Annotated in this window: 37 protein-coding genes and 1 pseudogene; 21 read left to right on the forward strand and 17 right to left on the reverse strand. The window is 70.0% G+C overall.

Going from position 1 to position 43,823, the window contains the following annotated elements:
* On the forward strand, window positions 1-1,353 hold a 1,353-nt coding region (locus AD72_RS19650), incomplete at its 5' end, for a thiamine pyrophosphate-dependent enzyme (RefSeq protein WP_031467991.1).
* 9 nt (window positions 1,354-1,362) lie between these two features.
* Here AD72_RS19650 and AD72_RS19655 read toward each other — a convergent pair.
* Window positions 1,363-2,211 (reverse strand): LLM class flavin-dependent oxidoreductase, encoded by an 849-nt coding sequence (locus AD72_RS19655; RefSeq protein WP_031467992.1) that lies wholly within the window; start codon window positions 2,209-2,211, stop codon window positions 1,363-1,365.
* 138 nt (window positions 2,212-2,349) lie between these two features.
* Window positions 2,350-2,910, reverse strand: coding sequence for a DUF6611 family protein (locus tag AD72_RS19660; RefSeq protein WP_156365275.1), 561 nt, complete (start codon window positions 2,908-2,910; stop codon window positions 2,350-2,352).
* Window positions 2,911-3,116: 206 nt separating this feature from the next.
* Here AD72_RS19660 and AD72_RS19665 point away from each other — a divergent pair, with 206 nt between their 5' ends.
* On the forward strand, window positions 3,117-4,136 hold the full coding sequence (locus AD72_RS19665) for a DUF4073 domain-containing protein (protein ID WP_231644899.1): 1,020 nt from the start codon (window positions 3,117-3,119) through the stop codon (window positions 4,134-4,136).
* A gap of 4 nt (window positions 4,137-4,140) precedes the next feature.
* On the opposite strand, the gene AD72_RS19670 is transcribed toward AD72_RS19665, so the two are convergent.
* Window positions 4,141-4,659, reverse strand: coding sequence for a TetR/AcrR family transcriptional regulator (locus AD72_RS19670; protein WP_031467995.1), 519 nt, complete (start codon window positions 4,657-4,659; stop codon window positions 4,141-4,143).
* A gap of 54 nt (window positions 4,660-4,713) precedes the next feature.
* Here AD72_RS19670 and AD72_RS19675 point away from each other — a divergent pair, with 54 nt between their 5' ends.
* From AD72_RS19675 to AD72_RS19685, 3 genes are all read left to right on the forward strand, one after another.
* Window positions 4,714-5,382: an alpha/beta fold hydrolase gene (locus AD72_RS19675; protein ID WP_197285020.1), complete on the forward strand. Its 669-nt coding sequence runs from the start codon at window positions 4,714-4,716 to the stop codon at window positions 5,380-5,382.
* A gap of 79 nt (window positions 5,383-5,461) precedes the next feature.
* Window positions 5,462-6,388, forward strand: coding sequence for an ABC transporter substrate-binding protein (locus AD72_RS19680; RefSeq protein WP_031467997.1), 927 nt, complete (start codon window positions 5,462-5,464; stop codon window positions 6,386-6,388).
* A 130-nt stretch (window positions 6,389-6,518) separates the two neighbouring features.
* Complete coding sequence (locus tag AD72_RS19685; RefSeq protein WP_031467998.1) at window positions 6,519-6,872, forward strand: DoxX family protein; 354 nt, start codon at window positions 6,519-6,521, stop codon at window positions 6,870-6,872.
* Here the strand turns inward: AD72_RS19685 and AD72_RS19690 are convergent, their stop codons facing one another.
* Together AD72_RS19690 and AD72_RS19695 are read right to left on the reverse strand one after the other, a co-directional pair.
* A complete protein-coding gene (locus tag AD72_RS19690) occupies window positions 6,873-8,162 on the reverse strand; it encodes an N-acetylmuramoyl-L-alanine amidase (protein ID WP_031467999.1) in 1,290 nt (429 codons plus the stop codon).
* Window positions 8,163-8,244: 82 nt separating this feature from the next.
* Window positions 8,245-9,111 carry an MBL fold metallo-hydrolase gene (locus AD72_RS19695; protein ID WP_031468000.1) on the reverse strand — a complete coding sequence of 289 codons (867 nt, stop codon included), beginning with the start codon at window positions 9,109-9,111 and terminating at the stop codon, window positions 8,245-8,247.
* A gap of 89 nt (window positions 9,112-9,200) precedes the next feature.
* Here AD72_RS19695 and AD72_RS37965 point away from each other — a divergent pair, with 89 nt between their 5' ends.
* From AD72_RS37965 to AD72_RS19705, 3 genes are read left to right on the forward strand one after another with little or no spacing between them, the layout of a single operon-like run.
* Entirely contained in the window at window positions 9,201-9,329 is a 129-nt protein-coding gene (locus tag AD72_RS37965; RefSeq protein WP_255357169.1) for a hypothetical protein, read from the forward strand.
* Complete coding sequence (locus AD72_RS19700; RefSeq protein WP_031468001.1) at window positions 9,316-10,650, forward strand: amidase; 1,335 nt, start codon at window positions 9,316-9,318, stop codon at window positions 10,648-10,650. Before AD72_RS37965 ends, AD72_RS19700 begins: the two co-directional genes overlap by 14 nt.
* 10 nt (window positions 10,651-10,660) lie before the next feature.
* A complete protein-coding gene (locus tag AD72_RS19705) occupies window positions 10,661-11,233 on the forward strand; it encodes a TetR/AcrR family transcriptional regulator (protein ID WP_031468002.1) in 573 nt (190 codons plus the stop codon).
* Between the two features lie 409 nt (window positions 11,234-11,642).
* Here the strand turns inward: AD72_RS19705 and AD72_RS19710 are convergent, their stop codons facing one another.
* Genes AD72_RS19710 through AD72_RS19735 form a run of 6 tightly spaced genes read right to left on the reverse strand, consistent with a single transcriptional unit; the run spans window position 11,643 to window position 18,726 of the window.
* Complete coding sequence (locus AD72_RS19710) at window positions 11,643-12,449, reverse strand: enoyl-CoA hydratase/isomerase family protein (protein ID WP_051898795.1); 807 nt, start codon at window positions 12,447-12,449, stop codon at window positions 11,643-11,645.
* The gene (locus AD72_RS19715; RefSeq protein WP_031468004.1) at window positions 12,446-13,621 is read right to left on the reverse strand and encodes a CaiB/BaiF CoA transferase family protein; all 1,176 of its coding nucleotides are present in this window, start codon (window positions 13,619-13,621) and stop codon (window positions 12,446-12,448) included. The genes AD72_RS19710 and AD72_RS19715 overlap by 4 nt, the downstream gene beginning before the upstream one ends.
* A 26-nt stretch (window positions 13,622-13,647) precedes the next feature.
* Window positions 13,648-14,961, reverse strand: a complete 1,314-nt coding sequence (locus AD72_RS19720; protein WP_231644900.1) for an MFS transporter — start codon at window positions 14,959-14,961, stop codon at window positions 13,648-13,650.
* A complete protein-coding gene (locus tag AD72_RS19725; protein WP_051898796.1) occupies window positions 14,958-16,493 on the reverse strand; it encodes a class I adenylate-forming enzyme family protein in 1,536 nt (511 codons plus the stop codon). The genes AD72_RS19720 and AD72_RS19725 overlap by 4 nt, the downstream gene beginning before the upstream one ends.
* Entirely contained in the window at window positions 16,490-17,650 is a 1,161-nt protein-coding gene (locus AD72_RS19730) for an extracellular solute-binding protein (protein WP_031468007.1), read from the reverse strand. Before AD72_RS19730 ends, AD72_RS19725 begins: the two co-directional genes overlap by 4 nt.
* A gap of 32 nt (window positions 17,651-17,682) precedes the next feature.
* The gene (locus tag AD72_RS19735) at window positions 17,683-18,726 is read right to left on the reverse strand and encodes a LacI family DNA-binding transcriptional regulator (protein ID WP_051898797.1); all 1,044 of its coding nucleotides are present in this window, start codon (window positions 18,724-18,726) and stop codon (window positions 17,683-17,685) included.
* A gap of 212 nt (window positions 18,727-18,938) precedes the next feature.
* Here AD72_RS19735 and AD72_RS19740 point away from each other — a divergent pair, with 212 nt between their 5' ends.
* Window positions 18,939-20,456, forward strand: coding sequence for a choice-of-anchor A family protein (locus AD72_RS19740; RefSeq protein WP_343123741.1), 1,518 nt, complete (start codon window positions 18,939-18,941; stop codon window positions 20,454-20,456).
* Window positions 20,457-20,467: 11 nt separating this feature from the next.
* Here AD72_RS19740 and AD72_RS19745 read toward each other — a convergent pair whose 3' ends face one another.
* A complete protein-coding gene (locus tag AD72_RS19745; RefSeq protein WP_031468010.1) occupies window positions 20,468-21,460 on the reverse strand; it encodes a phosphotransacetylase in 993 nt (330 codons plus the stop codon).
* Between the two features lie 150 nt (window positions 21,461-21,610).
* Between AD72_RS19745 and pdxR the strand changes: the two genes are divergently transcribed.
* The 4 genes from pdxR to AD72_RS19765 all read left to right on the forward strand — a co-directional run bounded on the left by pdxR (window position 21,611) and on the right by AD72_RS19765 (window position 26,479).
* Complete coding sequence (gene pdxR / locus AD72_RS19750) at window positions 21,611-23,095, forward strand: MocR-like pyridoxine biosynthesis transcription factor PdxR (protein ID WP_197285021.1); 1,485 nt, start codon at window positions 21,611-21,613, stop codon at window positions 23,093-23,095.
* A 98-nt stretch (window positions 23,096-23,193) separates the two neighbouring features.
* Window positions 23,194-24,825, forward strand: coding sequence for an amidohydrolase (locus tag AD72_RS19755; RefSeq protein ID WP_031468012.1), 1,632 nt, complete (start codon window positions 23,194-23,196; stop codon window positions 24,823-24,825).
* Window positions 24,804-25,046, forward strand: coding sequence for a DUF3311 domain-containing protein (locus AD72_RS19760; protein WP_231644901.1), 243 nt, complete (start codon window positions 24,804-24,806; stop codon window positions 25,044-25,046). The genes AD72_RS19755 and AD72_RS19760 overlap by 22 nt, the downstream gene beginning before the upstream one ends.
* The gene (locus tag AD72_RS19765) at window positions 25,043-26,479 is read left to right on the forward strand and encodes a sodium:solute symporter family protein (RefSeq protein WP_031468014.1); all 1,437 of its coding nucleotides are present in this window, start codon (window positions 25,043-25,045) and stop codon (window positions 26,477-26,479) included. The genes AD72_RS19760 and AD72_RS19765 overlap by 4 nt, the downstream gene beginning before the upstream one ends.
* Here AD72_RS19765 and AD72_RS19770 read toward each other — a convergent pair.
* The gene (locus AD72_RS19770) at window positions 26,437-28,065 is read right to left on the reverse strand and encodes a cobaltochelatase CobT-related protein (protein ID WP_031468015.1); all 1,629 of its coding nucleotides are present in this window, start codon (window positions 28,063-28,065) and stop codon (window positions 26,437-26,439) included. The two genes, AD72_RS19765 and AD72_RS19770, sit on opposite strands and share 43 nt — an antisense overlap.
* A gap of 82 nt (window positions 28,066-28,147) precedes the next feature.
* Window positions 28,148-29,095, reverse strand: a complete 948-nt coding sequence (locus AD72_RS19775; RefSeq protein ID WP_031468016.1) for an AAA family ATPase — start codon at window positions 29,093-29,095, stop codon at window positions 28,148-28,150.
* A gap of 115 nt (window positions 29,096-29,210) precedes the next feature.
* Here AD72_RS19775 and xsc point away from each other — a divergent pair, with 115 nt between their 5' ends.
* The 5 genes and pseudogenes from xsc to AD72_RS19800 all read left to right on the forward strand — a co-directional run bounded on the left by xsc (window position 29,211) and on the right by AD72_RS19800 (window position 35,797).
* Window positions 29,211-30,983, forward strand: a complete 1,773-nt coding sequence (gene xsc, locus AD72_RS19780) for a sulfoacetaldehyde acetyltransferase (protein WP_197285022.1) — start codon at window positions 29,211-29,213, stop codon at window positions 30,981-30,983.
* 180 nt (window positions 30,984-31,163) lie between these two features.
* Window positions 31,164-32,528: an aspartate aminotransferase family protein gene (locus AD72_RS19785; RefSeq protein ID WP_031468018.1), complete on the forward strand. Its 1,365-nt coding sequence runs from the start codon at window positions 31,164-31,166 to the stop codon at window positions 32,526-32,528.
* Between the two features lie 102 nt (window positions 32,529-32,630).
* On the forward strand, window positions 32,631-33,992 hold the full coding sequence (locus AD72_RS19790) for an amino acid permease (protein ID WP_156365277.1): 1,362 nt from the start codon (window positions 32,631-32,633) through the stop codon (window positions 33,990-33,992).
* Window positions 33,993-34,022: 30 nt separating this feature from the next.
* Window positions 34,023-34,960 (forward strand): annotated as a pseudogene (locus tag AD72_RS19795) (ABC transporter permease).
* A gap of 33 nt (window positions 34,961-34,993) precedes the next feature.
* Window positions 34,994-35,797 (forward strand): IclR family transcriptional regulator, encoded by an 804-nt coding sequence (locus AD72_RS19800; RefSeq protein ID WP_031468020.1) that lies wholly within the window; start codon window positions 34,994-34,996, stop codon window positions 35,795-35,797.
* Here the strand turns inward: AD72_RS19800 and AD72_RS19805 are convergent.
* Window positions 35,784-38,657 carry an FAD-binding and (Fe-S)-binding domain-containing protein gene (locus tag AD72_RS19805; RefSeq protein ID WP_031468021.1) on the reverse strand — a complete coding sequence of 958 codons (2,874 nt, stop codon included), beginning with the start codon at window positions 38,655-38,657 and terminating at the stop codon, window positions 35,784-35,786. The two genes, AD72_RS19800 and AD72_RS19805, sit on opposite strands and share 14 nt — an antisense overlap.
* Window positions 38,658-38,772: 115 nt before the next feature.
* Here AD72_RS19805 and AD72_RS19810 point away from each other — a divergent pair, with 115 nt between their 5' ends.
* The 3 genes from AD72_RS19810 to AD72_RS19820 all read left to right on the forward strand — a co-directional run bounded on the left by AD72_RS19810 (window position 38,773) and on the right by AD72_RS19820 (window position 42,277).
* Window positions 38,773-40,044, forward strand: a complete 1,272-nt coding sequence (locus AD72_RS19810) for a hydroxyacid-oxoacid transhydrogenase (protein WP_031468022.1) — start codon at window positions 38,773-38,775, stop codon at window positions 40,042-40,044.
* Between the two features lie 15 nt (window positions 40,045-40,059).
* Window positions 40,060-41,421 carry an MFS transporter gene (locus tag AD72_RS19815; protein WP_037346524.1) on the forward strand — a complete coding sequence of 454 codons (1,362 nt, stop codon included), beginning with the start codon at window positions 40,060-40,062 and terminating at the stop codon, window positions 41,419-41,421.
* A 64-nt stretch (window positions 41,422-41,485) separates the two neighbouring features.
* Window positions 41,486-42,277 (forward strand): IclR family transcriptional regulator, encoded by a 792-nt coding sequence (locus tag AD72_RS19820; RefSeq protein WP_031468024.1) that lies wholly within the window; start codon window positions 41,486-41,488, stop codon window positions 42,275-42,277.
* Between the two features lie 3 nt (window positions 42,278-42,280).
* On the opposite strand, the gene AD72_RS19825 is transcribed toward AD72_RS19820, so the two are convergent.
* Both AD72_RS19825 and AD72_RS19830 read right to left on the reverse strand, forming a co-directional pair.
* A complete protein-coding gene (locus AD72_RS19825; RefSeq protein ID WP_051898799.1) occupies window positions 42,281-43,201 on the reverse strand; it encodes a hypothetical protein in 921 nt (306 codons plus the stop codon).
* 73 nt (window positions 43,202-43,274) lie between these two features.
* A partial coding sequence (locus tag AD72_RS19830; protein WP_484592865.1) for a mannosyltransferase YkcB-related protein occupies window positions 43,275-43,823 on the reverse strand: 549 nt, incomplete at its 5' end.

Below are 43,823 nucleotides of genomic sequence, written 5' to 3' on the forward strand. Positions count from 1 at the left end.
GACCAGGCCTGGGCCGCGGCAGCCGCGGCCCAGGCCTGGTCGGACTCGGTCCCGGTGCTGTTCCTCTCCCCCGGCATGCCGCTGGCGCATCCCTGGCTCGGTAACGGGGAGCTGCACGAGGTCAAGGAACAGCGGGCGGCACTGGACGCGATCGTGGCGTACAGCCACCGGGTCGGTTCGGTCGCCGAGATCGGTACCGCGGTGGCCGCCGCCTTCGCCAGGATGACCGCTGGCCGATCGCGACCGGTGCACCTGGAGATCCCGCTCGATCTGCTGGAGGCCACCGCCCCCTGCACGGTGCCCGCCCCGCTCCCCGTTTCCGCACCGCGCGCGGACGAGTCCACTGTGGACGCTGCGGCCCGAGCCCTGGGCGCTGCGCGACGACCGGTACTGATCGCGGGCGGCGGGGCCCGCGCCGCGTCCGGACAGCTACGCGAGCTCGCCGAACGGCTCACCGCCCCGGTACTGAGCACGGCGAACGGCAAGGGGGTGCTCGATGAGCGGCACCCGCTCGCGGTGGGTGCCGGCCTGCATCAGCCGAGCGCGCGCACCCTGGCCGAATCGAGTGACGTGGTGCTCGCGGTCGGCACCGAGCTCGCGCCGACGGATCTCTGGAACGGTCCCTTCGAACACACCGGAACTCTGATCCGGGTGGACATCGACGCCGCGGCGATCCTCGCCAATGCCGATCCGGACATCCGGCTGGTCGGCGAGGCGGCTCCGACGCTGAGCGCGATCCGCGCGGCACTTCCCGAGCCCGCCGCCGATCGGAGCGGGCGCGCCGCCGAAGCCCGCAGCGCCTTCCGCGCCGATGCCGCGCGAGAGGGCGAGCCGTGGGCCGGGCTCACCGCGGCGCTGCGCGAGGTCGTGGACCAGGACACCATCCTTGCCGGGGACAGCACCCGGGCCTGCTACTACGGGATCCTGTCCGGTGTTCCGGCGCGCCGCCCTGCCGGTTTCCTCTACCCCGCCGGGATGGGCACCCTCGGCTACGGGCTGCCCGCGGCGATCGGTGCCAAACTCGCCGAACCGGACGCCAAGGTGCTCGCGGTGCTCGGCGATGGCGGCATCATGTTCACCATCGCCGAGCTCGCCACGGCCGCCCAGCTGCGGCTCGGGATTCCGGTGCTCGTCGTGGACGACAACGGGTACGGCGAGATCCGCGCCGAAATGCTCGACCGCGGCGAGCCGCCCACCGCCGTGACCTTCGGCGGCACCGATTTCCTCGCCGTGGCAAGGGGTTTCGGCTGTCACGCCGAACCCGTCACCGAGCCGGCACGGCTTCCCGGGGCGATCACCAAGGCATTCGGCAGGCAGGCCCCCACGGTGCTGCACCTGCGCCTCGGTGACTGAACGCGCGGCTCAGCCGAGGATATCGGCGAGCCGGTCGACCTGCTCGGGATCCCTGCCATGGCAGTAGAACACCAGCTCGTCGGCGCCGAGATCGGCGAACGCCTTGACCGCCTCGCGAACCTGGACCGGGCCGGTGAGCATGCCGTCCACCATGTACTCCGGGTTGCCTGTGAAGGCGTAGTAGGAACCGATCGCGGCCCGCGCTTCCGCGAGCACCGATTCCGGGCCGAGCGCCAGATTGACCTGGGCGACGATGCGCGGGGATCCGCTGCGCCCATGGGCTTCCCATGCCGAGCGGACGGTGTCGATGATCCCGCCCGCCCAGGACGGGGCCGCCGCGATCAGGGCACCGTCGCCCCAGCGGCCGACACGTTCGAGTGCTGCCGGTCTGAAGGCGCCGAACAGCATCCGTGGCCCTTCCGGCCGGGTCGGGGCCGGACCGATGGGCCCCGCCTCCTCGCCGTAGGGCAGCCCGGACCACAGGCGGCGCAACACATCCAGCTGCTGGTCGAGCCGACGGCCACGGGTGCGCAGTTCGGTGCCGGAAGCGAAGTGATCATCGGCGCGACCGCCGACACCCAGACCGAGCACGAATCGCCCGCCGGAGAGCCGATCGAGCGTCGCGGCCTGTTTGGCCAGCAGGGCGGTGTCACGCAATGGGGCGAGCAACACCTCGGTCTGCAGCCGGATCCGCTGGGTGGTTCCGGCCAGCATCGCGAGCGTGACCAGTGGTTCCGGGTTCTCGTAGACGAGCCGGTCCAGCAGACCGAGCACCTCGAACGGTCCCGCCTCGGCACGGCGGGCCCAGCCGGGCAGTGCCTCCGGGTCGGTGATGGGAAGACCGATACCGAATTCCACGGATTCCTCCTGAAAAAGGGACGACAACGGTAACGCCGCCCCTTCGGCACCTCGGCGATCGCGAGGCGGGTCTCCCACACTGCGGCTGTCATTCCGGGGAGCACCGGATCGAAGTGGTTCCACCCTAGAACACGCGCGCTAGCGAATTTCCACCGCCTCGGACCGGAGCAGTTCGCCGAGCTCCGCATAGGCGGTGTGCCACCGCAGTTGGTACTCGATCTCGTCGATATCGCCCGCCGCGAGCAATTCGTCCGCCTCGGTCATCAGTTCCGCGAGCCGCCGTGCCCCGGTGTACCGGGTGTGCGAGGCGAGATCGTGCTGCCGCGCGGTGCGAATCGCGAGCAGACTGCGCACCTGCCCGCGAGTGCCGCGCACCCGATAGCCGAGCAGGGCCAGCGCGCTGCCCACGATGACGGCGCTGAACGACAGCGAGGCGGCGATCGGCAGCGCATCCCCGAACCCCAGCATCACCAGTGCGGCGGCGAGGATGCCGATCGGCGCACCACCGCGCCAGAGCCGCAGCCAGCGGCGCTCGGCCCTACCGGTCCCCGGCGGATAGATCACCAGATTTCGTTGCACCATACCGAAACGCCCACCGGTGACCAGATAACTTCCCCAGCGGTGGCCGCCGTCGAGCGGATAGCAGAGCACACGGGTGGCGGGATGTTGCCGCGGTTCCGGCCGTACTGTCGATGTCACCCCGCCAATCTCGCGCCTGACGGATCCGCCGCGTGCCGCGCACACGCGCTCTTGACGGGGTGAACAAAAACTTTTACGCGTTCCCAACACGTGCACCGCCGGGAAAGTTCAGGCCGAGTACACGGCGGGGAAAGCGCGCGTCCACCGGTCCGAGGAACTCGCCGCCTAGGTTCACCACTCGATCCGGACGAGAGCGAGGAACAACCGTGGTGGACCGCAGATCCTTCCTGATGACCGGCGGCGGCGCGGTGGCCGCGACCGCACTGACCGGCGCCCCGGCCGCGCAGGCGAGCCCCGGGCACCGGCCGTGGGAGCCCGTCGTACGGTTCACGATTCTCAGCGACATCCAGGGCGACCTCGGGGATTTCGGCACGGCGCTGGACGACATCGCGCACACCACTCCGGACAGTGCCGGGCTCGGTATCGCCGGTGACATCACGCCGCGCGGCTACGATTTCGAGTACGCACAGGTGCGGGCGGTCCTGGACCGGCATCCGCATCCGCGCAGGCTCGCCCTGGCCATCGGCAACCACGAGTTCTATGTGCCGAAGTGGCGTGATCCGGACACGCTGTCCCAGCCGACCTGGCCCAACGGGGTCACCGAGGATTCCCTGTTCCGCAGCTTCTTCCGGTTCGCCGGGCGCAATTCCGTCTACGCCGAGACCTCGTTCGGCGGCATTCCCGTGCTGTGCCTGGGAACCGAGCGATATGCCAAGTATCACGACCCCAAGCTCTGGGACGAGGTCTGGCTCAGCGATACGCAGTTCACCTGGCTGGAGCGACGGCTGGCTCACTGGGCACGATGGCGCAAGCCCGTCATGGTGCTCACCCATCATCCGCTGCCCGACACCGTCTCCGGCACCCGCAACAAGCTCTACCTCGGCGACTACCTGCAGGCCGGGCGGCTGCTCTCGGTGCTCGGCCGGTACCCGGACGTCTTCCTGTTCTCCGGGCACACGCACTGGGACCTCACCCTCGCAGACTGGTCGGTGCGCCGGGTGGTCCCCGGAACCGGCAATCCGGAGGGGTTCCCCGTGATCAACACGGCGGCGGTGCAGACCGGCTGGAAGGACGACGGCAAGGGCGGCGAGGTCTCCCTCGGCGGCACCTTCAACCAGGGGCTCCAGGTCGAGGTGGGTCCCCGCACCGTGGTGGTCAAGGCACGGGATTTCGCCGCGGGCCGCTGGCTGAAGCAGATCACCATCCCGCTGCACAACACCTGGTGACCGGTCAGCTCGCGAGCACCTGGGCAAGCAGTTCCCCGGTGTCCAGGCCGAGCACCTCGTGCGTCCGGTGCGCCACCAGCGTGGCGATCCCGTGCACACCGGTGAGCCGGGCAAGGGCCTCGGTTTCGGTGGCCGCCGGGTTCCCGGCGCGCCACGCGCCGCGCCAGCGCTCGAGCAGCGGCAGTGTGGCCGAGCGCAGCCCGGCACCCGAATCCTCGAGCAGATCGTGGCGCAGCAACAGATCGAAGGCGTGCGGGCGGTCCGCGGCGAAGGCGATGTAGGCGCGCGCGAGCGGCAGCGGCGCGTTCTCCGTGGCGTCCAGTTCGGCGGTCAGGTCCCCGGCGATGCGTTTGGCGAGATGCCCGAGCAGTGCGGTCCGGGACGGGAAATACCGGCGCGGCGCACCGTGCGAGACCCCGCACCGCCGCGCCGTCTCCCGGATCGTCACCGCCTCGATACCGCTGTCCTCCAGGATCCGCGCCGCCGCCACGAGCAGCTGCCGCGGCAGCTCGTCCTCTGCCATTCCTCGACCTCCATCCGAGTAGACAGTGTCTACGATCTGGTGGACACTGTCTACGTGAACGATCTCGTATGCCTGCACGCGGCAGCAAGCAGCCCCGCCACCTGGGACCGCATCAGACCTGGACTGCACGCGCTCGGCTACCGCGTGCACTGCCCGGTACTGCCCGGTCACCGCGGGGCACAACGACTGGATTCGTATCCGCCGCACGCCTTTCGCGATGCCGTGCTCGAAGACCTGGACCGGCGCGGAGTCGAACGGTTCGCCCTCATCGGCCACTCCCTCGGCGCCTTCGCGGCCACCCTGCTCGCGGCGAAGCAGCCCGAGCGCGTGACACACCTGATCCTCGAGGAGATGCCGGTGCCCCCGCGCGATCACGGGGACCGGCCGCCGAGCCGCAAACCGGCCGCGGGCACGCTGTTGCGCACGCTCGCCCGGCTGCGTCGCGACCGCTTCGACCCGGCGATGCTGGACGAGGTGCTCACCGGGCTACGCGAACCACAGCCCCAATGGTGGACGGAACTCGCCTTGCTCTCCGCCCCGGCCCTGATCCTCGCGGGCGGGGACACCAGCCACCTGGATCAGAACCGGCACCGGCTCATCGCCGAGACGGTCCCGGATGCCACCCTGCGCACCGTCGAGGCGGGGCACCGGATTCACTCCCGCGCGCCGAAAACATGGCTTTTCGTGGTCACCGAATTCCTCTCGGGTGACCGGACCCTGTGACGCCGGTTATGCGCCATTGAACTCCGATGTCCGATTAGTTAGGTTTGCCAAACCTCAGCCACGGACATCAGGGAGTGCCATGCCTCGCCTCCATCGCCTGCTCACCGGGGCTTGCGCGGCAGTCATCCTGGCCGCGCTCGCCGGGTGCGGTACGCAGGAGCCCGAATCGCCTTCGGGCGGTGACCGCATCGTCAAGCACGCCAAGGGACAGACGACGATCTCCGGCACTCCCCAGCGGGTGGTCGTGCTGGACACCGGCGAACTCGACGCTGCCCTCGCGCTCGGGGTACGGCCGGTCGGCACCACGATGCCCGATGCGAGCAATACGCTCCAGCCGTATCTGGCGCAGAAGGCGGGCAAGATCGAGGTCGTCGGCACCATCGGGGAACCGAACCTGGAGAAGATCGCGGCACTCAAGCCGGATCTGATCCTGTCCAGCAAGGTCCGCGACGACGCGCATTACGGTGCGCTGAGCGCGATCGCGCCGACCGTGTTCGCCGAATCCGTTGGCAAGACGTGGAAACAGAACTTCCTGCTGGACGCCGAGGCACTGGGTAAGAAGGCCGAGGCGCAGCGGATCCTCGGCGAGTACCGGAATCGGGCGAGCGAGACCGGCAAGCGGCTCGGCGATCCCGGCACGGTCCGGGTGAGCATGGTCCGGTTCACCCCGGCCGATATCCGGCTCTACGGCACGGGATCGTTCATCGGCACCATTCTGGCCGATGTCGGACTGAACCGGCCGCCGAACCAGCAGACCGGCAAGACCTTCACCCGGCTCAGCAGGGAACTGATCGCCCAGTCGGACAGCGACCGGGTGTTCTATTCCGCCTACGGCAACGGCGGAAAACAGCAGCAGGCCGAGGTCGTCGGCTCCGCGCAGTGGAGGAATCTGAGCGCGGTCCGCGCGGGCAAGGCCGCCGAGGTCGCCGACGACACCTGGCTGCTCGGCCTCGGCCCGCTGGCGGCGAACCTGGTGCTGGAGGATCTGCGCAAGGCGTTCGGCTGAGCGGTCTCGGGCAGGTTGCCAGCCCGAACAGATCAGGGCGACTACTCGGCCAGACAAGCTACGGGATGTCACCTTTCGCCCCGGCGAGCGGTCTATCCCCTAGCAGTACCGGCAAACCGAGGAGATCCCCGTGTTCACCGCCTACCTCACGGTCACCCTGGTCGCCGCGCTCGCGAACGGGAGCGCCGCCCTCGCCGACTTCGTCGGCCACGACTACCCCGCCGAGCAGGCCGACCGGCTTGGCGTGCCGCGGTCCTGGATGATCCCGCTGGGCACCCTGCTCGCGGCGGGTGCGCTCGGTCTGCTCGCCGGGTTCGCCGTCCCGGTGCTCGGCACGCTCGCCGCGGCGGGGCTCGTGCTGTACTTCCTCGGGGCCCTGGTCGCGCACCTGCGGGTGCGCGACCGGGACCTCGCGGGCTGGGCGGTGTTCTTCTGCCTCGCCCTCGCGGCGCTCATCCTGCGCCTGCGGCTCGGCTGGGCGTGACTACCGCAGGTCCGATTCCTTGACCCACGCGTAGCGGTGGTTGAAGTCCACCAGGCGGTAGACCGTGGAACCGCGCACCAGGGTGTGGTTGGCGGGCACGTTCGCCTTGTCGTAGCGCGCGTAGTAGTTGGCCGCCTGCATCGGCTCGACCTCGGTGTAGGACTGCCCCTTCGGGATGGTCCAGGACAGCGGCTTCGGCGTCCAGCTCTGCTCGAACGGGATCTCGGCCGGGTACTCGGACTTCTCCGGGAAGGCGAGCCCGTACACCGGGATGTCCTTGTGCGCGGTGAGCGTGCTGGCCCGCACGGAGACGGTGTTGCGTCCCTCCGGGTTCTCGAACCACGCTTTCTTTCCGCCGAACCAGATCGCGGTCCAGTCCCCGCTGGTCCCGGCGACCACGTAGCGGTGCCCGGTCACGGCCTTGTCCGAACCGTCGTCGATCTTGGTGGTACCCGGTTTACCGTCCGGGTGCAGCAGCGGGTCGCCGAGCAGCGGGGCCTTGGCGTCCGGGGCAGTGCGCAGGTAGACGAAGTTCGCGCCCTGCTTGGGCAACGGTTTCCCGTCGGAGTCGGTGATCTCCGGAGTGTTCGTGGCGAAGTCCGGATTGATCGCCACCACATCACCTGTCTTCGGCGCACCACTCGGTTTGCGCTGCGGGACGCCGAGCAGCGACATGTAGTGCTGCCAGTTCCAGTAGGGACCCGGGTCCCAGTGCTGGCCCGGCTGCGAGGCGTCGTTCTGCCCCGGGACGTCCTCGTGCGAGATGATGTGCTGGCGGTCCAGCGGGATGTCGTACTTCGCGGCGAGGTAGCGCACCAGTTTCGCCGAGGACTCGTACAACGCGTCCGGGTACTTCCCGTTCTTGGCGAAGCCCTCGTGCTCGATGTTGATGGCGTGCTGGTTCATCGACCAGTTGCCCACGCCCCAGCTGACGTCCTTGTTCGGCACCATCTGAGTGATCCGGCCGTCCGAGGCGCGCACGACGTAGTTCGCGCTCGCTCCGTGTGCCGGATCCTGGAACGCCTTGATGGTGTGCGCATAGGACAGTTCGGTGTCGTGGATGACGATGTAGCGAATCGAGTCGCCATCGGCGGGCCGGTTGGCCGGATCGTAGACACCGTAGGCGTTCGGGTTGCTGTGGTCCTTGCTCGACCAGTCGTAGGCCGCTGGAGTGAACGTGCAGTCCACAGTGGACGGGCATTCGGGACCGGTGGCCGCCTGCGCCGCAGGTGTCACGGTGAGCAAACCACCGGTGACAGCCGCCGCCCCGAGCAATGCGCGTGCGATCAAGTCTTCCTCCGCTTTTCACCAGGAATCTAGCGTCACCGAGGATCCTAGACGCATTGCGGATTCCGGGCACACCAAAGCCGGATCACGCGGCGAGGCGGTATCCGGACCCCTCGGTGATCACCCGGCCACCGCTGGGATCCGGGAAGTGCGCGCCGAGCAGCAGCACGGAGTCCCGCGCGGCCCTGGCGAGCAGTTCCCGGCGGGTGCGCAGGGTAAGCGCCGGGTCGACGTCCACATGACTGCCCAGTTCCGGCCGCGCGATCTGCACGGGGTGGTGAATGGCATCCCCGATGAGCAGGGCGACGCTCTCCGCGCCCCGGATCTCCACCGCACTGTGCCCGGGGGTGTGCCCCGGCGTCGGCAGCATGCGGATTCCGGGCGCGATCGGGGCTCCGTTCCCGGGGATCTCGATCGGGTCGAGCAGTCCGGCGGCGCGTACCGGATGCACCGAGTCGTCGAACATCTGCTGCCGCGCCGGTTCGAGCTCGATGCCTGTCCAGTAGTCCCATTCGGCCCGGTTGACCAGATAGCGCGCGTTCGGGAAGGCCGGCACCCAGGAATCGCCGTCGAGCACGGTGTTCCAGCCGACGTGGTCGGCGTGAATGTGGGTCAGCACCACCAGATCGACCGATTCGGGGGCGAACCCGGCCGCGGTGAGCCGGTCGAGGTAGTCGGTGTGCAGGTCGTGCCAGGCGGGATTGGCCCGCACCTTGCCGTTGCCGATCCCGGTGTCCACCAGGATGCGCTGCCCGTCCACGGTGATCCCGTAACTGTGACTGGACAACCGCAGCGCCCCGTCCGGCTCGGCGAATTCCGGGCGCAGCCAGGGAATCGCATCGACGACGTCGTGTCCGGCATCGGGCAGCAGCCAGGCCCCGGTCGAGGCGGGAAAGCTCACCTCGTCGATCCGCTGCACGGTGACCCCGGCGAAGTTCCACTCTCGGCTCATCACGTCTCCTAAAAGCTCAATGTTTGCGTTAATCGACAGTAGCCCGTACCGTGACGCTAACGCAAACATTGAGCTTTAAAGGGGCGTCGATGGACATCGAGCAACAGGTCGCCGACACGGCGGCACACATCCGCGAGGTGCTCGCGGTACTGCGCGAGCTGGATCTCGGGGAAACCACGCCGGTCAGGACCCAGGAGGCGGGCCATGCGGGCGAATGAACTCTCGCTGAGCGAGGCGGCCGAGGCGATCGCGGCACGGACCCTGTCCCCCGTCGAACTCACCGAGGCGACACTGGACCGGATCGCGAGCGAGGACGGCGAACTCGGTGCCTACGTCCTGGTCCTCGCCGGACAGGCCCGCGCTGCGGCCGCCGAGGCGGAACGGGAGATCGCCGCGGGACGGTATCGCGGGCCGCTGCACGGGATCCCGTTCGCGGTCAAGGATCTCTACGACGTCGCCGGGCTGCCGACCACGGCGAGTTCCCGCGCCCGCGAAGGGCATCGCGCCGAACGGGACAGCGCCCTCGTCACGAGGCTGCTCGATTCCGGAGCGGTGCTGCTCGGCAAGACGCACACGCACGAGTTCGCCTATGGGCTGACCACCCCGCAGACGCGCAACGCCGTGCAGCGCGACCGGGTCGCGGGCGGTTCGAGCGGTGGTTCCGCGGTCGCCGTCGCCGCGGGAATGGCGAGTTTCGCGCTCGGCACCGATACCGGCGGATCGATCCGGGTACCCGCCGCGCTGAACGGGATCACCGGCTTCAAACCGAGCTACGGCGCGCTCTCCCTCGACGGGGTCACCCCGCTTTCCTGGTCGCTCGACCACGCGGGCGCGCTGACCCGCACGGTTCGCGATGCGGCGCTCGTCGATTCGGTGCTGCGCGGAACCGAGCAGCCGGCGCAGGATCTGCGCGGCCTCCGGATCGGGGTTCCGGTGAACTACTACCTCGACCGGGTCGATGCCTCGGTCGCGGACGGGGTGCGCACGGCGGTGGACCGGTTGCGGGAGCATGGCGCCGAACCGGTCGAGGTGGAACTGCCGATGACCGAGTACATCCACGCGATCCACTGGGGCCTCATGGTTCCCGAGGCGAGCGCGTACCACGATCGGCTGCTGCACGCGGCGCCCGAGCGGTACGGCACCGAGGTGCGCGTGCTGCTCGAGGCGGGCGAGTCGGTCAGCGCGACCGATTACCTGCGCGCCAGGCGAACCCAGGCAGTGTTGCGCCGGCGGTGGGAGCAGCTGTTCGAGCGGATCGATGTGCTCGCCACGCCGACCGTGCCGACCGGGGCCGTCCCCGCCGGGCAGCACACCGTCGACTGGCCGGATGGCGGAACGGAATCGGTCACCGACGCCTATGTACGGCTCACCGTGCCCGCCAACCTCACCGGATTGCCCGCGCTGACCCTTCCCGTGGGCGCCGACCGTTCCGGGATGCCCGCGGGCCTGCAGCTCATCGGCGGCCCCGGCGCCGAGCACACGGTGCTGGACGTCGCACTGGCCACCGAGACGGCCAGTGCGAGGACGGCGGCGGGTTAGGCTGGCGGTCATGAGTCCCCGCTCCATGGCGCGCCCCGGCGGGCGCAGCGCGCGCGTGCAGGAATCGGTGCACACCGCGGTCCGGGAACTGGAAGCCGAGCAGGGCCGCGCGGCGCTCACCGTGCCCATGGTCGCGGCCCGGGCCGGGGTGACTCCGTCCACCATCTACCGGCGCTGGGGCGACCTGCGGGAGCTGTTCTCCGATGTCGCCGTCGAGCACCTGCGCCCCGAGCAGCCGCCGGAGGATCACGGTGGGCTGCGCGCGGATCTGCGCGACTGGGCCGGGCAGTTCCTCGAGGAGATGAACTCCCAGCCCGGCCGCGCCTATATCCGCGATGCCCTGCTCGGTGATCCGGAAAGCGGCAATGCGGGTCAGTGCTCGGCCTACGCCGCCCAGCAGATCGAGGTGATCCTGGCGCGCGCCACCGAACGCGGCGAACCGGTGCCGGAGACCGAAACCCTGCTCGACCGGGTGGTCGCGCCGATCATGTACCGCATCCTGTTCCGTCCGGACGGATTGACCGGTGCCTACGCCGAAAGCCTGGTCGACGCGGCACTAACGGACACCACGACCGGGAAGTAGACCTGCCCGCGTTCCCCTTCGACGCGGTGCGCGGTGAGCACCGCCTCCACCAGGTCCGGACACAGCGCGTCCAGCTCCTCCCCGCGCAGCCAGAGATACCGCTCCCTGGCGGGCGTCCATCCGGCCTGGCGCAGGGATCCGGCAGTGATAGCTGCCCGTCGCCCTGGTCACCGGAAGGTCCGTCTCCGCAGCGGTCAGCTCGCCCCGTTCGGCGAGCAGCGCCAACACGTGCCCGTGCAACGGATCGGCCGCCGCGCGCAGCACGGCGTCCAGCCCGATCCCGCCGATGCCCGGCTGATCCGCGTCCGCGACCTCGCCGTTCCCGCGACCCGGCGCATGCCATCACCACACCCACCGGGCGTGTGTACACCAGCCGCCCATCCACGAATCTCGGCTGACGTCCGCCGCGCTACCGTCCCGAGAACCGCGGCGTGCGCTTCTCCGCGAACGCCGCGATGCCCTCCTTCGCGTCCTCGGTGGCGAACAGCGTGCCGAGCACGCGTTGTTCGGTGGTGAGCGCGGCACCGAGGGACTGCTGCACACCGTCCTCGATGAGGCGTTTGGCCTCGCGGACCGCGAGCGGGGCACCGGAAGCGAGTTCCCCGGCCAGTTCGAGGGCGGTGTCCAGCGGAGTGTCCGTGCGGCGGGTGAGCAGTCCGTGGCGCTCGGCCTCGTCCGGGCGCATGGTGCGACCGGTCATCACCAGTTCCTTGGTCAGCCGGGTGCCCACGGCGCGGGCGAGCCGCTGGGTGCCGCCACCGCCGGGCAGCAGGCCGAGTTTCACCTCGGGAAGTCCGAACCGGGCCCGTTCCCCCGCGACGAGGAAGTCGCAGCACAGCGCGAGTTCGAAGCCGCCGCCGAAAGCGTAGCCGTTCACCGCGGCGATCGTGGGCTGCGGCAGCGACTCCAGCTCCTCGAACACCGAACGGGAAAGCCGTTGGTAGGCGTCGAATTCCGCGGCCGAGGCCTCCCGGTACTCGCCGATGTCCGCGCCCGCGATGAACCCGCGCCCGGTCCCGGTGAGCACGAACACCGCGGTCTCCTCGGCCCGCACTTCCCGAAAGCACTCACCGAGCGCGGTGACCATGGAGCGGGACAGCGCGCCGAGCGCCTCCTCGCGTTCGATGCGCAGCACGGTGATCCGGCCGTACCTGCTCAGCACGAGATTCGGATGCGGGCGTGCCACGCTGTCCGGAACCGGTTCCGCGCCGCTCATCCGCTCCCACCTCCGGCGCGCAGTTCCGCGAGTTCCGCCGCGCTGAGCACTTCGCCGAGCACTTCGGTGGTGTGCTCACCCACCAGCGGCGGCGGGTACCGCAGTGACCACGGCGTCGCGGAGAGCCGGATCGGGCAGCCGATCAGTTCCAGGGTGCCCGCGCGCGGATGCTCCACCTCGACGATCAGGTCGTGGCCCTGCTCGCGCAGTTCGTCCACGGCTTCCCGGGTGCTGCGCACCTCGGCGCACCAGAGACCTGCCGAGCCGAGCCGTTCGACCAGTTCCGCCGCGGGTTCGGCCGCCGTGGCCTGTTCGAGCGCGCGCTTGATCTCGTCCCGGTCCGACCAGGCATCGAGGCGGTCCAGCCCGGTGACCCCGAGCAGCCCGGCGACGGTGGACACCTCGGCCATGGCGAGCGCGATCCAGCCGTCGGCCGCCGCGTAGATGCCGAACGGCGCGGACAACCACGCCTGCCCGATACCCTCCGCCGAGCGCTGCCATTCCTCGCCCTGGTTCACCATCGCCGAGATCTCCTGGCACTGCAAGGCGATCGCGGTGGAGTACAGGTCGACGTCGACCCGCTGGCCGATCCCGTGCCGTTCGCGGGCCAGCAGCGCCGCGAGCACCCCGTTGGCGAGCGTGAGCGCGGTCGAGGCGTCCACCACGGCGGTCCCCGCGGGCGTCGGCGCTTCCCCGGCCCGGCCACCGGCGGCGGCCAGCCCGGACATCGCCTGGATCAGCAGATCCTGGCCCGGCCGCTGTTGTTCGGCGAACACGGTCTCCCGACCCCAGCCGGAACCGCTGCAGTACACGATGTCCGCGCGCACCGAACGGAACGCCTCGTAGCCGAGACCGAGCCGGTCGAGCACACCGGGCCGGAAGTTCTCCACGACCACATCGCAGCTCGCACCGAGGCGCAGCAAGGCATCCCGGGCCGCGGGGGACTTCAGATCCACCGCGAGCGAGCGTTTGTTCCGGTTCATGGCGAGGAACGCGGCCGAGTCCCCGGCCACGAGATCGCCCATCATCTCCAGTCCGCGCTCCCACTCCCCTGCCGGACGCTCCACCTTGATCACGTCCGCGCCGAGGTCGGCGAGCGTCTGCGTGGCATAGGGCCCGAGCATCATCTGGGTGAAGTCGAGAATGCGGATCCCGTCGAGGGCTGCGGGCATCGGGGTACTCCTCATCGTCCTGGTCGTCATAGTGCTGCGTTCGTGGTCTGCGCCTTCCGCGGCCCTCTGCCGAACACGGCGAGCGCGAGGACCGGGACGGCGGCGATGGCCGCGCTGAGGCCGAACGCGGTTCCCCAGCCGAGGTAACCGATCGCCACCGGGCCGATGATCCCGGCGATGTTCGCGATGAAGTGCACGAAACCCGAGACCGAACCGAAACTGGCCCGCGGTACCACCGGGGCGATGAGCGCGAAGAACTGGGCGCCGACGATGTAGAGGATGAACACCACCACCGCCATCAACGTCACCGAGGCGGTGGTCGAGTCGACCACGCCAACACCGGCGAAGGCGATCGCGACCAGCAGCATGCCGAGCACGACCGTCCACTTACGCGCGCCGAACACGCCGAACTTCCTGCCGAGCGCGTCGGTGAGCACACCACCGATGGCGAGCCCGACGAACCCGCACAGCCACGGGATGGAACCGGTGAACGCGATGCTGTTCAGATCGAGCCCGTGCGCCTCGGAAAGGAAATCCGGGAACCAGTTCAGGAATGCGTAGAGCACCCAGGAATAGCCGAAGTACGCGAGCGCGGTGGTGAGCACCACGGGGTTGCGCAGGTACCGCCACCGGGAACCGCCGCCGTTCTCGGCTTCCACCGGATGCGCGCGTTCCTCGGCGGCCATCTCGGCGATCTCCGCGGGCCGCACCCTGCGGAATCCCTCCGGGCGGTCCCGCACCACGGTCCACCAGCCGATCACGAACAGCACCCCGATCACGCCCAGGATGATGAACGGGGCCCGCCAGTCGCCGTGGAAGGCGTTCATCAGCGCCACCACGAGCGGAGTTCCGACCGCCCCGCCGAGCGGGGTGGATGCCTGGGAAAGTCCCATCGCGGTGCCGAGTTGCCGCTGCGGGAACCAGTTGGACATCGTCTTGGCGGTGACCGTCGCTTGTGGACCCTCACCGAAACCGAAGAAGAACCGGATCACCAGGAAACTCACGAACCCGAACCCGGCCGCGGTCAGCGCGGTGAACAGCGACCACCAGGCGACGGCGACCGCCATCACCTTGCGCGGGCCGAACTTGTCCGCCGTGTAGCCGCCGATGAAACAGAACGGCGCGTAGCCGAGGAAGAAGGCCGCCGAGATCCAGCCCCAGGAACTCTTGCTGAATCCGTACTCGGCCATGATCACCGGGGCCGCGACCCCGATCGCCGCCCGGTCGGCGTAGTTCAGTCCGAGCACGAGGAAGTTCATGCTCAGCACGGCCCAGCGATAGCGAAGGCCCCCGCCCCGTCCGGTGGGCTCCTTCGCCCGGGTCTCGGCCGGTGTGCTCATGGATTACCGCCTCTCGCGCAGTCGTCCCCCGGATCCGTCGGGGCACGCCGGAATCGCTCCCGCACCTCGCGGCGCGCTACCTTCCCGGTCGCGGAAAGCGGCAGGGATTCGGTGAATTCGACGTGCAGTGGTTTCTTGTACCCGGCAAGCCGTTCCCGGCAGGAGCGCACGATCTCCTCCGCGGTGAGCGTGCTTCCCTCGTGCGGCACCACGACCGCGGCCACCGACTCGCCCCAGCGCGCATGCGGTTCGCCGAACACCACGGCCGCCTTCACCCCGGGAATGCTCTCGATGGCGCGTTCCACTTCGGAGGGGTACACGTTGAAGCCGCCGCTGAGAATCACCTCGCTGGTGCGATCCACGAGATACAGCAGGCCTTCCGTGTCCAGCACTCCGATGTCCCCGGTGTGCAGCCAGCCGTCCTCGTCGGTCGCCGTGCCGGCGCCCCAGTAGCCCGGGGTGACCTGCGGGCCGCGGATGAACACCTCGCCCCGGGTTCCCACCGGAACCGGTTCTCCGTCCGGGTCCGCGATACGGACCTCGGTCTCCGGGTGCGCCCGTCCGGCCGAACCGAGCAGCTCCGCGCGCCGGTGCCCCGCCCCGGATAGCACGGTGATCGGGGCGAGTGCTTCGCTGAGCCCATAGCACTGGTACAGCCGCTCGCCGAACACCGCGCGGGCGCGATCCAGTTCCCGTGGCGAGATCGGGGCGCCGCCATAGGGAATCGCGCGCAGTGCGGACAGTTCCGCCCCGGCACGCTCGGCCTCCCTGGTGAGCTCGCTCAGCATCGTCGGCACCAGCGGAAGCACGCTCACCCGGTGCCGTTCCACCAGTTCGAGCACCGCGGCCGGATCGAACCGCGCGACGGGGAGGATCGCGGCGCCGCGGAAGGTGCACGCCGCACCGGCCGAGCCGCCGAAGTGGCTCATCGGGGCCACGTGCAGCACCACATCTCCGGGACCGACCGGTGGAAGCTCCGCCCAGAAGGCACGCATCATCGCGGCCCACCCGGTGTGCGTGACCATGGCCCCCTTCGGGCTTCCCGTGGAGCCCGAGGTGTACATCAGCGCGGTCACCGAGTCTTCGGGCGGCGCGGGTTCCGTCGGCTCGAACCCGGCGCCCTCGGTGAGATCCGCGAACAGTTCAGCTCCGGCGTGGATCGTGTGCCACGGACCATCGGAAACCTCGCGGTGTTCGGGTTCGCAGATCACCGCGGCCGCGGCACAGTCCGCGGCGATCGCCGCGATCTCCTTGCCGTGTAAGCGATGCCCGACCGCGACCCGTACCAGATCGGCGAGGAACACGGCATGGTCGAGGATCAGCGACTCGGGACGGTTCGCGATCGCGATCACCACCCGGTCCCCGGGACGCAGCCCGGCGGCCCGCAGCTTCGCGGCGCAGGCCCGTGCCGCGGTGCCGAGTTCGGCGAAGCTCAGTGTCTCCCGGACTTCGGCTGTCCCGGCACCGAGTATCGCGGGCGCGCTCGCGTACCGCCGGTGCGCCCGCGCGGTCAGTTCCCTCGTCGTACTCAACGGGACTCCCGCACCGGCGCGCGTTCCTGCTCCAGCCGCCGCAATTCCCCGAGCGCGACCGAAGCGGGTTCGCGGCGCAGCATCAGCTCGTGCAACCGTGCCGCGGCGCGCTGCTGGAACACCGGATAACCCGGCCGCCGGTCGCGCACGAAGGCGGCCGTCGTGGTCGGACCGGTGGCGGTGAAGAACCCGCCGGTGAGCGCGTCGGCCGCCGGATCCTGCCAGGCGGCGCGGTGTCCGGGTTGCCCTCCGCCCCGCACATATACCCCGCGCTGACAGGCCGAGGAGGCCACCCAGCCGGCGAATCCCGTCGCGGCACCGGGATCCGCACACCGTGCCGAGACCGCGAGCCCGACCCCGCCGAGCAGCGTGCCCGCAACCTCGTGGCGCGGAGCCTCGGCAAACCGTACCGGTCGCTGCCCGTATCCCGCCCGGGAGTAGCTGGAGTAGCCGAAAACCAGTGGCACATAAGCGATCGGCGCACCCGAGGACATCGCGTCCAGGGTGCCGATGGGGTCCCGCTCCAGGGAGACCGGATCCACCAGGTCCAACAGCTGGCGCAGCTGTTCCCACGCCGCCGCGGCCACATCCGCTTCGATTCCGTCATCCGGCCACCAGGACGGGCGGTGCGCATCGGCCGGTGCCTCGATGCCCGCCTGGTGATGGCACAGGCTCAGCAAGGTGGACCACAGGTGGGTCGGGTTCGCGGGAAGCTCCGCCGTGGTACCGGAAGGCAAGTGCCGCAACAGTTCCTCGGCTTCGCCCCAACCACGCGGCACCGGCTCGCGGAGCAGGTCCGGCCGGTATGCGCTGACCTGGGCGGCCGCATCCACCGGAAGGGCCCACTGGTGTCCGTGCGCCTGATAGCTGGCGAAGCTGGCACCGAGCCCACCCGCGCGGATGTCGGCGAGCACCTCCACGGGAAGGATCTCGTCGAGTGCCAGCAGGGCACCACTCGCGGCAGCGGTGCCGGTGAACGGATGGTCGATGGCGATCAGGTCGTAGCGCGCGGCTAGTTCGGTCACCGAGGTGTCCTCGAACTCCCGAAGCGAACGGGCTTCCCATTCGATGTCCGCCCGCCCGTACTCCGCGGTCGCCGCGCGCAGCGAATCCCGCCCACGCGGGTGATTCCAGGTCATGCCGAGCAGCCGGGTCATCGGATCCAGTGGTCCCTTCGGGTTCGTGGTGTTCAGTCGGCGGGCGGCGCGGTCGAGGCGCGCACCAGGAGCTCGGGCGGCGGATCGGTGAGCACCAGCTCGGGGCGGCCCGGCTCGTCCAGGACGAGCTCGACCGCGCGCCTGCCCATCTCGCGCAGCGGGAGGCGCACGGTGGTCAGCGGCGGCCAGGCGTGCGCCGCCGACCAGGCGTCGTGAATGGTGACCACGGACATTTCCTCCGGCACCCGGATTCCCCACTCGCGGGCCGCGGCGAGCGCTCCGGTACCGAGCACGATGTTCGCGGCGAGCACCGCGGTCGGCCGGGTCCCGCGCGCCAGCAGCTCGCCCATCGCCGCGTATCCCGCGGTCGCGTCCCATTCCTGTTCCACCACGAACGCCTCGTCCACCGTGCCCATCGCGGTCCGGTATCCGGCCTTGCGGCGCTCGGAGAGATCCGATCCGGGGCGGCCGCCGAGAAACCCGATCCGTTCGTGGCCGAGCTCGCGCAGGTGTTCCACCGCGCATTCGGCGGCCCGTTCGTCCTGCAGGCGCACCGAACCGACCTCGGCGAGCGGGCGGCTGTTCACCAGCAGCGTCGGCAGGGTCCGGCTCGCGCGCGCGGCCAGCGCGGTGTCGAAGTCGAAACCACCGCCCTGCCACAGCAATCCGTCGATGCGGCCCTCGCCGACGAGCCGGTCGAACGCGCGCCCGCCGTCGGCGAGTTCCCGCGCATTGGCCAGCAACAGCACCTGCCCGCTGCTGGCCAGTGCCTCCTGGGCTCCCTCGATGATCTCCGCGTGGATCGGGTTGCTCACATCGTGCACGACGAGCCCGATCGCCCCGGCACGCGCCAGGCGCAGTGCGCGGGCGGCACCGTGCGGCACGTAGTTGAGTTCGCGCGCCGCGGCCAGCACCTGTTCCCGAGTCTCGGCACGGGTGCGCAGCGTGCCGTCCCCGTTCAGAATCCGGGACACCAGGCCGACCGAGACCCCGGCACGGCGGGCCACATCCGCGAGTCCCGGAGTCGAGCCCCGGCCACCGGACGCACCGGCCCGCGAACCACGCCCCTCGGCCACGGATCCTCCACTCGGTTTGGTATAACGTTTTACCACTCTCGCTATAACGTTTTACCTCGCGTACGGACGGAACGTCAAGCACGGATTCCGCGGCCAGATCCGAGCGCCGGAGACACCAGCCGCGCTGGTCACCTCACGCACAACCCCCCGTACGGGTAGTATTACCACACGTCAAAGTGCCGGACCGGCTCCCCTGTGTCACTGTCCACTGTGTGCGGTCTCCCCGGAAACTCCCCACCCTGGCCGGTTCGATGCTCGCGGTCGGCGGCGCGCTGATCCTGATGGGCGCGCTCGCCGTGCCCGCGAGCCACGCCGATCCGCTCCCCGGCGGCCTCGGCCCCTGCGTGCCCGGCGACTGTCCCGGCAAGTACCCGCCGATCAACAACGGTTCCTTCGCCGGACGCGACGACGGCGTGAACATGTTCGTCGGCAAGGATTTCCGGGTGCGCGGCAGCGCGGCGGAGGCCGAGGGCCGGGTCGTGGTCGGCGGGAACTTCGACCAGGCCAAGTCGGGCGGATCGAGTGTGTACAACGTGGGCATCGCCGGAGTCGGATCACGCGTGCCCCCGCCAGACGGTTCGGACTTCCTCGTCACCGGCGACTCGGTCAGCGTGGCGGGCGGGCAGCGGCTGCTCGCCGACGGCGGGGTCGTGCGGCACGCGGGCACCGCAACCGGCACGATCACCGGAAAACGGGTGCAGGATCCGAACGCGTTCGGCAAATACGAAGGCCTTGCCGCGCAACTGAGCGCGGACAGCCGCTGCTACGCGCACGGCTCCCAGGGAACGGGACGACCGGCGACCGGGACGGCGCGCAATCTCGGTTATCAGACCGAATTCACCGGCGACGGCCACTCGGCGCTACAAGTGTTCACTGTGGACTTCGACCTCACCGGGCCCGGCGGCGGCATGCAGGGCCTGGTGTTCAACAAGATCCCCGCGGGCGCGACGGTTCTGGTCAACATGCTCGGCGCCGACCGCACGATCAACACCTACACCGGCGATCCCGCCGACGCAGATCCGATGAACGCGCTGCGCGAGCGCCTGCTGTGGAACTTCCCGGACGCCGGACAGGTCCGGATCGCCGGAGGCGCTCAGTTCCAGGGCAGCGTGCTGGTCGGCAATCCGGCGAGCGAGACCACCGTGACGGCCTCCGGCACGAACGGGCGATTCTTCACCACCGGCTCACTCACCCACGCCTCGCCGCCCGGCGGTGGTGGCGGAGAGGAATTCCACGCCTATCCCTTCGACGGGGACCTCCCGTCCTGCGAGACGACACCGACCACCACGACCACCGAACCCACGACGAGCACGACAACGGAACCGACCACGACGACCACCGGCCCGGGCGGCACCAGCGAACCGACCACCACAGAACCGACGACAACAGAGCCGACCACCACAGAGCCATCGACAACGGAGCCGAGCACGACCCGGCCCACGACAACCGAACCCAGTACCACCACCCAGACCACGACGACCCAGCCCGGCACGACGAGCAGTACGGCCACCACGACCGGCACCAGTCCCGGGGTGTTCCTGCCCGGCCCGGCCGATGGGGACGGTTCGGCGGGCGGTCCCGGTGAGAACGGTCCACAGGGCCCGGATTCCGGGCTGGCGAACACCGGCGCGCTGGTCGGCTGGCCGGTGGGGATCGGCTCACTACTGGTGCTCGGCGGCGCCCTGCTGATGCTGCTCGCCCGGCAACGCAGGCACAACGCGGGCCGGTAGCCGGGCGGACCTCAGCCCGCGCGCGCCTGCACCGCGCTGATCAGGGCCATGGTCTCGATGTCGGCGGCGGAGCAGCCCCGGGAAAGGTCGTTGAGCGGCATCCGGAGGCCCTGCAGCACCGGACCGAGCGCGGTCGCCCCGCCGAGCCGTTCGGCGATCTTGTAACCGATATTGCCCGCGTCCAGGTTCGGGAACACCAGCACATTGGCCTGCCCGGCCACCGCCGAACCCGGCGCCTTCACCGAGCCGACCGCGTCCACCACCGCGGCGTCCAGCTGGAGTTCGCCCTCCACGGCGAGTTCCGGGGCGCGTTCGGCGACCAGTTCCGCCGCCGCCCGGACCTTCGCCACACTGGCGTGTTCGGCGCTGCCCCGCGTGGAGAAGGACAGCATCGCGATCCGGGGCTCGTCCCCGGTCAGTGCCCGGAAACTGCCCGCCGTGGCGATCGCGATCTCGGCCAGCTGCTCGGTGTCCGGCTCCGGAAGGACGGCGCAGTCGGCGAAAGCGAGCACCCGGCCATCGGTGAGCACCATCAGGAACAGGCTGCTCACATTGGCCACACCGGGGCGCAGGCCGATCACCCGCAGCCCGGCGCGTAGCACATCCGCGGTCGAGCGTGTGGCACCGGCGAGGCAGGCGTCCACCAATCCGGCACGCAGGGCCGCCGTCGCGAGATACACCGGATCGGCGTCAGCGCGTTCGCGTTCGGTTTCCGAACGGGACGCGAAAGCCGTACCGAGTACCTTGCGCACCCCGGGATGCGCGGCCAGCCATGCCGGATCGAGTATCAGTTCGGCAGGCACCGGACGGTCGGCCGCCTCGGCGATCCGCTGTGCTTCCCCGACCAGCAGCGGCCACACGAGGCCCCGCTCGTGCAACCGGACCGCGGCGGCGATCGCGCGCGGATCGCAGCCATCGGCGAGCGCGATCCGCAGGCCACCGCCGGAGATCGCGTCCCGCCAGCGGCCGGGCAAGTCCACTTCGGACCGTACAGACACGCTCATCCCATTCACTCCGGCTATTTCATTATGTAAAATTCAATTTCATATGCACCGTAGAGCGCGCGGGGCGGAGCTGTCAACGACGGCGGTCCGCGCATTGACAGGCCCGCCCCCTGCTCTTACGTTGACCGGCATCCGTGCCGTCTCAGCTCAATGGAGAACCGACGCGAGGAGTCGACCTTGCCGCGCACGCTCATCGCGATCGATCGCGACTCGGCCGAACCGCTGTACCGGCAGGTGCGCAAGGCGATCGAGCACGGGATCGCGGTCGGCATCTACGATCCGCGCCACCGGCTGCCCAGTTCCCGGGCGCTGGCGACCGAACTCGGCGTCTCCCGGAACACGATCAACCTGGCCTATCAGGAGCTGATCGCCGAGGGTTTCGTGTCCAGCAGGGAACGCAGCGGACTGTTCGTCAATCCGGAGATGCGGCCACAGGGCGTGCCCGCGCAGCCCACACCGGGGCAGGGCATCGACTGGTCCGCGCGGCTGCGCCGGTTCCCCGACGCCGCGCTGCCGCACATCGAGAAACGCCCGGACTGGCACCGGTATCCCTATCCGTTCCTCGCCGGGCAGGTGGACATCGGGGCGTTCCCGGCGCGGGCCTGGACGCGCAGCCTCCGCGAGGCGCTCGACCAGCCGCATGTCGCGCACAGCCTCGCGGACAGCATGGACACCGACGATCCGCTGCTGATCGAGCAGCTGTGCCGCCAGCTGCTGCCCGCACGCGGCATCGAGGCCGGCCCGGAGGAAGTACTCATCACGGTCGGTTCACAGCAGGGACTGGATCTGCTCGGCCGCGCGCTGCTCGGCCCGGAAAGCCGGGTGGCCATGGAGGATCCCGGTTACCTGGATGCCAGGCACATCTTCCTGCGCACCGGTGCCGCACTGACCGGCATCCCGGTGGACCGCAGCGGAATGCGGCCGCCGCACTCGCTTTCCGGGACGGATCTGCTGTATCTGACCCCGAGCCATCACCATCCCACCAATGCCACGCTGAGCATCGGCAGGCGCCGCGCGCTGCTCGGGCTCGCCGATGCCGCGGGCACGGTGCTCGTGGAGGACGACTACGACAGCGAGTTCCGCTACCAGGGCAGCCCGACACCGGCACTGAAGGCGCTCGACACCGGCGGGGACGCGGTGTATCTGGGCACCTTCTCCAAGTTCCTCTCCCCCGGCCTCCGGCTCGGTTATCTCGTCGGGCCGCGGGCGCTGATCACCGAACTGCGTCAGGTGCGCCGTTATGTGCTCCGCCATCCGCCTGGGCAGCTGCAGCGGGCGCTCGCCCTGCTCATCGCCTCCGGGGAGTACCACCGCTCGCTGCGCCGCTATCGCACCAGGCTGATGCGCAAGTGGACCGCGGTGACCGAGGCGGTGCACGAGTACCTTCCCTGGCCGCAGCCGCCGTACCCACCGGGCGGGGTCAGCCTCTGGGTCAGCGGCCCGCCGGAGCTGGACTGCCGCGAACTGGTCGCCGTGGCCGAACGCGCCGGGGTGCTGATCGAGCCAGGGGACATCTTCTTCACCGAAGGCAAGCCACGCAACCACTTCCGCATCGGGTTCGCCGCGATCCCACAACGTGCGATCGTCCCCGGGGTGCGCTTGCTCGGCGGGCTCGCCCGTGATCTGCTTGGCTGAGCCGGAAACTGGTACCACCGGCGGACACGATTCTGGACCTTTCCCGGCCGCCCGCCGTGGCGCACGCTCAGGCGAGCGACCGGCAACGAGGAGGAACCTTGACACCAGCGGCAAATCCGGCGGATCTGGTCCTCACCGGCGGAACCGTGCACACCCTCGACGCGGGCGCACGCACCGCGCGGGCGGTCGCCGCGACCGGCGGACTGATCACCGAGGTCGGCTCGGAACGCGATATCGCCGCGCTGATCGGACCGGAGACGAAGGTGCTCGATCTGGCCGGGCGCACGGTGATTCCGGGTTTCGTGGAGTCGCACAACCATCCGACCTTCTTCGGGCTGACCCTCGCGGCACCGGTGGACGCGGGCAGCCCGCCCAATGACCGGATCTCGGACATCGTCGAACGGGTCGCACAGGCGGTGCGCGATCGCGGTCCCGGCGAGTGGATCCGCGGGTTCCGCTACGACGACACGCTGCTCGCCGACAACCGGCATCCCACGCGCGCCGACCTGGATCCCGTCGCGCCGCGGAATCCGGTGCTGCTGACCCATGTCTCCGGGCACTTCTGCGTGGCGAACTCGGCGGCCCTGCGCGCGGTCGGTATCGATGCGAACACCCCGGATCCGCCCGGCGGGCGCATCGCGCGGGACGAGAGCGGGAATCCGAGCGGGCTGCTGATCGAATCGGCGGCCTTCCTGGCGACCTCGCAGCTGCCCGGGCAGGACGTCGAAACGCTGACCGAGGCGCTGCGTCTCGCGGATGCCGAATACCTGGCCAACGGGATCACCTCGGTGCACGACACCGGGGTCGGGCTGATCGGCGGACCGGCCGAGCTCACCGCCTACCGGCGGCTGCACCGCGAGGGCGCGCTGCGCACCAGGGTGCACGGATACCTGTTCCACGAACTGCTCGACGGCCTGCGCGAGGGTGTCCCGGAACCACCGGAACCCGGCGACGACGCGTTCACCATGACCGGGGTGAAGATCGTCGCGGACGGCTCGATCCAGGGCCTGACCGGGTGCCTCGCCGAGGGCTACACCTGCGCACCCGATGAGCACGGGATGCTGCTGCTCGAACCGGACGAGCTCGTCAGGCGGATCGCCGCGCTGGACGAGTCGGGCTGGCAGGTCGCCGTGCACGGCAACGGTGATGCCGCGATCGAGGCCATCGTGCAGGGCTACCAACGGCTCGGCGCTCCGGAGGGCACCGGGCGGCGGCACCGCATCGAGCACTGCCAGACCGCCCGCGAGGACCAGCTGGACCGGATGGCCGCACACGATGTGCTCGCCTCGTTCTTCGTCAAGCACGTGTACTTCTGGGGCGACCGGCACCGGGACGTGTTCCTCGGCCCGCAGCGGGCGGCCCGGATCAGCCCGCTGGCCTCCGCGCGCCGCAGGGGAATCCACTTCGGACTGCACTCGGACACCCCGGTGACCCCGGTGCCACCGCTGGAGGGAATCTGGTGCGCGGTCACCAGAACCACCAGCGGCGGGCACACGCTCGGCGCCGAGCAGGCGGTCAGCCCGCTGGACGCGGTGCGCGCCTACACCCTCGACGCCGCCTACCTCGCCGGAGAGGAACACCTCAAGGGCAGCATCGAACCGGGCAAGTTCGCCGATCTTGCGGTGCTGGACGGCGATCCGCTCACCGTCGAGCCGCAGCGGCTGCGCGACCTCCGGGTGGAGGCGACGGTGCGCGGCGGCGAGCCGGTATGGACCGGGGCGCCGCGATGACCCGCCGCTGGCCGAGCCTGCTCATCGGGCTCGGTATCCCGGCGCTCGCCCTGTTCGCCGGAATCCCCGCGGTGGCCGGGAGCACGGTGACCGTGCTCGGTTTTCCCTTGGTTTTCTTCTGGATCTTCTGCTGTTTCCCGCTCACCACCCTGTGCCTGTGGGTCAGCTGGCGGTTCTTCGACCGGCAGGTGGCCGAGGACCGACCGGAGGAACCCGGATGACCGTCGCGATCCTCGTCGTCGTCATACTGGCCTCGCTGGCGCTCGCGTTCTGGGCAGGCCGGGGCACCCGGGGCGGCGGCATCTCCGAGTTCCTGGTCGGCGGGCGCAGTTTCCCCGCCTGGCTCATCTACTTCCTCGCGGTCGGCGAGGTGTACAGCATCGGGGCGATCATCGGGCTGCCGAGCGGGATCTACGCGGGCGGCCCCGGCTACGGGGTCTGGTTCCTCGGCTACATCCTGCTGGCCTACGCCATCGGGTATTTCCTCGCGCCGCTGATCTGGCGGGCCGCGCACCGCTACGACGCGATGACCGTGCCGGACGTGTTCGGCGGCCATTTCCGGAGCAGGAAACTGGAACTCGTCTCCTGCGTGATGATGCTGCTCGCGCTGATCCCCTGGGGCCAGTACCAGTTCATCGGGCTGCGCATCGTACTGAGCAACCTCGGGATCCCGCTGAACTCGGTGGAGTGCGTGGTGCTCGCCGGGCTCGTCGCCTTCGGCTACATCGCGGTCTCCGGGATCCGCTCCCCCGCCTTCGTGGCGATCCTGAAGGACACGCTCATGCTGATCGCGGTGGTGGCCGTCGGGCTGGCCGCGGTGCTCGCCATCGACGGCGGCGGACCGGCGCCGAGCGGGCCACCCCGGCACATCGAGACCACGCTCGGCGGATCGCAGCTGACCTTCGCGATGACCACGATCCTGTTCCAGGGCCTGGTGTTCTACCTCGGGTTCGGCGCCTCGTACATCTTCCCGGCCCGCTCGGAGCGCACGGTGAAGCGTTCCACCGTGTGGATGCCGCTGTACATGCTGATCTTCCCGTTCGTGGTGCTCGCCGCCTACTACGGCATCCGGATGCATCCGGACCTCGCCGATCCGAACACGGTGTTCATGGCTACCGCGCGCGGGCTGCTCCCCTCCGGGCTGCTCGGCATCGTCGCCGCGGGCGCCGCCCTTTCCGGGGTGCTCGTGCTCGCCGCGACCGCGCTGTCCATCGGCGGCATGGTCAGCCGCAATCTGGTGCCGAACCTGGCGCCCTCGGTGCAGCGGCGCTGGACGGTGCTCGCGGTCGGGGTGTTCCTGGTGCTCGGCGCCGTGCTGACGCTGGTGGCCTCCACGCTGATGCTCACCGTGCTCAACCTGACCTACAACCTGCTCGCCCAGCTGGTGCCCGGCTGGCTCGCGGTGCTGTTCGCGCGGCGGGTGCGCACCAGCGCGGTGATCGCGGGCATGGTCGTCGGCGCGGTGACCGCGATCCTGTTGTACGTGGCGGGATTCTCCTTCGGCGGGGTCAATCCCGGGCTGATCTCGATGGCGCTGAACCTGGCCGTGGTGTTCGGCTGGAGCGCGATCCGGCCGGGAACCGAGCGGGTTCCGGTGCTGCACCGCGGCGCTCAGCGAGCCAGTGCGGCCAGCACCTCGGCCACCATCCGCTGACCGGAAAGCGATTCGGTGTCCAGTTCCCGGTGCCGTCGCAGGGTGCGCCCGAGATCGAGGCCGAGCCCCAGTCCCAGGACTTCCCGCCCCGCCCGGTCCAGTGCGGACAGCTGCGCGCGCAGGTGCCGCTCCAGGTAACCGGAACCATTGGCCAGTTCGGTCGACCGTTCCATCGGCGCCCCGTCGGAGACGAGCACCAGTACCTGCCGCCGCCAGGACTGTTCCTCGGCACGTTCGGCCGCCCAGCGAACCGCCTCGCCGTCGATCCCCTCCCGGTACAGGTCCTCGCGGAACAGCGCGGCGATCCCGGAGCGGCCGCGCCGCCACGGAGTGCGCGCCTCCTTGAACACCAGGTGCCGTCGTTCGGCGAGCCGGCCCGGATCGGGCGGGCTCCCGGCACGCAGCCAGTCCCGCCGCGCACGGCCGCCGTGAAACCCGCCGGTGCTGAACCCGAGCACCTCGCAGGCGGCCCCGGCCCGGTCGAGCGCGCGGGCGAACACATCCACGAGCACCGCGACCGCTTCGATGTGCCGCTTCATCGAACCGGAGCAGTCGAGCAGGAACGTGACGAGCACATCCGGAACCGGTTCGGTGCGCTCGACGCGGAACACCCGGTGATCGGCGGGCGCGCAGATCAGCTGGCTGAGCGCGCGCCCGTCCACATGGCCCTCCTCCTGACCGCCGAGCCAGCCGTCCACCCGCGGTTCGGCGAGCAGGGCGTGCAGTTTCCTGGCGAGCGGGCCGATGGCGATGCCCTGACCGGCCACGAGCCGGTCCAGCCGCTGCCGATACTCGCGGAGCTGGGCCGCCCGCACGAGTTCGGTGGCGTGCTGCTGGCGATCGTGCGCGGTGGTGAACACCCGGTACGGCGCGGTTTCCCCGCCGGTTTCCGGTTTTCCGCCGCGCGTCCCCGGATGTCCGCCCTCGCTCTCCGCGCCGAGCACCAGCAGCGCGCCCGCGGAATCCGGTGCCCGCTCCGGCTCCCCGGGATCGCCGAGCATCCGGGCGAGCGTTTCGGCGATCTCCCGCGCATGCCCGGCGTACGCGGCCTGATCGTCCCGGCTGCGGCGCAACCGGGCCAGCTGTTCGCCCAGCGCGGGAGCGAGCGCGTACCGCGGTTGTTCGATCAGATCCTCGACTGCTTCCGGGATCGGCTCGCCGGTGACCCGCGCGTGACAGATCACCGCCACGGTGTACAGCAGCAGACCGCGCGCGGTCTCCAGGTGGCCCCCGGCGCGCACCTGTTCGGACCAGTCGGCGAAGCAGCGGCGCAGATTGGCGGCCACCCCGGGAAGTTCGGGCGGGGCCAGCGCCTCGACGCGGAACTGCTCCAGCTGCTCGAAAACCGCTCGCGCTACCGGATGCTCCGGGCGGGTGGCGCGCAGCAGCCCCGGATCGGAATACCGCAGCCGCGCGGCGATCGCGTCCACCGAACCGCGCCGCACCGCCGCGCTGCGGTGTTCCGGGCGCACGTGCGCGACCGGGATCCGCACCGGCGTTCCGCCGCGATAGGGCACCGGACCGTGCAGCAACAGTTCCGGGATCCCGGTCAGGGCGCGCAGGGTGGCTCCTTCGACGGATGTCATGAGAGCGCACCTTTCATGAGCATCGCAGCGAGCGCCAGCGAGTGAGGAGCGCAGCGAAAGTCCGATCGGGACAGCACAGTCGTCATGCCACCAGCTCGTCCAGTTCGGCGGCGAAACAACGCTGGAAGTACTCGGCCACCAGCGGGCGTTCCTCGGGATCGCACTTGTTCGCGAACGACATCCGGAAGGCCTCGCCCGGATCCGGGAACACGGCCAGGTTCTCCGCCCAGCTGATCACGGTGCGCGGGGACATCAGCGTGGACAGATCACCGGCGGCGAAGCCCTCCCTGGTCAGGCCCGCCAGTTCCACCATGGCCGCGGCGAGGTCCCGGTCCAGTCCGGGAACCTGGCCGAGCACGATCGCGATCTCCTCGGCCGCGGGCAGGAAATCCAGGGCGGCGACGATGTTCCACCGGTCCAGCTGCGCCTGGTTGAGCCGCTGCACCCCGCGGTAGAGGCCGGTGTGGTCACCGAGCCCGGTGGTGTTGGCGGTGGCGAACAGCCGGAACCCGGGATGCGGGCGCAGCACCTCGTTGCGGTCCAGCAGGGTGAACCGGCCCTCGCGTTCGAGCAGCCGCTGCACCACGAACATCACCTCGGGGCGCCCGGCATCGTATTCGTCCAGGATCAGCGCGACCGGGCGGCGCACCGCCCAGGGCAGCACGCCCTCGCGGAACTCGGTGACCTGGTGCCCCTCGCGCAGCACGACCGCGTCCCGCCCGATCAGGTCCAGCCTGGACAGCTGCCCGTCCAGGTTCACCCGGACACACGGCCAGTTCAGCCGCGCGGCGACCTGTTCGATGTGCGTGGACTTCCCGGTCCCGTGCATGCCCTGCACGAGCACCCTGCGGTTGTGCGCGAACCCGGCGAGCAGTGCGAGTGTGGTCTCCCGGTCGAACCGGTAACCGCGATCGAGGTCCGGAACGTGCTCATCGGCCTCGGTGAACGCGGGCACCCGCAGATCGGTGTCGATCCCGAACACCTCGCGTGCGGCCACCTCGGTGTCCGGCGAGCGGAATTCCGCTGACATGCGCCCTCCTCGACTCATCTCGCGCGTGCGCGGCATTGACTGCTCCGGCGCACCGTCCTATCGTCAACATATTCCACTATAAGAAAGACTTTGTCATCATATGGAAGGAGTCGGCATGGGTGAGCCGCGAAAGATGACCCCGTCCGAGGCGTTCGTCGAAACCATGGCGGCCAACGGTGTCACGGACATCTTCGGCATCATGGGCTCGGCGTTCATGGACGCCATGGACATCTTCGCGCCGGCGGGTATCCGGCTGGTCCCCGTCGTGCACGAGCAGGGCGCGGCGCACATGGCCGATGGGTACGCGCGGGTCAGCGGCAGGCACGGCGTGGTGATCGGGCAGAACGGCCCCGGCATCAGCAACTGCGTGACGGCCATCGCGGCCGCCTACTGGGCGCACAGCCCGGTGGTGATGGTGACCCCGGAGGCGGGGAGCATGGGTATCGGCCTCGGCGGCTTCCAGGAGGCCAACCAGCTGCCGATGTTCCAGGAGTTCACCAAGTACCAGGCGCACGTGAACAATCCCAAGCGGATGCCGGAACTGACCGCGCGCGCCTTCGACCGGGCGATGTCCGAGATCGGGCCGACCCAGCTGAACATTCCGCGCGATTTCTTCTACGGCGAGCTCGAGGCGGAGATTCCCGTCCCGCAGCGGCTCGACCGGGGAGCCGGTGGCACCCGCAGCCTCGACGAGGCCGCGGATCTGCTCGCCGGCGCCGAATTCCCGGTGATCATCTCCGGTGGCGGGGTGGTCATGGCCGACGGGGTGGAGCAGTGCAAGGCGCTCGCCGAACGACTCGGTGCCCCGGTGGTGAACAGCTACCAGCACAACGACTCCTTCCCCGCGAGCCACCCGCAGTGGTGCGGGCCGCTCGGCTACCAGGGCTCGAAGGCCGCCATGAAGCTGATCTCCAAGGCCGATGTGGTGCTCGCCCTCGGCACCCGGCTCGGTCCGTTCGGCACGCTCCCCCAGCACGGCATGGACTACTGGCCCAAGGACGCGAAGATCATCCAGGTGGACGCCGACCACAAGATGCTCGGCCTGGTCAAGAAGATCACCGTGGGCATCTGCGCCGATGCGGGCGAGGCCGCGGCCGCGCTGACCGAACGGCTGACCGGACGCACGCTCGCCTGCGATGCCACCGCGGCACAACGGGCCGCGGAAACCAAGGCGGAGAAGGACGCGTGGGAGAAGGAACTCACCGAGTGGACCCATGAGACCGACCCCTACAGCCTGGACATGATCGCCGAACAGGAGCAAGAGGAGGGCAACTGGCTGCACCCGCGGCAGGTGCTGCGGGAACTGGAAAAGGCCATGCCCGAGCACGTGATGGTGTCCACGGACATCGGCAACATCAACTCCGTGGCGCACAGCTACCTGCGGTTCGAGGAACCGCGCTCCTTCTTCGCCCCGATGAGCTTCGGCAACTGCGGTTACGCGCTGCCCACCATCATCGGCGCCAAGGCCGCGGCACCCGAGCGTCCGGCGATCGCCTACGCGGGCGACGGGGCCTGGGCGATGAGCATGGGCGAGATCCTCACCGCCGTGCGGCACGACATCCCGGTGACCGCGGTGGTGTTCCACAACCGCCAGTGGGGCGCGGAGAAGAAGAACCAGGTGGACTTCTACAACCGCCGGTTCGTGGCCGGGGAACTGGAAAGCCCCAGTTTCGCGGGCATCGCCGAATCCATGGGCGCGGACGGGATCGTCGTGGAGAAGCTCGAGGAGGTCGGCCCGGCGCTGCGCAAGGCGGTCGAGGCGCAGATGACCAAGGGGCGCACCACGGTCGTGGAGATCATGTGCACCCGCGAGCTCGGTGACCCGTTCCGCAGGGACGCGCTTTCCAAGCCGGTCCGCTACCTGGAGAAGTACTCCGACTACGTGTAATCCCTTTCCAGCAAACGAAGAGTGGGTGCCCCGGCATGACCGGGGCACCCACTTTTCGTTGTGCGGCACGGTCTTGGCGCGTTCTGGACCCACCAAAGCGGCGTTGTCTGGTTCTTTGCACGGACCAGTTCCGCTGCCATCGTTTGAGGAACACAGCGCGAGCGGTCAAAGGAGACGAGTATGGAGACCAGTGCACTGCGGGCGAGCGCCCGTCGCCACCTCGGCCCGCACTTCACCAAGAAACAGGCCTGGGACAAGGATTTCCCGGTCTTCGTGCGCGGCGAGGACTGCTACCTCATCGACAGCGAGGGAAACCGCCACCTCGACGGCCTCGCGGGCCTGTTCTGCGTGAACATGGGCCACGGCCGCCAGGACATCGCGAAAGCGGCCGCCGACCAGATCAGCACCCTCGGCTACGCCAGCAACTGGGGCACCGCCCACCCCGCGGCCATCCAGGCCGCCGAACTGATCGCCGACCTCGCCCCCGGCGATCTGGGCACCACCTTCTTCGTCAACTCGGGTTCCGAGGCCGTGGAATCCGCGGTCAAGTTCGCCCGGCAGTACCACCGCGGCCAGGGCCAGCCGCAGCGGACCAAGATCATCAGCCGGGAGATGGCCTACCACGGCACCACCCTCGGCGCGCTCGCCGTCACCGGGCTGCCGAAGATCAAGGAACCGTTCGGCCCGCTGATGCCCGGGGTGCGGCATGTTCCCAACACGCTCGGTTTCCTCGGCGACTGCGGCCCGGCCGAGCAGCTGGCCTGTGTGCGCGCGATCGAGGAGGTCATCCTCGAGGAAGGCCCGGAGACGATCGCGGCCGTGTTCGCCGAGCCGGTACAGAACGGCAGGGGCGCGCTCGTCCCGCCCGGCGGTTACTGGGCCGCGCTGCGCAATCTCTGCGACAAGTACGGCATCCTGCTCGTCTCCGATGAGGTGATCTGTTCCTTCGGCCGGATCGGTTACTGGTTCGGGCACGGGTTCACCGGCGTCGTCCCGGACATGATCACCTTCGCGAAGGGCTCGACCTCCGGCTACGCCCCGCTCGGCGGTCTCCTGGTGCGCGAACAGCTCGTCGGGGAACTGTTCGGCTCCCCCAAGGCCGGTACCTTCACCCACGGCGCCACCTGGGGCGGGCACCCGGTCTCCACCGCGGTGGCCGTCGCCAACCTCACCGCCATGCGTGACGAGCAGGTGCCCGAGCACGTGCGCGAAGAGGGTCCGGTGCTCTACGAGGGCCTGCGTTCGCTCGCCGAGGCGCACCGCTGCGTCAAGGATGTGCGCGGAACCGGGTTCTTCTACGCGATCGAACTGATGGCCGACCGGGACGGCGGACGCGAGTTCACCGAGGCGGAATCGGCCACCGTACTGCGCGAGGTCCTGCCCGAGGCGTTCCGCAATACGCGCGTACTGCTGCGCGGAGACGACCGGGGTGCGACGATGCTGATGGTCTCCCCGCCACTGGTGGCGGACCGGGACACGCTATCGGCTCTGCTGCACGGCATCGACGGGATGCTCACCCAGGTGGAGAAGGCCATTCAAGCCTAGGGCCTGATCCGGGACGGTGGAACGATGGCGCAAAGGAGCGTGAGGAGTTCAGTGGGCCAGGGCGAATCGAACGGGCTGCGGCAGGGCCTGCGGCAGCGGCACATGAATCTGATCGCGATCGGCGGGGCGATCGGTGCCGGGCTGTTCGTGGGCAGTGGCGTGGTGATCCAGTCGACCGGCCCGGCGGCGGTGATCTCCTTCCTGATCGCCGGGCTGATCACGGTGCTGATCATGCGGATGCTCGCCGAGATGACCGTGGCGAAACCGGTGCGCGGCTCGTTCTACGTGTACACGAGGGAGGCCTTCGGCAACCGGACCGGATTCGCGGTCGGCTGGATGTACTGGTACTTCTTCGTGATCGTCGTCGCGGTGGAAGCGGTGGCGGGCGGGCGGATCGTGCAGCTGTGGCTGCCCTCGGTGCCACTGTGGGTGCTCAGCCTCGCCCTGCTCGTGCTGCTCACCGCGACGAACCTGGTCTCCGCGCGCTCCTACGGGGAGTTCGAGTACTGGTTCTCCTCGATCAAGGTCATCGCGATCGTGGTGTTCCTCGTGGTCGGCGTGCTGTACCTGTGCGGCTGGTGGCCGGGAGCCCAGGGCGGGCTCGGCAACCTGGTGTCCTCCGGCGGATTCGCCCCGCTCGGGTTCGGCGCCATCCTCGCCGCCGTGGTGCCGTGCATCGGCTTCTACACCGGGGCCGAGATCGTCACCATCGCGGCCGCCGAGTCCGCGGAACCGGCCAAGAGCGTGGCCAAGGCGATGCGCTCGATCGTCTTCCGGGTGGTGCTGTTCTACGTCGGCTCGGTGTTCGTGGTGGTCGCGATCCGGCCGTGGAACACCCCGGAGATCGCCACGAGCCCGTACGCGGCCGCGCTGCGGGTCCTCGGGGTCCCCGCGGTGTCCACGGTCATGAACGCCATCGTGCTCATCGCGGTGTTGTCCTGCCTGAACTCCGCGCTCTACACCTCTTCGCGGATGCTGTTCGCGCTCACCGACAACGGGGACGCCCCGCGCGCGTTCACCAAGCTCTCCCGCAGCGGGGTGCCGCGCAGGGCGATCCTGCTCGGCACCGTTGTCGGCCTGGTCTCGGTGATCGCCGCGTACGCCTCACCGGACCTGATCTTCGACTTCCTGGTGAACTCCTACGGTGCCGTGGCCCTGTTCGTCTACCTGGCCATCGCGCTGGCACAGGTGCGGCTGCGCAAACGCCGCGATCCGGGCACCCTGCGGATGTGGTTGTTCCCCTGGCTGAGCTACGCGACCATCGCGCTGATGGCCGCGGTGCTGATCGCCATGGCGGTGCTCCCGGCGAGCCGCGCGCAGTTCTGGCTCAGCGTGCTGACCCTCGTGGTGATCCTGATCGGGTTCGAGATCCGCAGGCGCCGCGCCAAGAAGGCGGCGGCGACCGCCGGGCCCGAGGAGACCGATACCCCGAGCCCGAGCGAGACCACCAGCCCCGGCGGATAATTCAACACGCGAGGAGTAACCTCGGGCACCGTGCGCGCGCCGAGTTCCCAGGCCAGCCGGAACGCTCCTGCCGAGACCGGCCATACGGTCCGGCGAGCCGTTGCCGACCTGCGCGCGGGACTGGCCGCGCGCAGCCTGTGGGGCCACCTCGGCTGGCAGGACATCCGGGCGCGGTATCGCCGTTCGGTGCTCGGGCCGTTCTGGATCGCGATCAGCCAGGCGGTCATCGCGCTCGGGCTCGGGCTGCTCTACGGGGTGCTGTTCCACACCTATATTCCGACCTTCATCCCGTACCTGCTCACCGGGCTGATCACCTGGAACCTCATCCAGGGCTGCCTGACCGAGGGCATGGAGACGTTCATCGCGAACGAGGGGCTGATCAGGCACCTGCCCGCGCCGATCTCGCTCTACATGCTGCGCACCGTGTGGCGGCAGCTGCTGATGTTCGCGCACAACGCGCTCGTCTACGTGATCGTGCTCGTCATCTTCTTCGCCGAGCTCGACCGTCCGTACGCGACCCAGTCGGTCGCGGGGGCGTGCCGGGCGGACCTGATCTGCAACCCGGGACTGTCCCCGGAATGGCTGCTCGGTCTGCTCGGGCTCGCCCTCGTCGTGCTCAACCTGACCTGGCTGACCATGTTCTTCGGGATCGTCTCCACCCGGTTCCGCGACTTCCCGCAGCTGGTCAGCGCGATCGTACAGCTGCTGTTCTACCTGACCCGATCGTCTGGCCGATCGATCAGCTGCTCTCCCCCGGCGGTTCCCGGCACGCGCTCAAAGCGCTCATCGAACCGGTCATCCAGCTCAACCCGGTCTATCACCTGGTCCAGGTGGTGCGCGGACCGTTCATCGGCCAGCTGTTCAGCCCGTGGAGCTTCGTGGCCTGCGCGGGCATGGCGATCCTCGGCTGGACGGCCACCCTGCTGCTGATGCGCGCCTACCGGGCGCGGGTGTCCTACTGGGTTTGAGTTCCGCCCGGCGCAACACGGTACCTTGCCTGCATGACCTCCGCTGACCACGACGATTCCCCCGCCGCGCCCGCGGGGACCCAGGCGATCCGGCGCGCGCTCGGCACGCTGAAGCTGCTCGCGGAGGACGGCGGCGCGCTCTCGGTGAACCGCATCGCCACCCGGCTGGGTCTCTCCCCCGGCACCGCGAACCGGATGGTGCGCGCGCTGCTCGCGGAAGGGCTGGTGGCCCACGATCCGCGCACCGACACCTACTACCTCGGGGCGGGCACGGTGCTGCTCGGCCAGGCCGCACAGCAGGGTTTCGGGCTGGACAAATCGCTGCCGATCCTGGAGGCGCTGAACGCCGAGACCGAGGAATCGGTGAACCTCGCGGTGCGGGAGAAAGCCGAGTCGGTGGTGATGCTGCGCGTGCAGTCCACCCTCGCGCTGCGGTTCGAACAGCGCGTCGGTGCCCGGTTCCCGCTCTACAGCACCGCATCCGGCAAGGCCATCCTCGCGCACTCGCCGGACGCGGACGCCTACCTGGACAGCCTCCCGGAACGCCTCGAACCGCTCGCTCCGGGAACCGTGACCAGCCGCGTGGAACTGGCCAGGCAGCTGGCCAAGATCCGGCGCAGCGGCTACAGCATCGACAAAGAGGAGAACGTGGCCGGGGTGCGCTGCGTGGGCGCTCCGGTGCTCGACGCGGACGGCCGCGCCCAGGCGGCGCTGGTGATCCAGGTGCCGACGGTGCGCATGCCCCCGGAGCGGGTGCGCGAGCTGGGCGCGCGCGTGGTGACCGCGGCCAAGGAGATCGCCCGGTTCATCCCGCTGGACCGCATCATGTCTCGCTGAAGGTCCCGCCGACCCCGAGCGCCCGCGCGGCGAGGCTGGCCAGGTGCACCGGTTCCCGCTCGCCGAGCTGGCGGATCTGAGTGCGGCAGCTGAACCCGTCGGCGTGCACCTCGCTCGTGCCGTCCGCGCGCATGGCGGGCAGCAGCTCCTGTTCCGCGCAGGCCACCGACACCTCGTAGTGCCCGCGTTCGAAGCCGAAGTTCCCGGCCAGCCCGCAACAGCCGCCCTCGAGCACGGTCACCTGTTCGGTGAGCTGTTCCAGCAGGGCGCGGTCGGGTGCCGAACCGAGGTCCGCGTGCTGATGGCAGTGCACCTGGCTGAGCACGGTGCCCTGGCCCCGTGGCGCGCGCCGCTCGATCGCCGCACCGGTCTGCTCGGCGAAGGTCCTGGTCAGCCCGGCGAGCAGCGGAACACGGTCGTCCTCGGGCAGCAGCTCGGCCGCGTCGGCGCGCAGCATCGCGGTGCAGCTGGGTTCCAGGCCGACGACCGGAACCCCGGCGCGCAGCCACGGCTCCAGCGTGTCCAGGGTGGACCGCAGCCGCCGCCGTGCCGCGTCGAAGCGCCCGGTGCTGTACCAGGTCAGCCCGCAGCACACCGGACGCTGCGGCAGCACCACCCGGTGCCCGAGCTCCTCGAGCACGGCCACCGCGTCCTTGCCGATCTCCGGATCGAAGTGGTTGGTGAAGGTGTCCGGCCACAGCAGCACGGTGTCCCCGCCGCCCGCGCGTTCCGGGCGGCCGCCCCACCACTGCCGCAGGGTTTTCCCGGCCAGCGCGGGGATCGCGCGCTCCGGGGCGAGACCTCCCGCCCGGTTCAGCAGCGGGGCGAGCCGGGATCCGGTCACCGCGTTGACCATCCGCGGCGCGCGGGCGGCCAGCCGCAACCACTGCGGCAGCGCCCCCATCGCGTAGTGGCTCATCGGCCGCGGGCGCCCGCGGTAGCGCCGGTTGAGGTACTCGGCCTTGTAGGCGGCCATGTCCACCCCGACCGGGCAATCGGTCTTGCAGCCCTTGCAGCCCAGGCACATGTCGAGCGCTTCACCGACCTCCGGGGATCGCCAGCCCTCGGTGATCACCTCGCCGTTCAGCATCTCGAACAGCAGCCGCGCACGGCCCCGGGTGGAGTTCTGCTCCTGACCGGTGGCCCGGTAGCTCGGGCACATCACCCCGCCGGACGAGGCGAGGCATTTCCCCACACCCACGCAGCGCCTGCTCGCCGCGGCGAGGTCCCCGCCGTCCGCGTGCAGCGCGAGCTCGGCCCGGGTCGGCAGGGTCGCGGGGGCCACCACGGGGCGCAGGTCCGCGTCCAGCGGGGCCGGGTCCACGATCCGGCCGGGGTTCATCCGCGCTTCCGGGTCGAACGCGGCCTTGAACGCGCCGAAGGCATCGATGATCCGCGGCGGGTACATCTTCGGCAGCAGCTCCGCGCGCGCCTGCCCGTCGCCGTGCTCCCCGGAAAGCGATCCGCCGTGCGCCACGACCAGATCCGCGGCCGCGGTGAGGAAATCCCGGTACCTGGCGGGCCCGTCCGCGCTCGTGAACGGGAAGTCGATGCGCACGTGCAGGCAGCCCTCGCCGAAATGCCCGTAGACGGTGCCGCGGCGGCCGTGCTCGCCCAGCAGTTCGGTGAACGAGCGCAGGTAGGACCCCAGCCGCTCCGGGGGCACCGCGGCGTCCTCCCAGCCCGACCACGCCTCGGAGCCGTCGGCGAGCCGGGTCGCGAGCCCGGCCCCCTCCTCCCGGATCCGCCACAACCGCCGTTGCCGTGCCGGTTCGGTGACCACCAGCGCCCCGGTGCCTACTCCGGTCATCGCTTTCTCCACCAGCCGCGCTTGCTCGGCCGCCTCGCTCTGGTCCGCGCCGCCGACCTCGACGTAGAGCCAGGCGCCGCCCTCGGGCAGCTCCCCGCGCACCCCGGTGCGTTCCTGGAAAGCCCGCACCAGTTGCTCGTCGATGCCTTCCACGGTCAGCACCGGCAGCCCGAGCAGCGCGGGAACCGCGTCCGCCGCGGCGATCGGATCGGCGAAGCCGAGCACCACGAGCGCCCGGGTCCGCGGTACCCGGACCAGGTCCACGGTGGCGCTGAGCAGTGTGGCGCAGGTGCCCTCGGTCCCCACGAAGGCCCGGGCCAGGTCGAAGCCGTTCTCCGGGAGCAGCGCGTCGAGCCGGTAGCCCGAACCGCGCCGGGGCAGCTCCGGAAAGGCCGCCCGGATCGCTGCCTGTTCGCGCTCCGCGATCCGCCGCAGATCCCGGTACAGCTCGCCGATCCGGTCCTGGCGGGCGCACAACGCGGCGAGCCGTTCGGGTGTGGTGGGTCCCAGCTCGGTCACCGTGCCATCGGGCAGCGCCACCTCGCAGGAGCGCACCGAGTCCGCGGTCATCCCCCAGGCCACCGAATGCGAACCGCAGGCGTTGTTGCCGATCATCCCGCCGAGCGTGCACCTGCTGTGCGTGGACGGATCGGGGCCGAAGGTGAGCCCGTGCGCGCCGGCCCGTTCCCGCAGCCGGTCCAGCACCAGTCCGGGCCGCACCCTGGCCACCGCGCGCTCCGGATCGAGTTCGAGGACCTGGTTGAACGCGGGCGTGCAGTCCAGGATCACGGCCGCGTTGCTCGCCTGGCCGCCGATACTGGTGCCCGCGCCGCGCGGCAGCACGGGCAGCCCGTACGCGGCACACCGGTCCAGGGTGGCCAGCACATCCGCCTCGCTGGCCGGTTCCACGACCGCGAGCGGGATGTGGCGGTAGTTCGAGGCGTCGGTGGAATACAGCGCCCTGGCCATGGTGTCGGTGCGCACGGTCCCCTCGAGCACCGCGGCCAGTTCGCTGCCGAACGCCTGGATGTGTTTCGCTGTCGCCACCATTGCCGATCTCCTGACTTTCCGCCCGGCCCTTTACGAACGCCGTCCCACGCCTTACGGTCTATGTCACATAGTGGGTGTGTCTCCCATATAGTGTCAACGATTGGAGCCGTCGACGATGCCGGAAATCCGCACCAACGAAAGCGTTTTCACCTGGGCCGCCCCGCCGCTCAAGTTCGGGGCGGGCGCACTGGACGAGATCGGCGCGGAGGTCGCCGCGATGGCCGCGGGCAGCTGCCTGGTGCTCACCGATCCGGCCGTGCAGGAGACCGGAATTCCCGACCAGATCAAGGAAAGCCTGCTTTCGGCCGGGGTCAAGGCCGAGGTGTTCGACCGGGTCGGTGTGGAACCGACCGATGAGAGCATCGCCGAAGCGGTCGCCTATGCACGGGAACGCGAATGGGACTGCTTCGTCGCCGTGGGTGGCGGATCGGCCATCGACACCGCGAAGGCGGTCAACCTGCTCACCACGCATCCCGGGGAACTGCTGGACTTCGTCACCCCGCCGATCGGCGGCGGCAAGGCGCCGTGGCTGCCGCTCAAACCGCTGATCGCGGTGCCCACCACGGCGGGGACCGGATCGGAATCCACGACCATCTGCGTGATCGACTTTCTCGGCCTGCACCTCAAGGCCGGGGTGAGCCACGCCAAGCTCCGGCCGAGCCTGGCCGTTGTGGACCCGAGGACCCTGCTCACCCTGCCGCCCGAAGTGACCGCGGCCAGTGGCATGGATGTTCTCTCGCACGCGTTGGAGAGCTACACGGCGGTGCGCTACGACGCGAAGGCCGCGCCCGAGGATCCCATGCGCCGCCCCGCATTCTGCGGTTCCAACCCGATCAGCGACGTGTGGTGCGAGATGGCGCTGCGGCTCGTCGGCGCCCATCTGCGGGCCGCGGTGTGCAACGGCCGCGATCTGGCCGCACGGACGAACATGGCGCTGGCCTCCACCTACGCGGGCACCGGCTTCGGCAACGCGGGAACCCATCTGCCGCACGCCAACGCCTACCCGGTCGCCGGGGCGGTGCGCGAATACCACGCCGCCGGGTACCCGCAGATGCCGATGGTGCCGCACGGCCAGGCGGTCTCGGCCACCGCACCCGCGGTGTTCCGCTGGACCTACCCTTCGGATCCGGAGCGCCACCTGCGGGCCGCCGAGCTGCTCTCCGGGCGCACCTTCACCAAGACCGACGGTGCCGAGGCGCTGCCCGCCGTGCTCACCGAGCTGATGACCGATATCGGGATGCCATCGGGACTGCGCGCGTTCGGTTACACCGCCGACGACATCGACACCCTGGCCGAGGGCACGCTCAAGCAGACCAGGCAGCTCGCGGTGGTGCCCCGTCCGGTCGACCGGGCGGCCGTCACCCGCATCTTCGAGCAGTCGCTGTGATCCGGGGAGACCGCGATGACTGCTGTCCCGGACAATGCGACGCAGCGGCAGACACAGCGTCAACTGCGCACGGTGGTCGCCTCGAGCGTGATCGGCACGACGGTCGAGTGGTACGACTTCTTCCTCTACGGCACCGCGGCGGGGATCATCTTCAACCGGTTCTACTTCCCGAGCGGGAACCCGGTGGTCTCCACGGTGCTCTCGTTCGCCACCTTCGCGCTCGGCTTCGTCGCCCGGCCGATCGGCGGGCTGATCTTCGGGCACATCGGTGACAAGCTCGGCCGCAAACGCACCCTGGTGGCGACCATGCTCATCATGGGCGCGGCCACGGTGGCGATCGGCATCGTGCCCACCTACTCCCAGATCGGTCTCGCCGCACCACTGATCCTGGTGGTGCTGCGGCTGATCCAGGGGGTGGCGATCGGCGGCGAATGGGGCGGCGCGGTGCTGCTCGCCGTGGAGTACGCGCCCGCGAGGAAACGCGGCTTCTACGGCAGTTTCCCGCAACTGGGACTGGCCACCGGACTGGTACTGGGAACCGGGGTGTTCGCGCTGCTCAACGCGGCGATGCCCGGGGACGCGTTCCTGTCCTGGGGCTGGCGGCTCGCGTTCGGGCTCTCCGCGCTGCTGGTGCTGATCGGCCTGTTCATCCGGTTGCGCGTGGTGGAGACCCCGGCCTTCCGCACCATGGAGAGCAACCAGGCGAAGGCCACCATCCCGGCGATGGATCTGCTGCGCGACCGGGCCAGCAGGCGGAACCTGTTGCTGGGTATGGGAAGCAGGCTGCACGAGGGTGTCTCGTTCAACACCTGGGCGGTGTTCGCCATCTCCTATGGCACCGGCACCATCGGCATGGATCGCCAGCCATTGCTGCTCGCGGTGCTCGCCGCCGCCGCGGTGATGGCGATCTGCATCCCGCTGTTCGGCAGCGCATCCGACCGGTTCGGGCGAAAACGGGTGTTCGGGCTCGGCCTCGTACTCACCGGGATCGGGGCGTTCCCCGCCTTCGTACTGCTCAACCAGGCGAACACGGCCGCGGCGATCCTCGCGCTGATCGGGGTGCTCGGCATCTGCTATCCGCTGGTGTACGGGCCACAGGCGGCTTTCTATGCCGAACTGTTCCCCACCTCGGTCCGGTGCACCGGGATCTCGCTGGTGTACCAGCTCTCCGGAATCGTGGCCTCCGGGCTCACCCCGCTGCTGCTGGCCTATCTGGTCAGTCTCGGCGGCGGCGGCTACGGCTTCGTGCTGACCTATCTGCTGGTCACCATGGTGCTCAGCCTGGTGTCCACGGTGTTCATCCGCCGGGCCGATCCCGCGGAGCAGACCGGAGCAGACCGCACCGGGCAACTGCGGAGCACGCCGGCGAACGGCTGATCCGGACGCCCGTTCCGGGGCGCACGGTAGGCTGCTGCCATCAGGCGAGGAGGAGGCCAGCAGCATGAGCACCCCGGAACCGGGCGGCCGGGTGGCCGGTACCCAGACCGTGGCCCGCGCGTTCGCCGTGTTGCGGTTGTTCCGCGATCACCGGGGCGATCTCGGTGTCGGGGCCGTGGCACGGGAACTCGGGCTCAACCTCAGCACGACCCACCGCATCGTGCGGGCGCTCGTGGCCGAGGGGTACCTGGCGCAGAACGAGGACAACGAGCACTACTACCTCGGCGCCGGTGCGCTGCTGCTCGGCCAGGCCGCCCAGCACAACTTCGGCCTCGACGTGGTGTATCCGGTGCTGCAACGGCTCGCCGAGCAGACCGGTGAATCGGTGAACCTCGGGGTGCTCTCCGGGGGCACCGAGGTCGTGGTCGTGGAACGGGTCGAATCCGCGCAGCCGCTACGGTTCACCCAGCCGCCGGGCACCCGTATCGCACTGCACGCCTCCTCCATGGGCAAGGCGCTGCTGGCCAACAACACCGATGCCGAGCACCAGACCCTGCACGGGGTGCAGCGGCTCACCAAGGTCACCGAGAAGACGCACGCCACCGCGAAGGCCCTGCGCGCCGAACTGGACACCATCCGGGCGCGCGGCTGGAGCACCGACGACGAGGAGTCCGTGCTCGGGGTGCGCTGCGCGGGCGCCCCGATCCTGGACAGCGCGGGCCGGGCGCGCGCCGCGGTCGCCGTGCAGGCCCCCGCGGTGCGGGTACCGGACGAGCGGTTCGCCGAGCTCGGCCCGCTCGTGGCCGCCGCCGCGAAGGAGATCGCGACGCTGCTGCCGCCCGGGCACAGTTTCTAACCGCTACGCGGTGCCCTCGTTGACCGCCCGCGCGTAGTCCTTCGCGGTCCGGCCCTGCTGCGCGCACTTCGCGATGTCGTCGTAGAGCCACAGGAATCCGCCGGGGATTCCTGCCGAGGAATGCCAGCCGCGCATGGTGTCCCGCACCTGATCCGGGGAATCCCCTTCGGCGCACCCCTCCCCGTGTTTGCTCCAGAGTCCCGGATCGACCGGCATCCCCAGGTCCCGGCCCCACTGCCCGGGATCGTTGCCCGCCCCGCCCGCATAGTCCTGCAGATACACGCGGTCGAGCTGGGAACCGAGCCCGTCCTTGACCTTCTTCCAGTGCCCGGTGTTCGTGTACGGGGCGATGGTGAAGCCCTGGTAGCCGATCTCCTTCGCCATCCGCGCGAACCGGATGGTCGAATCGGCGTCGTAAGTCTGCTCATCGTCATCGTTGATCGCATCCGCCCCGGTGACCTCCCGGAGTTTCGCGAAGTTCTTCCGCAGCTTCTCCGTGCCGTCCGGGCTGCTCAGCAGTTCCTCGATGGCGCCCCAGTCCTGGGCGGGCGGCGCGGAACCCACCGAGACCTCGACACGGTTCACCGAGGTCGGCGCCGTTTTCAGGGTCCGCAACTGCGCGGCCCAGTCCGGATTGTCCCCGACGTATTCGCCGCCCGCGATGATCTTCCTGTCGTTGAAGGACAGATCGCCGGTGTCCTTGTCGACGTGGATACTCCACAGGATGACCGTGGTGAACCCCGAATCGCGCACCACATCCATTTCCTTGCCGCCACCCGAGTAGAACGGGCCGCCGCCGTAGACGGCCGAGCGCCCGGCCGCGGCGGCTCCGTCCGCGGCCCACCCCATTCCCGAAGTACCGGCGAACAGGGCGAAACCGAGCGCGCCGGCCAGCGCCACCCGCCACGTGCGTTTCCCGGCCATCCCGGACCCCTTTCCTCGCTCAGGCCACGGTAGGCGTCCCTGGCGGGCACGGGAAGGTCCTTCCGGATGATCTTCAGCCTGTCGTCCCGGCACCGGTCCCGCCGTGCCGGGTGCAGTCGTACAGGGTCTTGTCGCGGCCCAAGGTGTCGAAGGCGTGCTGTTCGGTGTCCGCCCCGCCGTAGGCCCGCGGATCCACCGGGGTGCAGTGATTTTCGATCCACCGCTGGCGCTTGGCCCGCGCATCGCCGAAGGAGGAGGCCCCGGTGGGCATCCCGCCGCCGGAACCGCTGCTGAGCACCTGGCCCAACCTGCCCGCCCGGGCCCACGCGTCCAGTTGTTCGGCCGAGGGACCGTTGTCGGTGCCCATGAATCCGCCCATGGCGATGATGTTCGCGGAGGAATTGAGAATGTACGGTGCGGCGAGGGTGGCGCCGCTGACCGCGAGGGGAATCTCGGCACCGCCGCTGTGCGTCCCGGCGTAGTCGAGTATTCGCCGCTGTGCCGCGGAAAGCCGCTCCGGATGCTCATCGGCCGCGGCGCTGACCGTGACCAGGCCCAGCGGTTTCCGCTCCCCGTGCCCGGCGGCGGGTGGTGGATGCATGCCGCCCCGGGGCGGTGGTCC

Source organism: Sciscionella sediminilitoris, from assembly GCF_000737195.2.
Classification (GTDB): domain Bacteria; phylum Actinomycetota; class Actinomycetes; order Mycobacteriales; family Pseudonocardiaceae; genus Sciscionella; species Sciscionella sediminilitoris.

What these genes read in the sequence shown, in the direction of transcription:
- AD72_RS19695 (WP_031468000.1), bottom strand. Translation starts at nt 9,111, where the DNA reads ATGAGCCGAGAGTGGAACTTCGCCGGGGTCACCGTGCAGCGGATCGAC.
- AD72_RS19825 (WP_051898799.1), bottom strand. Translation starts at nt 43,201, where the DNA reads ATGGCCGGGAAACGCACGTGGCGGGTGGCGCTGGCCGGCGCGCTCGGT.
- xsc (WP_197285022.1), top strand. Translation starts at nt 29,211, where the DNA reads ATGGGTGAGCCGCGAAAGATGACCCCGTCCGAGGCGTTCGTCGAAACC.
- AD72_RS19730 (WP_031468007.1), bottom strand. Translation starts at nt 17,650, where the DNA reads ATGACCCGGCTGCTCGGCATGACCTGGAATCACCCGCGTGGGCGGGAT.
- AD72_RS19805 (WP_031468021.1), bottom strand. Translation starts at nt 38,657, where the DNA reads ATGGTGGCGACAGCGAAACACATCCAGGCGTTCGGCAGCGAACTGGCC.
- AD72_RS19710 (WP_051898795.1), bottom strand. Translation starts at nt 12,449, where the DNA reads ATGAGCGGCGCGGAACCGGTTCCGGACAGCGTGGCACGCCCGCATCCG.
- AD72_RS19745 (WP_031468010.1), bottom strand. Translation starts at nt 21,460, where the DNA reads ATGAGCGTGTCTGTACGGTCCGAAGTGGACTTGCCCGGCCGCTGGCGG.
- AD72_RS19680 (WP_031467997.1), top strand. Translation starts at nt 5,462, where the DNA reads ATGCCTCGCCTCCATCGCCTGCTCACCGGGGCTTGCGCGGCAGTCATC.
- AD72_RS19700 (WP_031468001.1), top strand. Translation starts at nt 9,316, where the DNA reads ATGCGGGCGAATGAACTCTCGCTGAGCGAGGCGGCCGAGGCGATCGCG.
- AD72_RS19765 (WP_031468014.1), top strand. Translation starts at nt 25,043, where the DNA reads ATGACCGTCGCGATCCTCGTCGTCGTCATACTGGCCTCGCTGGCGCTC.
- AD72_RS19670 (WP_031467995.1), bottom strand. Translation starts at nt 4,659, where the DNA reads ATGGCAGAGGACGAGCTGCCGCGGCAGCTGCTCGTGGCGGCGGCGCGG.
- AD72_RS19760 (WP_231644901.1), top strand. Translation starts at nt 24,804, where the DNA reads ATGGACCGGGGCGCCGCGATGACCCGCCGCTGGCCGAGCCTGCTCATC.
- AD72_RS19815 (WP_037346524.1), top strand. Translation starts at nt 40,060, where the DNA reads ATGACTGCTGTCCCGGACAATGCGACGCAGCGGCAGACACAGCGTCAA.
- AD72_RS37965 (WP_255357169.1), top strand. Translation starts at nt 9,201, where the DNA reads ATGGACATCGAGCAACAGGTCGCCGACACGGCGGCACACATCCGCGAG.
- AD72_RS19705 (WP_031468002.1), top strand. Translation starts at nt 10,661, where the DNA reads ATGAGTCCCCGCTCCATGGCGCGCCCCGGCGGGCGCAGCGCGCGCGTG.
- AD72_RS19715 (WP_031468004.1), bottom strand. Translation starts at nt 13,621, where the DNA reads ATGCCCGCAGCCCTCGACGGGATCCGCATTCTCGACTTCACCCAGATG.
- AD72_RS19770 (WP_031468015.1), bottom strand. Translation starts at nt 28,065, where the DNA reads ATGACATCCGTCGAAGGAGCCACCCTGCGCGCCCTGACCGGGATCCCG.
- AD72_RS19800 (WP_031468020.1), top strand. Translation starts at nt 34,994, where the DNA reads ATGACCTCCGCTGACCACGACGATTCCCCCGCCGCGCCCGCGGGGACC.
- AD72_RS19785 (WP_031468018.1), top strand. Translation starts at nt 31,164, where the DNA reads ATGGAGACCAGTGCACTGCGGGCGAGCGCCCGTCGCCACCTCGGCCCG.
- AD72_RS19720 (WP_231644900.1), bottom strand. Translation starts at nt 14,961, where the DNA reads ATGAGCACACCGGCCGAGACCCGGGCGAAGGAGCCCACCGGACGGGGC.
- AD72_RS19820 (WP_031468024.1), top strand. Translation starts at nt 41,486, where the DNA reads ATGAGCACCCCGGAACCGGGCGGCCGGGTGGCCGGTACCCAGACCGTG.
- AD72_RS19775 (WP_031468016.1), bottom strand. Translation starts at nt 29,095, where the DNA reads ATGTCAGCGGAATTCCGCTCGCCGGACACCGAGGTGGCCGCACGCGAG.
- AD72_RS19790 (WP_156365277.1), top strand. Translation starts at nt 32,631, where the DNA reads ATGAATCTGATCGCGATCGGCGGGGCGATCGGTGCCGGGCTGTTCGTG.
- pdxR (WP_197285021.1), top strand. Translation starts at nt 21,611, where the DNA reads ATGGAGAACCGACGCGAGGAGTCGACCTTGCCGCGCACGCTCATCGCG.
- AD72_RS19810 (WP_031468022.1), top strand. Translation starts at nt 38,773, where the DNA reads ATGCCGGAAATCCGCACCAACGAAAGCGTTTTCACCTGGGCCGCCCCG.